46 protein-coding genes (2 of these 46 cut by a window edge) are annotated in these 57,671 nt (G+C 44.5%); 22 read left to right on the forward strand and 24 right to left on the reverse strand.

All coding sequences use genetic code 11. The annotated features are described in order from the left end of the window. Positions 1-968, forward strand: the 3' portion of a protein-coding gene (locus tag F0261_RS12610; RefSeq protein WP_171338133.1) for a glycosyltransferase family 4 protein. The gene continues 145 nt to the left of window position 1, outside the view; 968 of the gene's 1,113 nt are visible here — the last part of the coding sequence; its start codon lies off the left edge, out of view; the stop codon is at positions 966-968. Here F0261_RS12610 and F0261_RS12615 read toward each other — a convergent pair. Continuing rightward, complete coding sequence (locus tag F0261_RS12615; RefSeq protein ID WP_171338134.1) at positions 960-2,099, reverse strand: glycosyltransferase; 1,140 nt, start codon at positions 2,097-2,099, stop codon at positions 960-962. The two genes, F0261_RS12610 and F0261_RS12615, sit on opposite strands and share 9 nt — an antisense overlap. Positions 2,100-2,529: 430 nt before the next feature. Between F0261_RS12615 and pheS the strand changes: the two genes are divergently transcribed. The 4 genes from pheS (at position 2,530) to F0261_RS12635 (ending at position 6,875) form a co-directional block, all read left to right on the forward strand. Next, positions 2,530-3,510, forward strand: coding sequence for a phenylalanine--tRNA ligase subunit alpha (gene pheS / locus F0261_RS12620; protein ID WP_012518127.1), 981 nt, complete (start codon positions 2,530-2,532; stop codon positions 3,508-3,510). Positions 3,511-3,524: 14 nt separating this feature from the next. Then, complete coding sequence (pheT, locus tag F0261_RS12625; RefSeq protein ID WP_171338135.1) at positions 3,525-5,912, forward strand: phenylalanine--tRNA ligase subunit beta; 2,388 nt, start codon at positions 3,525-3,527, stop codon at positions 5,910-5,912. 3 nt (positions 5,913-5,915) lie between these two features. Then, positions 5,916-6,215, forward strand: a complete 300-nt coding sequence (gene ihfA, locus F0261_RS12630; RefSeq protein ID WP_014949129.1) for an integration host factor subunit alpha — start codon at positions 5,916-5,918, stop codon at positions 6,213-6,215. 114 nt (positions 6,216-6,329) lie between these two features. Beyond that, complete coding sequence (locus F0261_RS12635) at positions 6,330-6,875, forward strand: hypothetical protein (RefSeq protein ID WP_171338136.1); 546 nt, start codon at positions 6,330-6,332, stop codon at positions 6,873-6,875. A 28-nt stretch (positions 6,876-6,903) separates the two neighbouring features. Here F0261_RS12635 and ybaK read toward each other — a convergent pair whose 3' ends face one another. Together ybaK and F0261_RS12645 are read right to left on the reverse strand one after the other, a co-directional pair. Further along, positions 6,904-7,374 carry a Cys-tRNA(Pro) deacylase gene (ybaK, locus tag F0261_RS12640; protein WP_171338137.1) on the reverse strand — a complete coding sequence of 157 codons (471 nt, stop codon included), beginning with the start codon at positions 7,372-7,374 and terminating at the stop codon, positions 6,904-6,906. Further along, the gene (locus tag F0261_RS12645) at positions 7,371-9,773 is read right to left on the reverse strand and encodes a penicillin acylase family protein (RefSeq protein ID WP_171338138.1); all 2,403 of its coding nucleotides are present in this window, start codon (positions 9,771-9,773) and stop codon (positions 7,371-7,373) included. The genes ybaK and F0261_RS12645 overlap by 4 nt, the downstream gene beginning before the upstream one ends. Before the next feature lie 98 nt (positions 9,774-9,871). Here F0261_RS12645 and nagZ point away from each other — a divergent pair, with 98 nt between their 5' ends. Next, entirely contained in the window at positions 9,872-10,882 is a 1,011-nt protein-coding gene (gene nagZ, locus F0261_RS12650; protein WP_171338160.1) for a beta-N-acetylhexosaminidase, read from the forward strand. A gap of 47 nt (positions 10,883-10,929) precedes the next feature. On the opposite strand, the gene F0261_RS12655 is transcribed toward nagZ, so the two are convergent. The 4 genes from F0261_RS12655 to F0261_RS12670 all read right to left on the reverse strand — a co-directional run bounded on the left by F0261_RS12655 (position 10,930) and on the right by F0261_RS12670 (position 17,439). After that, positions 10,930-11,445 (reverse strand): cob(I)yrinic acid a,c-diamide adenosyltransferase, encoded by a 516-nt coding sequence (locus F0261_RS12655; protein ID WP_171338139.1) that lies wholly within the window; start codon positions 11,443-11,445, stop codon positions 10,930-10,932. A gap of 82 nt (positions 11,446-11,527) precedes the next feature. Then, a complete protein-coding gene (locus tag F0261_RS12660; RefSeq protein ID WP_171338140.1) occupies positions 11,528-13,279 on the reverse strand; it encodes a CsiV family protein in 1,752 nt (583 codons plus the stop codon). Position 13,280: 1 nt separating this feature from the next. After that, positions 13,281-16,778 (reverse strand): transcription-repair coupling factor, encoded by a 3,498-nt coding sequence (mfd, locus tag F0261_RS12665; protein ID WP_171338141.1) that lies wholly within the window; start codon positions 16,776-16,778, stop codon positions 13,281-13,283. Positions 16,779-16,836: 58 nt separating this feature from the next. Then, the gene (locus F0261_RS12670) at positions 16,837-17,439 is read right to left on the reverse strand and encodes a PilZ domain-containing protein (RefSeq protein WP_171338142.1); all 603 of its coding nucleotides are present in this window, start codon (positions 17,437-17,439) and stop codon (positions 16,837-16,839) included. Positions 17,440-17,631: 192 nt separating this feature from the next. Here F0261_RS12670 and F0261_RS12675 point away from each other — a divergent pair, with 192 nt between their 5' ends. Beyond that, a complete protein-coding gene (locus tag F0261_RS12675; protein ID WP_171338143.1) occupies positions 17,632-18,942 on the forward strand; it encodes a lipoprotein-releasing ABC transporter permease subunit in 1,311 nt (436 codons plus the stop codon). Positions 18,943-19,019: 77 nt separating this feature from the next. Further along, positions 19,020-19,583, forward strand: a complete 564-nt coding sequence (locus tag F0261_RS12680) for a phosphoribosyltransferase (protein WP_014949139.1) — start codon at positions 19,020-19,022, stop codon at positions 19,581-19,583. A gap of 24 nt (positions 19,584-19,607) precedes the next feature. Here the strand turns inward: F0261_RS12680 and F0261_RS12685 are convergent, their stop codons facing one another. Together F0261_RS12685 and F0261_RS12690 are read right to left on the reverse strand one after the other, a co-directional pair. Next, positions 19,608-21,050: an ATP-binding protein gene (locus F0261_RS12685; RefSeq protein WP_171338144.1), complete on the reverse strand. Its 1,443-nt coding sequence runs from the start codon at positions 21,048-21,050 to the stop codon at positions 19,608-19,610. After that, positions 21,047-22,222: an FIST C-terminal domain-containing protein gene (locus F0261_RS12690; protein WP_171338145.1), complete on the reverse strand. Its 1,176-nt coding sequence runs from the start codon at positions 22,220-22,222 to the stop codon at positions 21,047-21,049. The genes F0261_RS12685 and F0261_RS12690 overlap by 4 nt, the downstream gene beginning before the upstream one ends. A gap of 133 nt (positions 22,223-22,355) precedes the next feature. On the opposite strand from F0261_RS12690, the gene F0261_RS12695 reads away from it, so the two are divergent. Next, entirely contained in the window at positions 22,356-22,499 is a 144-nt protein-coding gene (locus F0261_RS12695; protein ID WP_171338146.1) for a hypothetical protein, read from the forward strand. A gap of 118 nt (positions 22,500-22,617) precedes the next feature. On the opposite strand, the gene F0261_RS12700 is transcribed toward F0261_RS12695, so the two are convergent. The 3 genes from F0261_RS12700 to F0261_RS12710 form a co-directional block, all read right to left on the reverse strand. Further along, complete coding sequence (locus F0261_RS12700; RefSeq protein ID WP_171338147.1) at positions 22,618-23,259, reverse strand: energy-coupling factor ABC transporter permease; 642 nt, start codon at positions 23,257-23,259, stop codon at positions 22,618-22,620. 43 nt (positions 23,260-23,302) lie between these two features. After that, positions 23,303-24,112 carry an exodeoxyribonuclease III gene (gene xthA, locus F0261_RS12705; RefSeq protein WP_171338148.1) on the reverse strand — a complete coding sequence of 270 codons (810 nt, stop codon included), beginning with the start codon at positions 24,110-24,112 and terminating at the stop codon, positions 23,303-23,305. A gap of 182 nt (positions 24,113-24,294) precedes the next feature. Further along, positions 24,295-25,014, reverse strand: coding sequence for a hypothetical protein (locus F0261_RS12710; protein ID WP_171338149.1), 720 nt, complete (start codon positions 25,012-25,014; stop codon positions 24,295-24,297). Between the two features lie 318 nt (positions 25,015-25,332). Between F0261_RS12710 and F0261_RS12715 the strand changes: the two genes are divergently transcribed. Both F0261_RS12715 and F0261_RS12720 read left to right on the forward strand, forming a co-directional pair. After that, complete coding sequence (locus tag F0261_RS12715) at positions 25,333-25,728, forward strand: DUF2750 domain-containing protein (RefSeq protein ID WP_014979057.1); 396 nt, start codon at positions 25,333-25,335, stop codon at positions 25,726-25,728. A gap of 16 nt (positions 25,729-25,744) precedes the next feature. Then, a complete protein-coding gene (locus tag F0261_RS12720) occupies positions 25,745-26,137 on the forward strand; it encodes a SufE family protein (RefSeq protein WP_014979058.1) in 393 nt (130 codons plus the stop codon). Between the two features lie 21 nt (positions 26,138-26,158). On the opposite strand, the gene F0261_RS12725 is transcribed toward F0261_RS12720, so the two are convergent. Beyond that, positions 26,159-27,448, reverse strand: a complete 1,290-nt coding sequence (locus tag F0261_RS12725; protein ID WP_014979059.1) for a glycosyltransferase — start codon at positions 27,446-27,448, stop codon at positions 26,159-26,161. A gap of 489 nt (positions 27,449-27,937) precedes the next feature. On the opposite strand from F0261_RS12725, the gene F0261_RS12730 reads away from it, so the two are divergent. Then, a complete protein-coding gene (locus F0261_RS12730) occupies positions 27,938-28,783 on the forward strand; it encodes an HDOD domain-containing protein (protein ID WP_014976262.1) in 846 nt (281 codons plus the stop codon). A 39-nt stretch (positions 28,784-28,822) separates the two neighbouring features. Here F0261_RS12730 and F0261_RS12735 read toward each other — a convergent pair whose 3' ends face one another. Continuing rightward, positions 28,823-29,638 (reverse strand): acyl-CoA thioesterase II, encoded by an 816-nt coding sequence (locus F0261_RS12735; protein ID WP_171338150.1) that lies wholly within the window; start codon positions 29,636-29,638, stop codon positions 28,823-28,825. A 169-nt stretch (positions 29,639-29,807) separates the two neighbouring features. Between F0261_RS12735 and F0261_RS12740 the strand changes: the two genes are divergently transcribed. Continuing rightward, positions 29,808-31,130, forward strand: a complete 1,323-nt coding sequence (locus tag F0261_RS12740) for an MFS transporter (RefSeq protein ID WP_014979061.1) — start codon at positions 29,808-29,810, stop codon at positions 31,128-31,130. A gap of 71 nt (positions 31,131-31,201) precedes the next feature. After that, entirely contained in the window at positions 31,202-32,014 is an 813-nt protein-coding gene (locus tag F0261_RS12745; protein WP_014976265.1) for an alpha/beta fold hydrolase, read from the forward strand. Positions 32,015-32,083: 69 nt separating this feature from the next. On the opposite strand, the gene glgC is transcribed toward F0261_RS12745, so the two are convergent. After that, on the reverse strand, positions 32,084-33,370 hold the full coding sequence (gene glgC, locus F0261_RS12750) for a glucose-1-phosphate adenylyltransferase (RefSeq protein WP_171338151.1): 1,287 nt from the start codon (positions 33,368-33,370) through the stop codon (positions 32,084-32,086). 764 nt (positions 33,371-34,134) lie between these two features. On the opposite strand from glgC, the gene F0261_RS12755 reads away from it, so the two are divergent. Together F0261_RS12755 and F0261_RS12760 are read left to right on the forward strand one after the other, a co-directional pair. After that, the gene (locus F0261_RS12755; RefSeq protein WP_014976267.1) at positions 34,135-34,668 is read left to right on the forward strand and encodes an SRPBCC family protein; all 534 of its coding nucleotides are present in this window, start codon (positions 34,135-34,137) and stop codon (positions 34,666-34,668) included. 76 nt (positions 34,669-34,744) lie between these two features. Then, entirely contained in the window at positions 34,745-35,899 is a 1,155-nt protein-coding gene (locus F0261_RS12760; RefSeq protein ID WP_014979064.1) for an MFS transporter, read from the forward strand. Positions 35,900-35,905: 6 nt separating this feature from the next. Here F0261_RS12760 and F0261_RS12765 read toward each other — a convergent pair whose 3' ends face one another. The 7 genes from F0261_RS12765 to F0261_RS12795 all read right to left on the reverse strand — a co-directional run bounded on the left by F0261_RS12765 (position 35,906) and on the right by F0261_RS12795 (position 44,356). Beyond that, positions 35,906-36,592, reverse strand: coding sequence for a hypothetical protein (locus F0261_RS12765; RefSeq protein WP_014979065.1), 687 nt, complete (start codon positions 36,590-36,592; stop codon positions 35,906-35,908). 605 nt (positions 36,593-37,197) lie between these two features. Then, positions 37,198-38,094, reverse strand: coding sequence for a hydroxymethylglutaryl-CoA lyase (locus tag F0261_RS12770; protein ID WP_014979066.1), 897 nt, complete (start codon positions 38,092-38,094; stop codon positions 37,198-37,200). Positions 38,095-38,098: 4 nt separating this feature from the next. Next, complete coding sequence (locus tag F0261_RS12775) at positions 38,099-40,117, reverse strand: acetyl/propionyl/methylcrotonyl-CoA carboxylase subunit alpha (RefSeq protein ID WP_014979067.1); 2,019 nt, start codon at positions 40,115-40,117, stop codon at positions 38,099-38,101. Then, a complete protein-coding gene (locus F0261_RS12780) occupies positions 40,107-40,907 on the reverse strand; it encodes an enoyl-CoA hydratase/isomerase family protein (RefSeq protein WP_014979068.1) in 801 nt (266 codons plus the stop codon). Before F0261_RS12780 ends, F0261_RS12775 begins: the two co-directional genes overlap by 11 nt. Positions 40,908-40,918: 11 nt before the next feature. Next, complete coding sequence (locus tag F0261_RS12785; RefSeq protein ID WP_014979069.1) at positions 40,919-42,526, reverse strand: carboxyl transferase domain-containing protein; 1,608 nt, start codon at positions 42,524-42,526, stop codon at positions 40,919-40,921. A 256-nt stretch (positions 42,527-42,782) separates the two neighbouring features. Beyond that, complete coding sequence (locus tag F0261_RS12790; protein WP_014949160.1) at positions 42,783-43,952, reverse strand: isovaleryl-CoA dehydrogenase; 1,170 nt, start codon at positions 43,950-43,952, stop codon at positions 42,783-42,785. Continuing rightward, on the reverse strand, positions 43,949-44,356 hold the full coding sequence (locus tag F0261_RS12795; RefSeq protein WP_014949161.1) for a MerR family DNA-binding transcriptional regulator: 408 nt from the start codon (positions 44,354-44,356) through the stop codon (positions 43,949-43,951). The genes F0261_RS12790 and F0261_RS12795 overlap by 4 nt, the downstream gene beginning before the upstream one ends. A 352-nt stretch (positions 44,357-44,708) precedes the next feature. Between F0261_RS12795 and F0261_RS12800 the strand changes: the two genes are divergently transcribed. The 4 genes from F0261_RS12800 (at position 44,709) to F0261_RS12815 (ending at position 49,889) form a co-directional block, all read left to right on the forward strand. Further along, positions 44,709-45,884, forward strand: a complete 1,176-nt coding sequence (locus F0261_RS12800; protein ID WP_014979071.1) for an acetyl-CoA C-acyltransferase — start codon at positions 44,709-44,711, stop codon at positions 45,882-45,884. A gap of 101 nt (positions 45,885-45,985) precedes the next feature. Continuing rightward, positions 45,986-47,128 (forward strand): S9 family peptidase, encoded by a 1,143-nt coding sequence (locus F0261_RS12805; protein ID WP_014979072.1) that lies wholly within the window; start codon positions 45,986-45,988, stop codon positions 47,126-47,128. Continuing rightward, on the forward strand, positions 47,118-48,353 hold the full coding sequence (kynU, locus tag F0261_RS12810) for a kynureninase (protein ID WP_014979073.1): 1,236 nt from the start codon (positions 47,118-47,120) through the stop codon (positions 48,351-48,353). The genes F0261_RS12805 and kynU overlap by 11 nt, the downstream gene beginning before the upstream one ends. A gap of 132 nt (positions 48,354-48,485) precedes the next feature. Beyond that, the gene (locus F0261_RS12815; protein WP_014979074.1) at positions 48,486-49,889 is read left to right on the forward strand and encodes a transporter substrate-binding domain-containing protein; all 1,404 of its coding nucleotides are present in this window, start codon (positions 48,486-48,488) and stop codon (positions 49,887-49,889) included. 19 nt (positions 49,890-49,908) lie between these two features. On the opposite strand, the gene F0261_RS12820 is transcribed toward F0261_RS12815, so the two are convergent. Both F0261_RS12820 and sbcB read right to left on the reverse strand, forming a co-directional pair. Beyond that, the gene (locus F0261_RS12820; protein WP_014979075.1) at positions 49,909-51,564 is read right to left on the reverse strand and encodes a FapA family protein; all 1,656 of its coding nucleotides are present in this window, start codon (positions 51,562-51,564) and stop codon (positions 49,909-49,911) included. A gap of 127 nt (positions 51,565-51,691) precedes the next feature. Continuing rightward, entirely contained in the window at positions 51,692-53,122 is a 1,431-nt protein-coding gene (gene sbcB, locus F0261_RS12825) for an exodeoxyribonuclease I (protein ID WP_014979076.1), read from the reverse strand. Positions 53,123-53,364: 242 nt separating this feature from the next. Between sbcB and F0261_RS12830 the strand changes: the two genes are divergently transcribed. Further along, on the forward strand, positions 53,365-57,147 hold the full coding sequence (locus F0261_RS12830) for an ATP-binding protein (protein WP_171338152.1): 3,783 nt from the start codon (positions 53,365-53,367) through the stop codon (positions 57,145-57,147). A 148-nt stretch (positions 57,148-57,295) separates the two neighbouring features. After that, positions 57,296-57,671, forward strand: the beginning of a protein-coding gene (locus F0261_RS12835) for an isoaspartyl peptidase/L-asparaginase family protein (RefSeq protein WP_014979078.1). 692 nt of this gene lie beyond the right edge of the window; only the first 376 of its 1,068 coding nucleotides appear in the window; it begins with the start codon at positions 57,296-57,298; its stop codon lies off the right edge, out of view.

Consider the following 57,671-nt stretch of genomic DNA (forward strand, 5'->3'; position numbering starts at 1 on the left):
GACAAACAACCTACTCATTTAAAGGCGTCGAGGTGCGCGTTTTAAAAGCGCCAAGCATTAAAGGGTTAGAAACCTTTATTCACACATTTATCGCGTTGATTTACGCTAGACTAAAACTCCATCCCAAAATAGTGCATTTACACGGTATTGGGCCGGGCTTTTTCAGCTTCTTATCTCGATTATTTGGATTCAAGACCGTAGTTACTCATCACTCTCCAGACTACAAGAGACCTAAATGGCGCTGGTACGGAAAGTGGATTTTAATGGCAGGGGAGCTAAACACGGTTATTTTTGCCAACAAAGTGATCTGTGTAAGTAATTCTTTAAAAAACGATCTTGATAAGCGGTTTAGCTTCTTAAAAGGAAAAAGAACCACCATCAGAAACGCAGGTTCATTGATTGCTCACGAAAACTGGCCTGATGACAAGCAATTGTTAGCATCGCTTAATTTGAAACCAAAGCAATACATTCTTGCTGTAGGGAGGTTAGATAAAACCAAGGGGTTTGATGATCTAATTCACGCATATGAGGCTAGCGATTTGACTAACACGAAATTGGTAATTGTTGGGTCCAATTATGAGCAGGATGACTATGTACTGGCGCTTATGCAGAATGAAAGTGAGCGAATAATTTTTGCCGGTACCAGAACCGGAGGTGAATTAGTCACCCTTTATAAAAATGCTTCAATTTTAGTAAACCCATCGTATATGGAAGGTTTTTGCTTAGTTGTTGCAGAAGCCCTGTCTGTATGTCTTCCTATTATTGCCAGCGACATAGGTGCGCACAGAGAGTTTGGACTTGAAGACGCATGTTACTTTACTAAGGGTGATGTAGATGCCTTAACGAAAAAGCTTAATACAAAGGATTACAGTTTATTTCGTTGTCGCAATGCAGAGGAACTGCAATCGAGCAATACATGGCAACTGAATGTCGACAGACATGTGTCACTTTACAACAGCTTACTCTAGTTGGGTGCGAATGAAAGACCAGTATTGTTCGGCCACCTTGTCTATATGAAAGTCTTTCGCGCGCTTTAGGCTCATCGCTTTGTATTCTTTTCGTAATGCCTCATTCTGGAACAAATTAATTGCATGAGTCAGTTCAACCCTGTTGTCGAGTGGGGCAAGAATGCCGTATTTTGCTATATGTACCTTGTCTGAATGGAAATTAACATCTGCTGCAAGAATTTCCGCAGGTCCAGAAGGGCAATTAGTCATAATAGCAGGTAGGCCGATAGCCATGGCTTCCACCAACGCATTGGGAAAGCCCTCATTGTTTGACGCGGAAATATAGTATTTTGCCCTGACTAAAATGGAAAACGGATTTTCTGCGTAGCCCAGTAACGTTACTTTGTTAGATGCGTTTTGCTGGTATATGTAATCCAGTAACTCTTGTTTTTGTTCGCCATCGCCTAAAATACAAAGATGAGCAGACTCATCGGATTTCAAATAAGCATCAATAAGAAGCTTAAAATTTTTTGCTGGAGTAAGCCTACCAGTACTGATGATAAACGAATCGGGTAGTTCAAATTCAGGTTCAATTGCACATTTTTTCGAAATGAACTCAAGATCATAAGGATTAAAAATGGTGTATGCTTTATCGGTTGTCACAGAATAGTTTTCGACTAGATCAATGGTAACGCCATTTGAAACACCCACAATAGCATCAGCAAAGCGATAGAAAGCTTTCGGTAAAAGGCCCGCAACATGTCTTTTTAGCCCTTTAAATTGGTTGTCTAAGTGACTTGTTAAATGCATTCGCTCAAACAGCAATGCTTTATGTTTCTTTAAAAACATTCTGACAATGGCATTTGAAAGATTGGCTCTCACGAGAAAACTCGCCACAACACTAGGATTCGTTTTCTTAATATATTCGTTTATACCCTTGATGCTTTTTAAGGTAGAGCCTTTGCAATCCAATATGGTAAGTCGGACATGAGAAGGTAGTTCTCTCGCCATTGGTTCATTATCTAACAGCAAAACATGTACATCTAATCCTTCTTGTAAATGTGATTGCCCTAATATATTGACGAGTGCTCTTTCCGCTCCTCCTAAACGAATGGAATTGATAACAAAGACTACGCAACTTTTATTCGTCAATTCGATTTACCTCGAAATATGAACTCCCAGTGCTTTTCTTACTCCTAAAACTAACCACTCGCTTCATCTACTTTCTCCATTTTTGCACATCTAAATTTTATTTCATCTTGCAAAATTCTGCCATTTATCATTTGTTTATTTGTATCGGTTAAACATAAAAAGTGCTTCATTTTAGGAGTGAAGATATTGAGAAAGTTCTAGCTCACTATTCAAATCCAAATCATTTCTTTAAATGTTTACCTACCCACTTAGTTTATTTACGACATATTGCCTAGTTAACAACCAAAATTTCGCCATTATCAGCTATATAGGGTAGCGGTAATGTCAGTCACTCGTGTAAACTATCGCTTTTATTTCAGGCAAGCCTTAGCGCACAGAAAAATTCTTCCTATGCTTTGGCCATGCAGTCATCATGTAAATTGAGGAAAACATGGAGCTTGACGCTATTATCAATCAGGCACAAAGCCAGATTGACGCTGCACAAGATGCAGCCACATTAGACCAAGTTAGGGTCGAATTCATGGGTAAGAAAGGTAAACTTACCGACTTACTTAAAGGGCTTGGAAAGTTATCTAACGAAGAACGTCCTGCCGCAGGCCAAAAGATTAACCAAGCTAAGCAGGTTATTCAGCAAGCTATTTCTGCAAAAGGTGAGTTTTTACGCACTGAAGAGCTTAACAAGAAGCTAGCAGAAGAAGCAGTAGATGTAACTTTGCCTGGTCGCACAGAAAAGCCAGGAAACTTACACCCGGTTAGCCGCACGATTGCACGCATTGAGTCTTTCTTTGGTGAACTAGGCTTTTCAGTTAAAACTGGCCCTGAAATTGAAGATGGTTTTCACAACTTCGACGCGCTGAACATTCCTGCGAATCACCCCGCGCGTGCCGACCATGATACCTTTTATTTCAACCCAGACATGATGCTTCGTACGCAAACCTCTGGTGTTCAAATTCGTACTATGGAAGCAGAGAAGCCACCATTGCGTATTATCTCGCCAGGGCGCGTGTATCGTAACGACTACGATCAAACTCACACGCCAATGTTCCACCAAGTGGAAGGTTTGATGGTTGATAAGAACGTTAGCTTTACCGACCTTAAAGGTATTTTGCACGACTTCCTACATCACTTCTTTGAAGAGTCACTAGAAATTCGCTTCCGTCCGTCTTACTTTCCGTTCACTGAGCCTTCAGCTGAAGTAGACGTTATGGGTAAAAACGGTCAGTGGCTTGAAGTATTGGGCTGCGGCATGGTGCACCCGAATGTACTTAAAGCTGTGGGTATCGACCCAGAAGAGTACACAGGTTTTGCCTTTGGTATGGGCGTAGAGCGCTTAACTATGCTTCGTTATGGTGTTAACGACTTACGCGCGTTCTTTGAAAACGATCTTCGTTTCCTTAAGCAGTTCAACTAAGGCAGAGAGTACACATGAAATTCAGTGAAAAATGGTTAAGAGAGTGGGTTAACCCGTCGCTGTCGGCACATGAGCTGTCTGAACAGTTGAGCATGGCTGGCCTAGAAGTAGACGGCGTTGAGCCAGTGGCAGGCGATTTTAAAGGCGTGCTAGTAGGTGAAGTAGTAGAGTGCGGTCAGCATCCTAACGCCGATAAACTGCGCGTGACTAAAATAAACGTAGGTGGCGATGAGCTACTTGATATCGTTTGTGGTGCGCCTAACTGCCGTCAGGGCATTAAAGTAGCCGTTGCTGTTGTTGGTGCTGTATTGCCGGGCGACTTCAAAATTAAGAAAGCAAAGCTTCGCGGCGAGCCATCATTCGGTATGCTATGTAGCTTCTCTGAGCTAGGTATTAGCGACGACCACGATGGTATTATCGAGCTTCCCTCCGATGCACCTATTGGCGCAGACATTCGCGATTACCTTGGACTTGATGACAACGCAATCGAAGTAGACCTGACACCAAACCGTGCAGACTGCTTGGGTATTCGTGGTATTGCCCGTGAAGTTGGCGTTCTTAATAACCTTGACGTGTGCGAGCCTGAAGTAGCTGCGGTAAACGCAACTATTGAAGATAAATTATCAATTACGCTAAGCGCTGATGACGCATGCCCGCGTTATTTAGGCCGTGTGGTTAAGGGCGTTAACGTTAAAGCAGCATCGCCATTGTGGTTAGTTGAAAAGCTACGTCGCTGCGGTATTCGCAGCATCGACCCTATTGTTGACGTGACTAACTTTGTATTGTTAGAGCTTGGTCAACCAATGCACGCGTTTAATCTTGCCAGCATTGAAGGCAACATTAACGTGCGTATGGCTAATGAAGGCGAAACGCTTACACTACTTGATGAAACCGAAGCTAAGTTACAAAGCAATACTTTAGTTATTGCTGATGACAATAAAGCGTTAGCAATGGCGGGTATTTTCGGCGGCCTACACTCTGGTGTAACTTCTGAAACACATGACATTTTGCTTGAAAGTGCGTTCTTTAGCCGTGATGCGATCATGGGCCGTGCCCGTCAGTACGGTTTGCATACCGATGCGTCGCACCGTTACGAGCGTGGTGTAGACCCACAGCTTCAGCGTAAAGCCATGGAGCGCGCTACTGCACTGGTACTTGAAATTTGCGGTGGTGAAGCTGGTCCTGTTGTTGAAGCAGTGGCTGAAGACAAGCTACCTAAGCAGGCTACGGTTACGCTTCGTCGCGAACGTTTATCTCGCGTACTAGGCATCAGCATTGAAGATGCGAAAGTAACCGAAATGCTAAACCGCCTTGGTTTAGACGTAACGCAAACCGAAGCTGGATGGGAAGCGGTTGCGCCAAGCTATCGTTTCGATATTTCAATTGAAGAAGATTTGATTGAAGAAATTGCGCGCGTATACGGTTACAACAACATTGCAAACGTGGCACCAAAAGCAACGTTGGCAATGCTACCTTCGCAAGAAGCCAAGCTGCCGTTAAACACTATGAAGTCATTGCTTCTAAGTCGTGGCTACAACGAAGCAATCACGTATTCGTTTGTAGACCCTAAAATTCAAAACGCATTATTCCCAGACGTAAAAGGTATGGTGTTACCACACCCAATTTCATCTGATATGTCGGTAATGCGCGTAAGTTTATGGCCGGGTTTGCTAGGTGCTACTGCTTATAATCAGAAGCGTCAGCAGCAACGTGTTCGCATGTTTGAAACCGGATTACGCTTTATTCCTCAACAAGATGCGCCAAATGGTGTATTGCAACAGCAAGTAATTGGTGGTGTAGTAGCAGGGCGTCGTAATGAAGAACATTGGGACTTGGGCGACAGCCCGGTTGATTTCTTCGATGCAAAAGCCGACGTTGAGGCGTTATTGGCACTTACAGGCAGAACCGGTGAGTTCCAGTTCGTTACAGGACAACACAGTGCGTTACACCCTGGCATGACGGCAAAAATTTTGCTTAATGATGAAGAAGTTGGCTATATTGGTGCTATACACCCGCAGTTCACTAAATTGCTTGGTGTTAACGGCCGTGTATTTGTGTTCGAACTAGTGGTAGATGCCATTACTGATCGCAAGTTACCGTCAGCCGTACCAGTATCGCGCTTCCCATCGAATCGCCGTGATATTGCTATTACGGTTAAAGATGAAGTGCGTGTAGGGAATGTTCTTTCTTACATAGAAAATATTGGCGTAAATCAACTAGTTGCTCTAAACTTGTTCGATGAGTACAAAGGCAAGGGAATTGAGCCTGGCTATAAGAGCCTTGCTTTGTCACTTCATTTACAAGATCCGGATAAAACCTTGGAAGAAGCTGAGATTCAGCAAGCTGTAGATACTGTGGTTAAAGGTCTGGAATCTGAGTTTGGGGCCGCGTTAAGAGAGTAAACTATGGCATTGACCAAAGCCGAGATGGCTGAACACCTATTCGAGAAACTAGGCATTAACAAGCGTGATGCGAAGGATCTGGTAGAGCTTTTTTTCGAAGAGATTAAAGGCGCTCTGGAATCTGGTGAGCAAGTAAAACTGTCAGGTTTTGGCAACTTTGACCTGCGTGATAAAAACGAACGTCCTGGCCGTAATCCTAAAACCGGTGAAGACATTCCAATTAAAGCACGTCGTGTGGTTACATTCCGCCCGGGTCAAAAATTGAAAAGCCGAGTTGAAAACTCTGCACCTGTCGACCAATAATCTTTAGGTCGTTACAATACTGAAAAAGAGCGGGGTCTCTCGCTCTTTTTGTATTGCTTCTTTTATACAGTGCCGTCGCACTGGTTTTCATATGCAATTTCTTTGGAGGAAAGTGTGAAGAAAGCACTTGTCGTTCTTGCTATTATTGTTGCTGCTACGTTTTCATGGTTTGCTTATCTGTCGCTAGATGCAGACAAACGAGACCAAGACGCAGCGCAAGTTCCGCTAATCACAGTCATGGAAATTCTTCACGCTAGCGATTTGCAGGAAGGCGTTAAGCAGGCTGTGAAAGATGGGAATATCGAAGTCGTAGACTCTTGGATGGTACAAGCCCGTGAAGTAGGGCAGGCTGCCAACCTTTCATCTGAAGATATGGATTATCTTAATTCAGAAACTGCGAAAGACTACGTCGTATTCAATGCTAAGCGCCAGCTGTACAACGAAGCGTTTGAAGCGCGTTATTATGCGTTGGAAGAGGTAGAAAAACTTAAAGAGCAGTATCCTGAAGCCAAAGACTTATTCCCTCGCACCGATGCGTTGATTGAAAAGCGTGACGCTATCATTCAACAAATTGCTGTCGCTATTTCAGGAAGCGAGCAGCCTGATGAAGCCGCGCTTAAAGAAGCACGTGAGCAATGGTTAGCCCAGGCTAGCAAGTAGCCAAGTAACGCACTCTCTCAATCTTTGTTCAATCTACTGAAATATCTGCAAACTTAGCACCAGTGAGCGTAGCTAGATCAGAAGGGGCGAGTGCCACTTCCAATCCTCGTTTTCCAGCGCTTACGTGAATAGTTTGCAGATTTTCAGCGCTGTAATGAATAACGCTCGCTAAGCGCTTTTTTTGCCCTAAAGGGCTTACACCACCAAGTACGTAGCCTGTTGCAACCATTACCGCGTTTGCGTGCGCCATTTCTACCTTTTTAACACCTAACGCTTTAGCCATTTTCTTTTCGCTAAGTTTGGTGTTTACAGGGACCACGGCCACGGCAAGCCTGTTATTATCTGTACTCACTACCAATGTTTTAAAAACGGTATCCGCGTCAAGGTTTAGCTTCTCAACCGCTTCTAGCCCGTAAGATGCCGCATTTGCGTCGTGTTCATATTTTAAAACGCTGTGAGCGATACGCTTTTTAGTAAGCAAAGTGATTGCAGGTGTCATTCTACCTCTTTTTTGTAAAATGTTCGGCTATGTATCGGCTGGCTGGGTAGCAGAGGGGTAGCTGCGTGTGTTGCGTAGTCGTTAAAGCCAGTTGTAAAAAATTTTGACAGTGGGTGGCCGGATTGTCCGCCAGGTAGTGTTAGAATGGCATCCTCTAAATGGCCAGGGCTGACAAATAGTCGCTCAGAGGCACCAAAACTAGGTGCTTGTACAGCAGGCATGTATGTATCACCAAAGCCTTCTACTTGTTGCATGTTTAACATATCTCCAACTAGAGGAATTTGATCAGCAAATGGATGTTTAACAGAAAGTGCGTTCACCTTGCCCCAGGCTAATGTTTCCATATTAGCTTCTACTGGTGAATACTTGTCTAACAGCTTGTGTTTGGCGCGCCTGTAAGCGTCTACAAGTAGCTCGTCGAAGCTTTCAGTATCGTTAGGTAGCCAAGAGTCAGGCTGACTATGAATAAGTTGCCACACAGCAGGTTCAATGCCACGTAAGAGTGTACGGCTGTTTACACCTTGTTGGTCTAACGTTGAAAGTACGCCTCCAAAAAGGGTTTGTACCACTTCCTGCCTAAAGTGCTTAACTAACGTGTAGCCAACCGAATCTTCACATGCGCATTCGCCCCATGTGTTTAGGTAAGCGAGGTCGGGTTTAAATTCAATGTCTTGCATATTGAGCAGCCCATACAAAAGGTGCTGCCAAGGAATAAGAAAGCGGGCATGATTATCTAACTGAATGGCGTAAAAGTCAGTCTCAGTAAAGGTGTCTTTTTCAAATAAACGGTCTCTTATTTGTTGCCCGCGTGCACCTAGCGCATAACCACCGTCGCCCCAGATTTTGAAGTCATCAGCCGAAATTACTCTGGCATTTGCAGTCCATATTCTTCCCATATCGGGGTTTAAAACCATGGGAAGCTTTGATGCGCGCTTTGGTGGTGCGTTTACTGCTTCTTGTTCTTTTATAGCAGTGAATGAAGCCTGCTGCCTTTCCATAACCGCGCCGCCAGGAAGCCAAGCCGCATTGCCGCTTTCATCAACAATCACGAGGTTTTGCGTGGGAATAGCAATGCGTTGGCCCATCTTTATCGCTGCTTGGACATTTTTTGCATTGCCGAAGTTCATTATTCCCAAGTTCGCAGCAAACGGATGATGCGCTACCCAATTAAGTGCATAGCGCTTGCCATTGAGTTCTTTCACTGGCCCATACGAGCTTATTTCGAACTCAAATGTATGTTCTCCGTCAGGTAAAGGAATACGCTCTGTTACCGTACTTGTGGCCGTCGATTCGCCTAGCTCAATCCAATCTACATTGTCTAAATTTGCATTCGTAAAACCCCAAGCGATATGCCCGTTGGTGCCTACAACAATGCCAGGAATACCCGGCAGGGAAACCCCAGTTACCTGCACATCGCCGCCCGATTCTTGATAGTTAAGCTGGGCGCGATACCAGATGATGGGAACCCGCAATCCCAAATGCATGTCGTTTGCTAAAAGGCCTGCGCTTGTCGTGGTGTGACTCCCGGTCACCGCCCAGTTATTGCTACCAATATCAGGAAGCTCAGTACCGTTATATTGTGCACGGGCAATAGCAGTATTGTCGCTATCGTTTGAGTACTGAGTAGTCGCGTCTTCAGGCTCTTGCTTAAGACTCTCGTCATTACTATCTTCTGGTGAGTGAGTAATTGTGCGTAGCGATGCAGGGTACTCTGGAATAGGTGCTTCAAGCAATGGTATCTCGCTGGCATCTAGCGCTGCTTGATAATTACTCGGCTGAGTAATGAAGCTGTATACATCATTCCCAAATGTTGAAAGCAGCGCCTCTCTTGCTAAATCAAGTTCTACTTGGCTACCTTGTAAATCCAAATACATACTGTAAATCACAAGAATACTGTCGGTAGGACGCCATTGTTTTATATCAACGCCTGCAGCTAGGTATTCAAAAGGTGGCAACGTATACTCAGACAATGCGTCATTTACGCCGTGGGCGTAACGTACGAGTAGTTCTTGTTGTTTTGAGGGAAGGTTATCGAATACGGCTTTTGCTCGTTTCTCAAATTGATGAAAGCGGGCTTTCTTATCGATATCGAGGGCAATGTCTCCCACCCATTGTGACAAACTGCCCGATGCGGCGCGGCGCTGTAAATCCATTTGAAAAAAGCGATCTTGAGCATGAGCAAAGCCCAGTGCATAGGCTGCGTCGAAAACATCGTTGGCTTTAATAACAGCTTGGCCTAGTTCGTCACGGCTTAGCTCAGTAGGTGCGTTTACGTGATAGGTGGCGCTATTTCCGTCAAGTGCGGGCAAACTCATACGAAGCGAGATGTACAACCCCAATACCGTTAAAAAAAGCAGTGCTAAAACACTTAAAACCAACCACTTGAACCAATTTATCACGTGTAAAACTCCCTATTTTTCTCTATCCTAACCACAGAACTTGCAAAATTGAAGTGATGTTTTATGACACATACTAAGGCGGTGCCGTGGGGCCATTAATGTTGGATTGTCAGGCCGAAGAACTTCTGCCTGAAGAAAAGGAAAAGTTAACACATCCAGTAGTGGGTGGCGTTATTTTATTTAGCCGCAATTACCATGATAAGCGTCAGCTCTCTGCGCTGGTTCAAGATATAAGACGCTTTGCAAAGCGTCCAGTATTGATCGCCGTCGATCATGAAGGCGGCCGCGTTCAGCGTTTTCGTGAAGGCTTTACTGCCATACCAGCAATGGGCGATATTTTAAGGCAGTCAGAGCATCAAGATGAAAGTGCTGCATACGCAAAAGCGTGTGGATTAGTATTGGCTTATGAACTTAAAACCCTAGATATCGATTTTAGCTTTGCCCCGGTGCTTGATATAAATGGTGTATCGCAAGTTATTGGTGACAGGGCATTCTCAGACAATGCAGACGACGTTATTCGCCTTGCCGCTCATCTAATCCAAGGTTTAAAAGCCGTAAATATGCCAGCTATTGGAAAGCACTTTCCAGGGCATGGCAGTGTAGCGCCAGATTCTCATGTAGCGTTACCCGTCGATGAACGCGAATTTGATGAAATACGCAGTACCGATATGGTGGTCTTTGAACGCTTAATTGAACGTGCGTTGCTTGATGGCGTTATGCCTGCCCATGTTATTTATAATCAGGTGTGCGATAAGCCTGCGGGTTTCTCAACTAAATGGCTGCAGGATATCCTTAAACAGGATCTAGGCTTTGGCGGCGCAGTATTCTCTGATGACTTGTCTATGCACGGCGCAAGTGTTGCGGGAAGTTACGTTGAGCGTGCTGAGGCTGCGCTGGAAGCAGGTTGTGATATGGTACTTGCCTGCAACAATCCGAAAGGGGCTGAGGCTATCCTTGATGGATTGGAAATGCGCTTTGCTAATCCGTCTAACAGCGATTTACAAAGGCAAGAGCGCGTTATGGCGCTTTATGACCGTGTTATGCCTGCAGGGCTAAAAGATAAATACGACAGTGGGGTTGAGTTGGTGAAGCGTTTAAGCGAACGGTAGTTTTTATAACTACCGTTTTTCGTTTTCTTTTTTTTAATGCCGGCCGCTTAAACTGGTACTTCGTCTACGCCAGCTTCTATATTTATAAATCGTGCAAAAGTGAAGAGAAAATCGCTTAAGCGATTTAAATAGGCATGTACCACTTCCGGCACGTCATAATGTTTAGATAGGCTAATGACAGCACGTTCAGCCCGGCGGCATACTGCGCGACAAACATGAGCCTGGGCAGCAGCCTTACATCCGCCAGGCAGCACAAACGACGTATTAGGCGGCATTTGACGGGTAATATTGTCTATAAGGCTTTCTAGGTTCTCAATATCAGTTTGTGTCAGCGTTGAGCTTGCTGAAATAGCAAAGCCAGCTTGAAACAGGTTGCGCTGAATGTTCTGGAGCATTGGCTTATGTTTGTCAGTAACATGCGCTGCTAGTAGCCCGATGTGGCTATTAAGTTCGTCCATATCGCCGTAGCTTTGTACTACTAAATCATCCTTATCTACACGTACGGCCTTGTCAGCGTAAATTTGCGTGCTGCCCTTATCACCAGTGCGAGTGTAAATCTTCATAAAAACCTAAATCTCTCTATCAATCGCATATGTTGTTTTTTGTATTTAAAACCAAAGCACTTACACTAAGCGTTTACTCAAATCACTCGCTAACGTCAGGGCGGTTGTAGCGACGAATTTGTACTACAAAACCAAACAGCGGGTGGTCGAAATAATGCAGTTGCGTACTGATTACACGTCTTTGCTCAGCTAACGGAACTGAAACCAGTTTGTACGCTGTTGATGTCGCCTGACGGGGCTTAGCAGCATTACCAGAGCTGTCATCTTCACTGCTGAAGTAGCTCATTGGCACCGGCTGGCGATAAAACATCTCGCCATCTACATGAAGGTAGGGTACGCGGTTAATATACTTAAGAAATACTTTGATAGTGCCGTCAATTTCCCAAATGGGTGTTCTTAACGAAGCATCGGTAGTGTCATCTTCACCTTGCTCTACAATCATCGGCGTATCAAGCGCTTTAAATGCGCCATACTCTATAGCCTGTGGGTTTGACAAACGGCGGTTCAAATCGGCAAAAATATCTGAAACAGCAAGAAATTGATCAGTGCCTTGCGCTGCAGTTTTATCAGCTTCAAAAGCAGTACTTACATCACTTAGGCTGTTTTCATCTGTGCTCGATGTATTTCTATAGTTATCATTATCAGTAAGAGCGGCGGTGGAGCCGTAACCAAACTCTGGAGCGGAATCGTCAGTTTCACTGTTTACATTATCAACGTGTTTTGGAGCTCGCATATCACCGTTCAAGTCAAACTGCTGCGCGTAGTTTTGCCCACCGTAAAGACGCACGTTGAAAGCTTTGTTCTTACCAAACATAACTGGCTGACGCCAGGTTGCATGAAACAAACGTTCTAGCTCGCGATTAGAACGTATTTGGCGAGAAATTGAAGACAGTGCTTGCTGATTACTAGTAAGCAGATGCGCTTTTGACGCAAGCGGCCAGTCGTGCCCTTCAATGATAATAGGTAAACTTGCTGGAGCCGGCAGCCTATTATCCGGCTGATTCACCTTCCATACGATTACAGGTTGAAGCGCGCTGCTTCTAGATTTTCCCTCGCTTGTCGAAACCCCTGAGTTTAGTACTTTGTCGCTTTGTACAACAACATTAAGTGCAGTGGTTACCTCAGCGCTAAGCCATGGCTTTGCTTCTTCACAGTACTTAAATACAGGCACCGTGACAGGTGAGGAATCTTTTACGCCGAAGAATGACGTCCAATAGCTGGCGATGGTTGCAGCATCAGGAGCGGGTGTAGCGTCGTCAGTGATGACCCCCTCCTTTGAGTAGTCAAGGCTATCGCTATAGTCGGAGTCTGTTGACGAATAAGTAGCGCCATACTCACCGCCATTAATGGTTTCGCTTTGTGCCTGACTCGCTACGTCTGGTGTAGGAGATGGCTCATTGGCTGTTAAACCAGATGTTTCATTATATCCATAGCCAGTTTCTTCAGAGTTAGAGTTAGGAGACATGTCACCGTACTGCGCACTGGTACCTTTAGGCAGCGACAAAAAATCTACATCTTTTGCGGGCACGCTCAAAAGTCCGTTGCTAGGCCACTTAACTGATGTATCAGCGCCGCAAACGGCTAACCCTTGTTTTAGATAGCTTATATCAGGCGAAATGATATCGCTGATGATGTCTGCCTGAGCGCGAGGGGATGACAAGTTGTCAGCTAAAGAAAACTGCTCTTCTAACTCAGTTAGTGCCACGTTGCGCTTAAACGCAATAACTTCCACATCGAACCACCAGTTGTCATTGGCGTTAGCTGCAGTTGAAATTGTCGTTAAGAAAACGGCGCTTATTGATGCAACTAACGGGCACCAGCGAGATAACTTCATGTTACCGCGACTCCTTTGCAAAATCGGCAATAATATCGCTAATAAACGCGATACGCTCTTTAGCTGTTTCGGTCTTTTTCACCAAACGCAGTTTTTGGCTTCCTTCAAACTTAAAGGTGTTTGGTTTGGTTTGCACCAAACTAATAATATAGCCTGGGTTAACCTTAGTGGTTTCTTTAAACTCTATGGTACCGCCTTGGGCCGACAAGTCTACTTTTAGAATGCCTAACGCTTGGGCTTTTAGTTTAATTTCAGCCACTTCTATCAAGTTTTTAGCTGGCTCTGGCAATAGACCAAAGCGGTCAATACATTCTACCTGGAATTCATCAATGTCGTCTTGCGACGTACAGCTTGCCAGACGCTTATATAGCGATAGGCGAGTGTTAACGTCGGCAATATAGTCTTCAGGCAATAGGGCTGGAATACGCAGTTCAACTTCGGTATGGCCCGAGGTCGCATCGTCTAATGAAGGCTCTCGGCCTTCTTTAAGCGCGTTAACGGCTTTATCGAGCATATCCATATACAAACTGAAACCAATACTCGCTATTTGCCCCGATTGGTCATCGCCTAACAGCTCACCGGCACCACGAATTTCTAAATCGTGGGTAGCAAGCGCAAAACCTGCACCTAAATCTTCAAGCTGAGATATAGCTTCTAAACGTTTTACTGCATCTTTGGTCATGCGCTTTGGATGCGGCGTTAATAAGTAGGCGTACGCTTGATGATGCGAGCGACCCACACGGCCACGAAGCTGGTGCAGCTGCGCTAAACCTAAATGGTCGGCTCTATCCATAATAATGGTATTCGCACTTGGTACGTCGATACCTGTTTCAATGATGGTAGTACACACAAGTACGTTGTAGCGCTGGTGGTAGAAGTCGCTCATTACGCCTTCAAGTTCACGCTCGCGCATTTGGCCGTGACCCACTGCAATACGGGCTTCGGGAACGATTTCAGCTATTTCTTCAGCCGTTCGCGCAATGCTATCCACTTCGTTGTGAAGGAAGTAAACCTGACCACCACGCAGAATTTCACGCATAATGGCCTCGCGAATAACGGCTTTATTACGCTGCTGTACAAAGGTTTTAATTGATAATCGACGGGCAGGGGCTGTGGCAATAATCGATAAGTCGCGCATGCCTGATAACGCCATGTTAAGCGTACGAGGAATAGGCGTAGCGGTTAACGTTAAGATATCTACATCGGCACGTAAGGACTTAAGTTTCTCTTTTTGACGCACGCCAAAGCGATGTTCTTCGTCGATGATCACAAGGCCTAAGTCTTTATATTTAATATCGCTAGACAGCAGTTTATGTGTGCCTACTACGATATCTACTTTGCCTTCGCCGATGCGCTCAACCACAGATTTTTGCGCTTTACCGCTCACAAAACGGCTCATCACTTCAATTTCAAACGGCCATGCCGCGAAACGGTCTTTGAAGTTCTCGTAATGTTGCTGAGCCAGTAGGGTAGTGGGCACCAAAATCGCCACCTGTTTACCAGCATTAGCAGCAAGGAAGGCCGCGCGCATGGCAACTTCGGTTTTACCGAAACCTACGTCACCGCAAACGAGGCGATCCATAGCCGACGGACTGCCCATGTCGTGCATAACCGCAGCAATGGCTTGGGCTTGGTCAGGCGTTTCTTCAAAGGGGAAGCTGTCTGAGAACGCTTGGTAGTCGTCCCAATTTATTTTGTAGGCAAAACCTGGCTTGGCTGCACGGCGGGCATATACATCTAATAGCTCGGCGGCCACGTCACGAACTTTTTCGGCGGCTTTTTGCTTGGCTTTTGTCCATGCGTCAGAACCTAGGGCGCTAACTGGCGCGCTGTCGGCATCACCACCGGTGTAGCGTGAAATTAAGTGAAGCGATGCCACGGGTACGTAAAGCTTAGATTGCTTGGCATACTCGATGCACAAATATTCGGTTGCTACGCCGCCCGCGTCCAACGTTTGAAGGCCCAAATAACGGCCAACACCGTGATCGAGGTGCACCACAGGCTGACCAATAGAAAGTTCGGCCAGGTTGCGGATAATGGCGCTTTCGTCGGTGGCAGTGCGTTTATCGCGAAGGCGGCGCTGACTTACTTTCTGGCCTAATAGTTCGGTTTCCGTAATAAATAACAGTTCGCCTTCCTGGGTTTGCCAGCGGAAGCTGTTATCAACCATACCCACGGTAATGCCAATGTTGTCGTGACTTGCGATAAAATCGCTAAAGCTATCAACAATCTTTGGCTTGATACCAGCTTTGGCAAGTACCGTAAGCAAACCTTCTCGGCGACCTTGGGTTTCAGCGCAAAACAGTACTTTAGCCCCGTTGTCAGTGGCTTGATTTACCGTTTTAATGAGTCGCTCAGCAGGTACTTTTTTCTGCGAGTTAATCGCAATATCATCAAGCTTTTCGCACTGAAGGTTGCTAGTACCTGATTTTTCTTCAAGTACCTTGCTGGAAAGGGATGCACGTGGCCACTGTTTTATGGCACCAAATAGCTCATTTATAGGTAAAAATAGCTCGTCTGGTGCAAGCAGTGGACGTGCTAAGTTATAACGATACTGCTCGTAGCGTTCTTGCACGTCGGCCCAGAAAAATTCGCTGGCGTCTTGCACATCACCGTGAAGTAATAGCAGGCTTTTAGGGTGAAGATAGTCAAAAAGCGTGGCGGTTTTTTCAAAGAAGAGGGGAAGATAATATTCCACACCGCTCGGCATGGTGCCCTTGCTTACCTGAGAAAATACGCTTTCAGATGCATTGTTTGCGTCGAACTTTTCTAGAAACTGCTGGCGGAAAAGCGTGATTGCCTCTTTGTCTGTAGGAAATTCTCGTGCTGGAAGCAAGCGAATTTCGTTAACAGCCTCGCCAGAGCGTTGGGTTTCAGTATCGAAATAGCGAATGGAGTCGATTTCGTCATCAAACAAGTCTATTCGAAATGGCTGGTCGCTTCCCATTGGAAAAAGGTCGATGATGCTGCCGCGCACCGAGAATTCGCTGTGGCTCATTACCTGACTAACATGCAGGTAGCCGGCTTGTTCGAGGTTACGTCTGAACTGATCTCTATCTAAGGTGTCGCCCTTATTTAGCATAAGCAAATACTTTGCTAAATAATCGGTAGGGGCTAAACGCTGCATTAACGTGTTAACAGGCACTATGAATATGCCTTCGCCTTGCTGTGTAAAGCGAAATAGGGTTTCTAATCGCTGAGAAACAATGTCTTGATGGGGCGAAAACGAATCGTAGGGCAGTGTTTCCCAATCTGGAAACAAAGTAATAGGTGTCTGCTTTGTATTATCGCTTAAGAAGAAGGCTATTTCTTTTTCGAGCTTCATTGCCGACGGTGTATCGGCGGTAATCAGTACAATAGGGCCTTTGTATTGGCTAAGCGCCTGGCTGATACACAGCGCGGCACTGCTGCCTTGGAGTTGGCCCCAGTGTTTGTGATCTTGTGATGAGGCTTCTTTTTTAGGCGCAGGTAATGGAAGCGATAATAAAGTGGCTGTCATGACGTCCTGTTTTTTAAGTGCAAGATGAGTTTTACGGCTTATATACTGATGTTAGGGTCTATTCAGATCCCGCTTTTTTTTCTTTTGCCCGCTTTCTTAGCTGTTGCGTTTGAATATGCAAGCTAGCGCGAACTAAAAGCTCCTGATCTTGCTCTCGAATGGTGTTAAAAATAAAGGCGATATGGTAACGGTCTTCTGCTTGCTCGCAAGTAATTACTTCGCCAAAACAAAATATTGCTGCAGCTTCGGCATCCAAGAAAAGTTTAAGTTCCGCTTTGGCGCCTACATCCAATGCTTCTTTTGACTCAATAATGACACCGCCACCACCCAGTTTGACTGTTTTGAAGCGAAACTCTGGCTCGTCTTGCTGATGCAAAACGAACGACATCATCAAGTCAATTTTTCGAGACTGATGGTTTAAGTAGTCAGCTAGCGATTCGGCGTGGTCACTTAAATTGCGAAGCGGACGAATTGCTTGCGCTTCAATAGCGGCCATTTCGCTGGCAATGCGAAATGCATACGGCATCGACTCCTCTAAGTTCTCTTCATCAGGCACTACTTCGTCTACGCCTAACGGGCGCATATTGGCGTTTATGCGATGTGCGATAGAAAAATACTCATCGAATTGGGCTTTTTTTTGTTCTAGGCTAAGTTCGCTCACATCATTCCTCTGCCACTAATTCTTGTGCAGTTAGTAACTTATAAGTAGTATACCGTTCACACGTAGTATACTCACTTTACTATTTTGGGGTTAACCCGTCATCTCGTCTTTGGGCTACTTATCTGAATTTCTCATTCATTAAGCATAGCTAAACATAAGGCAGATTACCGTATTACTGAAAAGCAAGGCGCTATGTTTTATCCTCTTTCTGCATTCATTGCTTATCGTTATGCCAAGTCTAACAAAGCAAGCCAAACCAGTTTTGTTTCATTTATTAATCGATTTTCAGTGGCGGGTATTGCACTGGGATTGATGGCGCTCATTATCGTTGTGTCTGTTATGAACGGCCTAGAAGGTCAACTAAAACAGCGCATATTAGGCATTGTCCCCCATATTGAAATTACAAAGACACCCATCATAAGCGAGAGTCCTAGCAGGAAATCCAACGAAAACGAAGTTACAGAGACACCCACGCAAACTGCAGAAAAAACGCAGACAGTTACTTTGAAAGAAATTAGCGAGACACCCATCGAAGGCGTTGTTGCCACTATGGCTTACAGGGAAGCTGAAGCAGTAGTGCAGTCTCGCTCGGACCTGCGTGGTGTTCAGGTTCACGGTGTTCAACCTGAAGTAATGATTGAGTACACTTTGGTAGCAAACCACATGGAGCAGGGGCGATTTAGCGATTTAACTGAGGGGAGTTTTGCTGCCATTATTGGGCGCTCACTTGCCATTAAACTTGAAGCGCGGGTTGGAGACCGATTGCGGGTTATGGTGGCAGGCGCAAGTGTGTTTACACCTTTTGGAAGAATGCCAAGTCAACGGCTTGTAACCGTGGTGGGTGTCTTCGATATGGGCTCGCAGATGGATGACAAAGTGATGTATATGAACCTTAAGGATGTGAACCGCTTAATGCGAGATCCTAAAGGTAGCGAACAATCGCTTCGACTCTTTTTAAATGACGCTTTTAACTATCAAGCAGTTGTTAGCACGCTCACCGATAGGGTGGGTGTCTCTGTAAATAATATGAAGACTTGGCGTGAGCGTCAGGGGCCGCTATTTGATGCCGTCAAGATGGAGAAGAACATGATGACACTCATGTTGCTGCTTATTATCGCGGTGGCGGCATTTAATATCGTTTCGGCACTGGTAATGGTGGTAACGGAAAAACAAGGCGATATCGCAGTACTCCAAACTCAAGGTATGTTACCCAGTTCAGTAATGTGGATTTTTGTGTTAAACGGTTTGTTTAACGGCATTAAAGGCGCTGGCATTGGTCTAGTATTAGGCGTAGTGATTACGCTCCAATTAAATAACATTTTGGACCTTATCGGGTCGCCGTTAGCCTTAGCGGCAGACGGTAGAGGGCTGCCAATTGAAATGGACGTTGTACAAATAGCAGGCATTACTTTGCTGTCTTTGCTACTGTGTGTTTTAGCCAGCGTTTATCCAGCGCGCAAAGCGATGAAAATTGCACCGTCGCAAGCGCTCCAAAACGAATGAATCGCTGAATTTACCGTGCAAGTTAGTGCAAAATTCACTATACTCGCGGTCTTTTAAATTTTGCCCAGTGAGACGTCATGAATAAGAATTTTATCACCTCGCAATCGCTTCTACAGGATTCCTTTCGCCTAGCGGCAAAGGTGTATGAAGACGGCTTTCGCCCCGACTTTATTATTGGTATCTGGCGTGGTGGTGCTCCCATTGGTATCGCGGTTCAAGAATTCTTTGAATTTAAGAATACGTCAACCGACCATATCGCAGTACGTACATCGTCTTACTACGGAATAAACAAACAATCGAAAGAGATCCGTGTGCACGGATTACACTACTTGGTAGAAAACGCGAATGCTGATGACAAGTTGTTGATTGTTGATGATGTTTTCGATTCAGGCCGCAGTGTAGATGCACTTATCAAGCAAATTAATAAACTAATGCGTTTGAACATGCCTAAAGATATTCGCATTGCATGTCCGTGGTACAAGCCGCAAAACAACACAACAGACATCGTGCCAGATTATTACGTTAACGAAAGTGATGAATGGCTGGTTTTCCCTCACGAAATTGCGGGATTGTCGGAAGAAGAAATTCGTGAAGGCAAAGGCGAGCTGGCTGACGTTATGGACATTTTGTTCAAAAAGTAGTGAGTAATTGCTTGATATTAGCGACTAGGAGTTGCTGTTAAACGTATCTAAACCGCACGCTTGTGCGGTTTTTTTATCTTCTAATTTTGTTGGAAAAGATAGGGTAAATGTGGTGCCCACGTTTACTTCACTTTCTACGCTAATGGTTCCCCCCATCGCTTCAACGATGGAGAACGAGATATAAAGTCCTAATCCAGTGCCTTTGCCGGTTGGTTTGGTGGTGTAAAACGGTTCAAAGAGCTTTTGAAGGGCATGCTTTTCTATACCGCAGCCCGTATCTTTTACCGTTATGACGGTGTGATCTTTTTCTTCAAACGAAGAAATAGTTAATTTATCCCCATCTTCCATCGCTTGCGCAGCATTTACAAATAAATTGACTAATACTTGGTTTAATTTTCCTGTTTTTCCCTTAATTAAAGGCACATCGCTTAGGTGCTGTTGAATCTTTATTCGGTGCTTCAATTCACTGTTTACTAATCGCAAGGCGTGAGCTATGCAGTCGTTCACGTTTACGGTTTCATCATCGGGAATATCTGCATCGTGGGAAAAAGAGCGAAGACTGGTGATAATGTCTGTAACTCTATTTAGGCCTTCCTCTGATTCGCTGCAAATATCTGCAATTTCGTCGCTTAATGAATCAATCTTATTTTCAACCTTCCATTGTTTCGCAGCTTCAGCTACCTTCAGCCTCTCATCGTCGGTTGCGCTAGCCGCCAATTGTAAGACGATGTCTTGCATTTGCGATAGCGCAGGCAGCACGTTCCGTAAAAAGTGAATGTTGCTATTAATGAAAGCAACAGGGTTATTAATTTCATGGGCAACACCAGCGGCAAGTAAACCTAGCGATGCCATTTTTTCCGAATCGATAAGGCTTTTTTCTACAATGGCTTTTTCTTCTTTCAACCTCACCGTTTCAAGCGCCATTAGTTTAGCCTGCATCCCCATGGCCATTTGCTCGGTAAAGGTACGGTATCTGTTAGCCATATCCACAAATTCTTGGGTGTAATAACCCAGTGCTTTATGGCAAAACACGATAACTGCGTGTTGCTGATGTACTTTAAATGGACAATAAAGTACAGAGGTGACGGGCGTGTCGAATAAGGATAGGTGGCGTTGCCACGTCGTCTGCTGCTTAATGTTGAATAGTGCTATAGGTTCACTTTTAACCGCACGGGAGAGTGTGTCATCGATTTGCCATACGGTGTTAAGTAGCGGTGGATGGGTGCTGTTAATGCACCTCATTTTTCCAGAACTTTCGTTCTCAAGAACAAAGCAAACTTGATAATTATACAGTCCCTTGAACACACTAAACATTTTTTTATAAAGGTCTTGTTCGTCCTCTGCGGTAAGCAATACGCGAGTGCCTTCTAGCAAAGCATCGCTTTCCTTCTTATGGGCCTCAGCCTGCTGTTTAAGGCGGTAAACAAGCGCTAGATCTTCTAAAACATTTTCGTAATCTTTATTCATTGAGAGAACACTACCGCTGATATCATAAGGTTGCCGTGTCTGTTCTTGCCATCTAAAAAGCGCCCTTGCTCGCCAAAAGTAAACGGGCCGCAAATAGGTAATGATGGAAATTTTTCTTGCAGCGAATTCAGCATGAAATTAATTTCGTCTCCAACCATCAAGCGACATCCTGCGCAGTAAATCATTAAGACGCCAACAGGCTTTCTGTTTTCGGGCAGCAACATAACCGCATTGTTTATCACCCGCTCTGCACGAGAGGTAAGGCTAGAAATGCTACCTTCCATCAACACCAACTCTTCACCTTCTTCTACTTCTGAAAAAACATGTAGCGCACCACTTTTATCGACAGAATCGGGGTGGCACAGAAGGTAATTCACCGCGCCGTTGTCTAATTCTACTGGTCTGCCTAGCGGTGCTGACGATGTTAGTCCTAAAATTTGACCGCCGTATAGCTGTTGAGCGATAAGGTTATTGGTCGCTTTGTTATAAACGGTGCTTGCACCGCTATTGTTAAGCTGTTGTAGTTGGCGTCCTTTCGCTTTCGTTGCTTTAAATAGGATATCGGTTGGCTTGTATCCTGAGCTATAACTTACCCCTAATGGAGTAGAGGGATACATAACTGCAATTGCCACAGTGTGTGGTCCGCACGCGTCTCTTGTGACGGTTGTCCAGTCGCCTGAAACCGTGTTGTCAGCCATTGAACCACCGAAAATAGGAACTTGAGTCCCTACAATGCTGGCGAAACCTTCAAGTATTCTTTCTTCTTCTCCTGGCGGCAACGCACACCAAATCAACGCTGGGCTTTCATAAGGTCTTCCCGCATTGTTCAGCGCATTTTGTAACGCGATGGCGCCAGCTTCAAAGGCGCTGCAACAGGATGCGTCTGCACTTCCAACGCCATAGGCTCCACCATCGTCATTCACACAAAAAAGCGCTAATTGGCACCCCGCGTTAATGGTACTGCTGTCGCAAAGTAGCGCTCCTAGACAAGAGCTGGAAATGAAAGAAGGAACGGTAAACGCGCTAAGGCCATGTTGAAGCTCGTTAAAGGGTAGGTCTGCATTACCGTAGCCAATAACGAGTGAAGGTTTATTTTCACTAAATAACCTATCTATTTCGGACGCCATACTAGATGCGTCGTTACACTCCAACGAAAATGTTTGTATATACATTCGGCCTTTACCACTCAACCATACTCTTTAATAATAGATTGAAATTAAGAAAAGCTTATTAAACATTAGTTGAAGAGTTACACGAGTTACAGTAACCGTGTTGAAGAGAACTTATACCAATCCGCATAGATAAGTGCCCATTCAGAAGGCGCTGGCAAGTTTCCTAGCAAAGCGTGGGAATGCAGGAATGGTTGTTCCCTTTCAAATTCCCAGAATGAAGCTAGGAAGCTTGCCAGACCTTCCCGGCTTGCCAGACCTTCCCGAAGGGGGAGTTTAAAATGTCCGTACTCTTTGTTGTGTCACCTTGATGTAGAACCACTATACCTGCGGTAACACGCCGCGATTACGAAAATTTTAACTCTCGCTGAGTGGGTAATTATCTATGCGGACTGGTATTAATTATCGAGGTAAAACTTGTCGTGGAAGGTATAAACCCACGTTGGCTGGTAGATCACTAAAAGCGTTATCGCCATACCGTTTAACAGAGCTTCAGGAAAGACCAAAAGTGGTATAAGCAAAACATAGTTGTCAAAAATGATGTCCCAAGTATATGTACCTTCAATGTAATAAAACGCACCGAGCGTTAGCGTCTTTAATGCAATAGAAAGAGCGGCAGGGAAAAATGCACAAACAAAAATGTACACGAAAAGTTGTCGAGGGATACGGTGAAAAGAAAGCATATAAAATAGATAGGTTATGCCAATGGGTAGAACGGTGCCGAGTAGCCCGTTAACGCCAAAGTTTTCCCAACTTCCGTAGCCGACTGCGTTTGCGCCTAGTAGCGCGATAAAAGATGCAATAATAGCGTTTCTAAAGCCGAGCATTAATGTCAAAACTGAAAGGCCTAGAAAATGAACATCTAGGCCCTCGAAGATGCCTGCTTTAAACAACCAGAGAACGAAAAGCGAAGCAGCAGTACCAAAAATAAGGTGTTGCTGCTGCTTGTTACTCGCAAAATGAGTAAAGTCCACATGCCTGACCGCACCGAGTAAAAATACACTGTAAATCAGCAATGCTAGCAGTTGTAGTGAACTCACTTTTACTCCTTAGTTAATGGCGGGGAGCAGTATTTAGTACTGTTTACCCTTTATACTCAGCCCAAATAGGCGCGTGATCAGACGGCTTTTCAATGCCTCTCAGCTCATAATCAATACCGGCGTCATGTAGTTTTGCATGAAGCGGTTTTGTTGCCAAAATCAAATCTATGCGAAGGCCACGATTATCGTTGAATCCTTTTGAGCGGTAATCGAACCATGAAAACTTGTCGTTTGTCTCTGGGTTGAGTGTTCGAAAACTATCTTCAAAGCCCCAGTCAATTACTGTGTTCAACCACTCACGCTCTTCCGGCAAGAAGCTGCATTTTCCAGTTTTCAGCCAACGTTTGCGGTTGTCTTCACCAATACCAATGTCCAAGTCTGTATGAGAGATGTTGACATCGCCCATAACAATCACGTTGTCATCTGGTGTGTGGTTATCATCTAAATATGTCATTAAGTCTTTGTAGAACTTACGCTTAGCTGGGTACTTGGTTTCATGCTTTTCGTTTTCGCCTTGAGGGAAGTAACCATTTAGAACGGTAACGGGGTCGCCAGCATCATCGGTGGTTTTTAAAATAATCATGCGACGTTGTGCGTCTTCGTCATCTGTTGGGAAACCCATCGACACAGAAAGCGGCTCTTTCTTCGCCAAAAAAGCAACGCCGTAATGGCTCTTTTGTCCGTGGAAATAAACGTGATAGCCCATGGCCTCAACGGCTTCTACCGGAAACTGTTCGTTGTGAACTTTAATTTCCTGTAAGCCAATGATATCGGGTTGGTGTGCGTCGATAACCGCCTGAAGTTGATGTAGACGAGCGCGAATACCGTTTATATTAAATGAGATTACTTTCATGCTTTTTAGTGGTTGCTTCGAATTTAGCTAGAGTTTACCAGAAACTGCACGGCCGCTTAACGACGTTTTGCTACTATATTAATGCATTCAGTCGATTGGCTAGATTAAGTTTATTTATAGCTAATGGTGAAATCGCTGTGTATTAAAATCTCGTCATTAGCATAAATTTAGTTATCCCTTAATCACACGTTTGCCTCATGGTAGGGAGTGTCATTTGTTACCGTGCGCTTGCCGAGTGAAATCAAAAACTCAAACCAAGCATTTGCGTCTTGCACCGCGTTCTTAACAAAGCTTTCGTTATCTAGGCCGAGCTCGGATAAGAGTGTTTCTACTTCTTGTTTGAAAGACACCCATGCTTTGGCACATCCTGCCATCGCTTGATAATACTCGGTAGGAATATCTAACGTCATGGCTTCTAACCGCCTAACAATAATGTTGGCGCCCATTGATGAGCCCAACCATACATAGATGGCTGCGATGGCATGACTGGTGGTCGAATTTGAGCAAGGAGTTAACTGTGCGATAGCCTGGGCGTTTAAGCCTGGCTCATCTTTGTTTTTTATTCTTGTAGTAGGTTCGAGCTTGGCATGGGTGTCATTGTAATGTTGTTGAGCATAGAGTGTTGCGGACGACAACGCGTGGGTGTCATTATTAAGCGCTAGTAGAACAACTTCGCTATTGAGCATTGAGGCGATGCGGTTAAGGGAAGGGGTCTGGAGTGCAGCCTGTTTTACGGTTTCTGCTGTTGTTTGGTGAAACACCCTCATGACGTTAAGGATGGCAAGATAGGCCTCATGGTTAAACTCACTATCTTTGTGGTACATCGAGAAGGGAAAGGTATTTTCCAAGATAGCGTGGTTGGCATGGGTGTCTTGCTTAAGAGCAGTAAATAGATTGCGCATGAGGTAAAGGTCTTTGCGTTTAAGCTTTCATAGCGTTGGATGATTTGCTCTAACTTTATCATGGGTGTCTTCGTAACGGGCGAAAAATGTCAATGTTAATAATGGAATGGCTGATTGAGTGAAAGTCGGGAGATGATTCCCGTAATTTTAGGGGTTAACCTGGGTGTCTTCTTTATATTGTTTTTGATGATGAAGAAGAGCTACGGATGGGTGTCTTTGTAAGTGGGTTAGCCGAGGGGGCTTTTTTAACGCTTATTGCATTGCGCCTATTACTGGGGCAGGTATACTTGCCGCAAAATTTGAGATAGGTGAAATAACGTGTTTCCAGAAACAGTTGCAGACAAATTGAGTGATGCGGTTATCGAGCAAGCGATGAAGCTAAGTGCAGAAGACCGACAAGAGCTTGTAGTGAGCTACATTGCAAAAGCAAATGAAATTTGGATGGTGCAAGGTAGTGAAGGTTTTGTGATGTTTGAAGGTGGTGAAAGCGTTCAGCTACCAGTATTCCCGCATCACGATTTAGCTCAAAAGTTTGTAGATATAAACGAAATTGAAGGCCAATGCGTGAATATTATACTCGATGAGTTTATGCAAACTTGGTTGCCAGGCCTTGATAAGAATGGCGTTGAGCTAGTAATGTTCCCCACCACGAGTGATGTTGAAAACCTAGTTATGACTGCAGATGACTTAGCCTCAGAGCTTAACGGAAATTAAGCAAGGTACAGAGATCATGAGTTCTCTCGAAACTTTGCTTCCTCTGGCTTCATCTTTGGCTAACGCGAAAGGGTGGGACGATTTTACTCGTACACTGATGCTTGCGGGTAAATCGCTTGTCCCGCTTCCAGCGGAAAAACGTTTGGCTGAAACAGAAGTAGAAGGGTGTGAAAGCCCAGTATGGCTCACAACTTCTGACGAACAAGGCAATTTGATGGCTTACTCGCCTAGCAAAGTGATTCGCGGCGTGCTTGCAGTATTGTTAGAAAAAGCAAACGAGTTAACCCCGCAGCAGCGCAGTGAATTCGACTTTGAGAGATATTTGTCTCGCTGTCAGCTGGAACGCTACTTAAGTCAGTCCCGTGGAAACGGGATTAAATCTGTAATAGCTAAATTAAAGGGCATCTAGCCGCTAAACTAGTGGCTGCCATTATTTGTTTTTTGCTTCAATCCACTGGCTCATGTACTTGCTCGCTGTCAGTGTTTGATGCCACAACAAGCTTTGCATAAATAAACCGTTTCTATGCGTGTTAAGCGACTGTTTTAAACCAATGATTCTTTCAATTAACGGCACTTCGGGCTGTTCGCTTTCAAATGAGCTAAGTATTGATGCCGTTAAGCTACTAGCGCTATCCCACGTAGACTTATCATTGTGAAGTGCCACAGCTTGTTTGACGTAGTCTTGAATGACCACTGCGTCATTTGTATTCGCGCTACAAAGCGCACCAGGCCATTGCGCTAGCTGCTTTGGATCATCGATTTCCTGTATATTGCTATTAGCAGTGATTGAACCGGTTGAGGTGATACCTTCTGCGCCTATCCACGTGGTGATACTAGGAGTAGCGCAGCGCATCGCATCAATCAGCTTGCCTTTAATGCCTGCGCCAAATCGTAAAGGAGCAATCAGCACCTTTGCGCTCAACATTATAGACTCCACATTTTCGGCCCAACCTTTTACCAAAAAGCCTTGTTTTTCGTTGTGCAGTTGGGTGGCCTTTTTAGGCGGGTAAGCGCCGTATATATGCAATTCTGTTTTAGGTAGCGCTTTTCTTATCTCAGGCCATATGCTTTGCTTAAGTTGCAGGACCGCGTCCCAATTAGGCGCATGGCGAAAGTTTCCAATATGAACAAAGTGCGCTCTTTCCTCAAAAGGAAGCGTGACGAGGGGCGTTTTTCCTACAACAAGAGGGTGGTATTGGAGCTGCGCTCTAGGTACACCGTAATGTTCCGTCAAAAGCGCCATTTCTCGTTTTGAAATTACTAATGTAAGGTCGCTTCTTAGTATTGCTGCAACTTCTCTTTGCGCCAATTCGCCATTTAACTGAGCAAGGCGAGCATCATTGTCCTGTTTTACCGCTTCGTGCCTAGCCTGACGCAGGCTGTGTAAATCTTCAGTGTTTAAAACTCGAAGTGCATCTGGGCACGCTTCTTTTACTCGCCAGGAAAATTGCTCTTCTGTCATGTAGCGGTCGAATATAACAACGTCAGGCTTTATATGCGCTATTTGGCTATTAAAAGAACTGCAATTCAGTGCCACAGAATGCACATCAACGCCTAATGCTGTAAGGTCTTCTTTATGGTCGCTATCGGTGGCAGCGGTCAGAAATGTCACATTGAAATCGGCAGATAAGCAACGCTTAATAATAGCTAACATATTTTGGCCCGCGGCCGAAGAATTTGGCTCAGGCCACACATAACCGATAACAGCGACATTTAACATGGATGGATTACAACTTTTGCTTTAAGAATTTTGCCATCAAGGGCATAGTAAATAGTGTGCAAATACTACCATAAATTTGAATTGGTCATTACAAAAGCAAGTGTTCCTTAGAAAATCTAATTCTTATGGGTAATTACCCTAAGTTTTTCTGTGTATTAGAATTATTAGTATGTAAAAAGGGGCAAAAAGCTATAATACAGGCCTTCCAGAGATGCGCTGAATACACGAGTGTAGTGCGTATCAGCGGCGTTGCGTGAATTGTTGATGTTCAGCGTAAAGCAAGGTTTTCAAATTGAAAACGAGCCCCGCGGTATCAAGGCTTATGAAGGGTTTAGGTTAACTTAATGATTAGTAAAGAAATCATACTTTTTTACTAGTTGATACTTATTGACCAACTACATTTTTGTGCCTATACCTTAATGGACACAAGGCGAATGGACGTGCCTTCAACGCTATATTGACAAAGGCGGCATGAAAGAGAGTGCACGAATGAATTTAGATGAACTAGTTTCGAAAGCGGAAAACCTCTTTGTTTTACCTGATTCGGTAACTCGACTTAAAGCTTGTATGGATGATGAAGCTTCAAGCATTGACGACATCGGCGATATTATTGCTTTCGATCCGTCATTGGCAACGCAATTGCTAAGAGTAGCAAACTCAGCGCTCTATCGTTTTCCTAATAAAATAGACACCGTCACAAGAGCCATCCAGGTAGTGGGGACTCGCTCCACTTACGACTTGGCACTGGCTTATGGCGTAAGCCAAGCATTCAGTGATGTAGACGGTCAACGTATCGATCTCGACAAGTTTTGGGAGCAAAGTGTTTCGTGCGGTCTTCTGGCAAAGTACTTTGCGGATATGCGCAATATTCGTGAGCCTGAGCGACTCTTTGTTTCGGGGCTGCTTCACAACATAGGCGAGCTGGTAACCGTTTCGGTTTTGCCTGAGTCGGCAACCCGTTGTCAGGCATTCAACACCAGAGTAAGTCCTGCTGAACTTCAATTTGGAGTGCTAGGGTTCACGTATGCGGAATTATCGGCAAGATTAATTGAAAAGTGGGATATTCCAAGCTCTATTTATACGCCAATTGCCAGTATCCACAAAGAAGAGGAGGAGTCTGCTTCTACAGATGAGAAGATTCTACAACTCTCGTATGTGTTGGCACTCGATAACGTTAACCCTGAGATCTACCCGAGTTATCACAACTTAAAGCCAGAATTACATGAGGCATTGTCGCTTAATCGCGAAGATTTAGAAGACGCGCTAGATATAACCAATCTGCAGTGTATTTCGGTGATTTCCCTGTTTAACCCTAACGCGTTTATGCTGTATTAATGTAACGTTTTTAACGTGCTTTTCGAAATGCCGTAGCGATCAGTCGAAAATCGCTACGGTTTGCCTACTGATGGCAATTACTTCATTATCCTTATCCCAAATCGTCGCTTCAGTATGGCCATAACCATCTGCAGCTTGTCTTGTGTGAGCTTTATAAGCAAACCAGTCTGTCGGGCTTACCGGTTTGTGAGGATGGATAAATTCTAAGTTCCAACTTACTGTACTGGCTGGTGCCGGAAGCTTCATCATTTGTAAAAGTGTAGGTGGCCATGCGTCGATCATAGTAATGATATGTGCATCAGTGATGGCTTCGGGGGGCTGCTTGAAGCGCATAAAGCCGTGATAATGGCTGGTTTTTCTGCGCGTAAATGGAATGCCGCCATCTTCAATTGCCAAATCAAAATAGCGTAAGAATTTAGGCGTAACTTTAGGTATTTGCGGGATGAACTTTGCTTTACTCGGCTGAGGCATGTTGTGTGTATCTGTATTCTCAACTTGAATACCTGACTGACGCGCAACACCAAAACAGGCTTGCGAAAAAACACAGCTTTTGCCGTCTTGAATAGCATGAGCGGTGAACTGAGAGACATTTTTCCCTGTTCTAAGTAGCGTTACTTCGATAGAAAAAGGCGCTTCAAGAGACAGGGGACCAACAAAGTTGGTGGTAAAAGAGCGCAGCACGCGGTTATCAGTGACTTGCTGCTTTACTGCGGTGTAAAGCATACCGGCAGAAATTCCTCCAAACGCAGTTCGTCCCTGTCCCCACGTCTTAGGGATAACTAGTCCATCAACTTTCCATGTGTTTTCCGAAGTTTGAGATAATTGAGGAATATTGAGCAATTCATCTACTGTCATATTTGCTTGTCTGGTCTGATGAGTTAAGTGTTTGTCATCGTACCTTAAGCGCTATAGAACGAAAAGCCTCAGTTAGAAATTTTCGTTATGTTAACAAATAAGTAACAATTAGTTGTTTATTTTTTTGCCTAATGCATAGACTGGGCTATTGTCACCCAAAAGGACTGTTATGGCCCATACTCACGTTGAAGGTATTCCCGCTGCAGAAGCAGGAGCATCTAGAAGTTACCGGAATTACGTTCTATTCATATTAACCTTGGTGTATGCCTTTAACTTTATAGACAGGCAAATCATTGGGATTTTATCTCCTTTTATCAAAGCCGATTTAGGGTTAGATGACGCTCAACTTGGGTGGCTTAAAGGCATCTACTTTGCGCTACTTTATACCGTGATGGGGATCCCAATTGCATGGCTTGCCGACAGGTACAGCCGCGTTAATATTATTGCGATCTCTCTAACGCTTTGGAGTGGTTTTACCGCTGCATCTGGGTTAGCTGCCAATTACATGCAGCTTGCCATAGCACGTATTGGTGTCGGCATTGGTGAAGCGGGTGGTAGTCCACCGTCCCACAGTATTATTTCTGACTTATTCCCTAAAGAAAAACGCGCGGGCGCGCTCGCAATATACTCTTTAGGTATTCCTTTTGGCGTTATGCTTGCGTTCTTTGCATCAGCGTTCTTTTTACAGGGCGGTTCTGCCGACTGGCGAACGGTAATGTACAGCGTGGGTATTCCAGGGGTGTTACTGGCTATTTTGCTTAAGCTCACGGTCAAGGAACCTGCCAGAACGGTCTCTTTACCAAGCGCAGATGATGCGAATAAGCCGAGTGTAAAGTCGTCGCTCAAGATGCTACTGAAAATTCCGACGTGGTGGGGAATGGCACTGGGTATTTCCTTCGGCTCATTCGGTAACTATGCCATATCGACATGGGTAATTGATTACTACGTTCGCGCCTTTGCGGGTTTAGATATTACACAGTTGCTAATCGTTTTTGGCATTATCAACGGCACCGCCTATGCGCTCGGTGTATGGCTAGGAGGTTATATTGCTGACAGGTGGGGTAAGCACAATAAAAAAGCTTATGCGCTATTGCCCGCTATCGCGTTAATTATTGGTGTGCCGGCATTTTATGCATCGTTACAAGTGCAAGATTTGTGGGTATCAGTAGGGCTCATGGCGCTGTTGTTATTCACCAGTGGTTCATACCTAGGCCCAAGTTTTGCGATGGCACAGACACTGGCTCCAATAAACGTAAGAGCCATGTCGACAGCGTTGTTCTTCTTCGTATTGAACATCATTGCTCTGGGCGGTGGCCCAACGCTGACGGGTATTATTAGCCAAGCATTGGTGCCATCTTTAGGCGAGACGGAGGCATTGAGACAGGCACTCATCTACCTAGTAGTCCCTTACGCGCTTTCTATTGCTGTGTTCTTATGGACGAGCACGAAGATTGTAAAAGATTGGGAAATGGCAGAAGCCAGAGGCTTATAGTATTATCGAACTTCCATGCTAAGGGGCTGATTTAAAGCCCCTTTGTTGTTTGAGTATAGAGGAGTGTATTGGTGACGTCGTCAGAGTTGAGTTTTCATTTTGCCCATGCAAATGGATTTCCGGCAGGTAGTTATAATGCGATGTTTTCAGCGTTACCTGATCACTTTCACCGTCTTCATGTTGAGCGCTTCGGACACGATCCTCAGCTTCCTGTGAATGGTAACTGGCGCAATCAAGTTCAAGAACTTATCAAGCATATAAAAAAAGAGAACAAGGATCCGCGAGGCGTGTATGGTATTGGGCATTCATTTGGTGCTGTAATTACCTACATGGCGGCTTGCGAAGCGCCAGAGCTGTTCAGAGGCATCATTTTATTCGATCCGCCACTTGTTGTCGGCCCGTTAAGTTACTTTTTTAAATTCGCGAAACACACGCCGTTAATTAACAAGCTAACGCCAGCGAAACTCGCGCAAACACGCAATACCAGTTGGCCAAGCAATACTGATATGGTGGCGTACTTTCACAGCAAAGCATTGTTTAGGGATATGGATAAACGATGCGTGCGCGATTATGTAAAATCTGTAACTGCCTTGAAGGGGGACAATATTTCACTCACATTTCGTGCAGAAGTAGAAGCAGATTTGTTTCGCAATGTTCCGCACAATTTGGGTAAATATAAAGGAAAGCTTAAGTGTCCGGCCGTATTGGCGACTGGAAGCAAAAGTAACGTGTGTAAACCAGAAATGTATTCGCGGCTTCTGAAGCATAATGCTATTGAGCATAGCGTGCTCGATGGTGGCCATATGTTTCCACTAGAACACCCTGAGCAGGTAGCGAGCTTTATTGAGCGTACATTAACGCAGTGGAGTAATGAGGCGAATTAAATATTACAGAGATTGATTTAAGCGTTTTAAAGCCAAAATCAATCTCGCCATAACATTAGGATAAATGAGTTAGTCGTGCTTTCTAGGCTTGCTTAGTCCACCCACGGGTTGACCTAACATTTCTCGCGTCACCAGTACCACGCCTTTTTCAGATACGCGGAACCCACGTGCCTTGTCTTGCTCGTGATCGTAACCAATTGTAGTACCTTCAGGAATGACACAACCTCGATCGATAATCACCTTTCTCAGCTTGCAATGGCGTTTAATTTCCACATCAGGAAGAATAACGGCGTCTTCAATAAGGCCATAGGAATGTACACGTACGTTGGAAAAGCAAATAGATGAACGAAGTGTAGAGCCTGAAATTATACAGCCCCCAGAAACTACGGAGTTAATCGCTTCACCACGTCTGTCGTGGTCTTCCCAAACAAATTTTGCTGGTGGCAGTTGCTCTTGGTATGTCCATATGGGCCATTTTCTATCGTAGAGGTTCAATTGAGGTACAGGAGCAACCATTTCCATATTGGCTTCCCAAAATGAATCGATAGTACCTACATCGCGCCAATAGGCGTTGTCTCCGCCACTTTTCTCAAAAGGATAGGCGTATACAGGGTGGTCGGCGATGATTGATGGAATGATGTCTTTACCGAAGTCACGCTGCGAGCCCATATTTTCAGCATCAACACGTAATTGCTCGAATAAAAACTCTGTATCAAACACGTAATTGCCCATCGATGCTAAGCAGCGCGTTGGGTCATTAGGAAGTGGAGTCGGGTTAGCTGGCTTCTCTTCAAATCCGTTAATACGATAGTTTTCATCAACCGACATAACGCCAAACGCACCCGCGGCTTCTTCCAAGGGCACTGACATACATGAAACCGTCATTTTTGCACCAGACTCTTTGTGCTTGGCCAACATATCACCGTAGTCCATACGGTAGATGTGGTCGCCTGAAAGGATCATGACATATTTTGGAAGCTCATCACGAATGATATCTATGTTTTGGAAGACCGCGTCTGCGGTTCCTTCATACCAACTGTCGGAGAAACGTTGAGAAGCGGGTAGGATTTCTACAGATTCGCCAAGTTCCTTTTTGAAATGACCCCAACCGCGGACCAAGTGACGAATAAGAGAGTGCGACTTGTATTGGGTAACCACGCCTATTCGACGGATACCTGAATTAACGCAATTTGATAGCGGGAAATCGATAATTCTAAATTTACCGCCGAAATAAAGTGCCGGTTTGGCTCGCCAATTAGTGAGCTCGTGTAGTCTAGAACCTTTACCACCCGCGAGGATGAGCGCATATGTATCGCGAGTAAGGTTACTAATGTAACGAGAACTTTGATCTGCCATTTCCTATAAACTCCTGTAATAAAGCGACAACTGTGTATCGATAGAAATATAAAAAGAAAACGAAGTGTTGCGATTGACTGCGCTATGCATGATAGGCCTGATTGAACAGGCTTTCTTGATAACCTAAATCCATATTACACAAGATAATTTAGAATGACAGCGCGATTTTCATGCTTTGTGATAAAATGGTAAATGTTTTTAAAAAATTGTAGGTTGGGGGGCTCTCGCCCTTACAGAGACACCCACCCTAAGTCCCTTAATCTCATCCAATGGCATTCAACCGTTGCTCTTACAAAGACACCCACCCTTATCTCTTATTCTTAAGCTGGAATAAGCTTCTTGAATTAAAATTTTAGCATGACACCCATCGCTACTATGAGTTAGTTACTTAGTAAATTTGACGATAAAAAAGTTAGCGAGACACGCAACTCAATTTCATCACGAGCATGCAGAGATGACCTTTGATTAAAGCAAGTCACTGTGTAGACACCTATTTTTAAACTGTAGAAAGTTAGTCTACACTTTGCTCGATAAACGAAGTGGTTACTTCATGCATCATAAGGTTTTATTGCCGAGTGTCCTTTCTCGGTAACGCGAAAGAGAAGGCTCATAAGAGTTATTTTGAGTTTAAATTTGCTTTCAACTGCGTTAAACATGACGGAATGGGTGTCTATCTAACAGTAAAATGAGCAAGAAAGATCTTTAAGTGACAAATGTTAATTAAATGTTATATTTGTTGGGTCAATTCTTTTATGGAGTCTCAGATGGGAGCGTTAAAAAAACTCTTAATGGTCGTAGGTGTTGTTATCGTATTATTTGTCGCAACAAGCTTTTTTATTCCTAAAGATTACAGCGTTGAAAGAACAATTAATATTGATGCTCAGCCATCAGAAATATATCCCTATGTCGTTGATTTGAAAGAGTGGAAGAAATGGGGCGTGTGGTTCAAGCGTGATCCTGATATGAAACTTGATTATTCAGGGCCTGATAGGGCTATTGGGATGCGCTCAGAGTGGTTAAGTGAAACCGAGGGAAATGGAGAAATGGAGATTACGCAACTAGAGCATAACAGACGTGTGATGTACCGATTATATTTTCCCGATTTTGACATGGGGTCATCGGGCGTCGTAGAAATTGAGCCCACAGAAAATGGTTCTCTTGTAACCTGGAGAGATGAAGGTTCGGTAGACAATAACCCAATAAACAAATATTTTGCTTTGATGATGGACAGCATGATTGGTCCAGATTTCGAAATGGGTCTAGAAAATCTCAAAATACTCGCTGAAAACGCTGGGTAGTGCATACAACTTTCTGATCTGATTGAATAAGTGCACCGTATATGTTCAATCGAATTGCGGTGCATGTTTACCTTCCATGAAACAAAAAAATTTACTTATTACAGGCCTTTCGCTTAATAAACTAGCCGACCTTCTGATCTCTGCTAAAACAACATTGACCGCACTTCTTATTAGCATTGGCGCACCAGTTTGGATGATAGGCTGGCTGGTTCCAATTAGAGAGTCGGGCGCGCTTTTGCCTCAAGTACTTATTAGCATTTATCTTCGAAAACATACTCAGCGGCACTTGGTTTGGCGTGTCGGTATGCTCACACAAACGCTTTCAGTTTTCTTTATGCTGCTGGCGGTCATTTCATTTTCAGGGGGCTTGGCGGGTACCTTGATACTTATTTCCCTTGTCTTCTTGAGCCTGGGTCGCTCTGCCTGTTCTCTTACCGTGAAAGATATGGAGGCTGACGTAGCTAAGAAAGGAGAGCGGGGAAATCTAATCGGAATTGCATCTACAGTTTCAGGCATGGTCACCCTTGTTATCGCTATACCTTTGGCAATTTACGACGGCTCTCTTTCTTCGAACGTGCTGCTGATAGTCTTGTGCGGGAGTCTTTTGTCATTTGTTTTGACCCTTATATGTGTATGGCCTGTTAAAACCACGGTTGATGTGGGTGATAAAGAGGAGAAAGCGTTCAGTATTGACTTCGACGCCACGGTTTACAAATTCATTTTGGTAAGAGGGCTTTTCGTTCACTCAGCCTTGGTTGCGCCTTATTTCATGATAGAAAAAAATGGAGATGTAAAAGAGCTGCTTCCTATTTATATAGGAGCCGAAGCAACTGCTGCTCTTCTATCATCAATAATTTGGGGAAAGATTGCAGACAAAAGCGCAAAGTTAACACTTCAAATTTCAGGGTTACTCGCAATAATTTCATGCATTGGTTTGCTTACATTGCAAACGACGACGATTGTAACCTCTGCACTGTTGTTTTTCTTGTTATCGGTATCCCATGCTGGCGTAAGAACCGGACGGAAAACATATAGTTTAGATGTTAAAGAAGGCCATGAAAGAACAGAGCTGGTCGGCTTCTCAAACACGGCTATAGGTATGATTTTATTAGCATTCGGTGCACTTTACGCTGCATTAACCCCTGTTTTAACCTTTTCAGTGGTTTATATTATGGCTGGTATGCTGTTACTGGCAATTATCACTACTGTTATCTTACCTGACGAGAAGTAGAATGGTTTAGTCAAAGCATATCGCTGCCGAAGATATTTTGGCCATTCGTTTTCTTTTAGTATTTGCTTGGAACTTCCGCATAGATGAACCGTCTCCTGCCGCGACTGAAAACATGTTTTCGAAATCACTGATAATGTGATGCCAATGATGTTGGCATACACCAAGAGGTTTTACATGTTGAATGGGTCTCGTTTGAGCGGCTGTCGAATCGGTGTCGCGTAACAGTTCGATTGACTGGTTAAGAAGATCGCAATAGTCATTCAACGTTAAATCTAAGCCGCGAGTGTTTCTACATCGTTGGTGGCTCTTTAATGGCATTAACCCTTTTATTGTCTTGTTTTGTGAAATATTCGTGTTCAATCTTTTATTAATGCTTGTGTGATATGAGTCTTGTAAGCCCGTTGCGACCTTTGCGCGTATAGGGTTTAAGTCAACATATGCCATACATGACAGTAGGGCTTTTTCTGTTAGCAGTGCTTGTGAGCGGAAGCGACCTTCCCAAAATCTGCCAGTACAATCGTCCTCTTCGTTTGCTTTTCTCGCAATATATTCGTTTAAATCTCTCATAAACCAGCTTATGTCGTAGAGCCTTTTTCTATACACATCAGCAGTACTTTTAACTGTCTCATACTCACTTTCGCTCAAGATTTCGCCCTTCATAAACTTTTGAGTAAGTACGGTTCCTTTGTGCATTTTATGCCATTGAAGTAACACAGTTTGTAATGACCATGAGAGCGCTGCCTCTTTATTCACGCATAAAACGATATGGACATGGTTGCTCATAACAGCGTAAGCACAAATATCTATCGCGAATACCCGGCTCAAAAATAACAGCCGTTGTTCTACCCACGATTTTCGATGCTCGTAACTAATTCTATTGTTTCGGTCGTACCCGCATAAGTAGCTACGGCGCACGCAGCGAGATATACAATGATAGTAGGGTGTATCTTTTAAACTAATGAGGGATTTTCTGCTTTGAGCCATGTTAGATAAATGCAAGGTAATTAGTCATTGTGTGACCTTAGCATTGTGAATATTCAGTTGTGACCTGACCGATGGACTTGTTTTGTTTTAGAAGAGACACCCAACGTAAGACTTTTCGATGAAAAGTAATGAATATTTGAAGAGACATCCATTGCAAAGCTAACTAGCTGAGCGTGAAAGAATGTATTTTTGAGTTTGTGCCGATAAACTTATAAAGACACCCATTACATAAACGGTGATTTAAAGTGAAACTTCACAATTAGGGTGGGTGTCTTTCTTAGAGGGAGCGTATTACCGCATCCCCCATCAGTTTTTTATTTTGCTAGAAGCGCATTAGCTGCTTTCGACACGGGAGAGCGGCCTAAAAGTTCTGAAATGTAAGAAGACGCTTTTAACAATTTCGCCATGTCTATACCTGTTGATATACCCATACCGTTCAACATATATAGGACGTCTTCAGTTGCAACATTCCCACTTGCACCTTTGGCATACGGGCAGCCGCCCAGTCCTGCAATAGCTGAATCAATGGAAGAGATGCCGTATCCAAGGGCAGTGTATAAATTTACTAGCGCTTGTCCGTAAGTATCATGGAAATGGGCGGCAACTTTGCTGACATTAATCTCGTTTAAGACGTCATCTAATAGCAGTTTTGTAGACATTGGTGTACCCACGCCGATAGTATCGCCGAGGGATACTTCGTAACACCCCATATCAATAAGTTCCTTACTCACCTGTGTAACGGCACTAGGTGAAATTTCACCTTCATAAGGACACCCCATTACGCATGAAACGTAGCCCCTCACTTTGATTTTGTTTTCGCTTGCCAGGTCAAACACAGCCTCGAAACGCTTTAAGCTATCGCTTATAGAGCAGTTAATGTTCTTTTGTGAAAAGGACTCAGAGGCAGCACCGAATACTGCAACCTCTTTCGCACCCGCTTCAATGGCTGCTTCCAAGCCCTTAAGGTTGGGTGTCAATGCAGAATAATGAATCTTGTCTTCGGGGCTAAGCGCCTTAAAAACCGCACCCGAGTTCGCCATTTGGGGCACCCATTTGGGCGATACAAAGCTTCCTGCTTCGATACGGTTAAGGCCAGTTTTAGAAAGAAGTTGAATAAGTTCAATCTTTTGTTCGGCGCTTAAGGCCTGTTTTTCATTCTGAAGGCCATCTCGAGGACCTACTTCAACAATACTCACTTCTTTAGGAAACATCACATCAAACCTCGGCAGCTTCTTTAGTGGAGAACGCCAACAGTGTTGCGCCACCGTCAACTAGGTCACCGGGATTGAAAAAGAACTCTTCCACTGCACCATCGTGCGGGGCAATGATGCTGTGCTCCATTTTCATCGCTTCCATAACAAGTATAGGCTCGCCTTTTTTGACCAACACACCCTTTTCGACCAAATGCGCTACTATGGTTCCGTTCATCGGAGCACTGAAATTAGCGTCGCCATTATCATCGTTATCATCACCAAGAGATGCTGAGATTAGGGTGAACTTAGCATGGGTGTCTTTGTTGAAGAGTGTAAACACGCCATCATTATCTGAATACGTAAATGTTGATTTGTACCCATTAATCGTTGCATGCAAAGCACTATCTACCAGCTTGCCAGTAACGTCATAGGAATTGTCCCCAACAGTTAGCTCCCAAGCATCTTCAGTTCCGTGACGCTGGTGTCTGACCTCAACATGCACCTCTTCTTGGTTGCAAAGCAATGTAAGAGTTTCTGTGTGATTTGCGTTAGCACGCCACGCACCGGCGGTTGACCACACAGATGGGGTTTTATCGCTTCTAGAAACTTTTCTATTTAAAAGTGAAAGCAATGCCATCACAGGAATGTTTACTTGGGTGTCATCGCTAGCTGCATCATTACTTGTCGCGCTAAACAACGAATCATGGTGTTTCTCCACAAACGTAGTTGTAAGCTCAGCGGCAACGAACGCAGGGTGTGTAGCGACACGCTTTAAGAAGTCGATGTTTGTGCTTACACCGTCAATATAGTAGTCACCCAATGCACTAATTAAGCGCTTAAGCGCTATCTCACGGTTCTCTCCCCAAACCACAAGCTTGGCAATCATAGGGTCGTAAAAAACGCTTACCTCATCACCTTCAACGACACCTGTGTCAACGCGAACTACGTCATTTTCTTTTGGCGTACGTAAAAGGCACAGCGTGCCGGTAGAAGGCAGAAACTCGTTGTTTGGATCTTCAGCATAAATGCGCGCTTCGAATGCGTGTCCTGTTAAGATGAGTTCATTTTGTTGTTTGGGAAGGGGCTTTCCTTCGGCAATAGTTAATTGCCAGTGAACCAAGTCCTCACGGGTGATCATTTCTGTCACAGGATGCTCTACTTGCAAGCGTGTATTCATTTCCATGAAGTAAAATGAATCGTCTTCATCAAGTAAAAACTCGACCGTTCCCGCACCTACGTAGTTAATGGCTTTCGCCGCGAGTATCGCCGCTTCACCCATTTTTTCTCTCACTGACTGAGACATATTGGGGGCAGGGGCTTCTTCAATAATCTTTTGGTGTCGGCGTTGAACTGAACAATCACGTTCAAAAAGGTATACGCCGTTGCCATGGGTGTCACAGAAAACTTGAATTTCAACATGACGAGGGCGGGTCAGGTACTTTTCAACCAGCATGTGGTCGTCACCAAAGCTCGCCATAGATTCACGTTTGGCTGCGTTTAATGCTTGAGAAAACTCTTTTTCACTCCAAACTTGGCGCATGCCCTTACCGCCACCGCCAGCAGCGGCTTTTAATAGGACTGGGTAGCCCATATCATCGGCAGCGCCTTTCAATACCGCTTCACTTTGATCGTCGCCGTGATAGCCTGGAACTAAAGGAACACCTGCTTTTTCCATAATGTGTTTAGCGGCTGACTTAGATCCCATCGCTTCAATTGCAGATGCTGGTGGGCCTACAAAGATAATATTGTTTTTGGCGCATAGATTCGCAAACTCAGCATTTTCCGAGAGAAAGCCGTAGCCTGGGTGGATAGCGTCTACACCAAGCTTCTTTGCTTTTTCAATGATCAACTCGCCTCGTAAATAACTTTCCTTCGACGGAGATGGCCCTAGATAAATAGCTTCATCAGCCATTTGTACATGAAGGGCATTTTTGTCGGCGTCAGAGTAAACGGCGACCGTCTTTATACCTAGAGCGTTGGCTGTCTTTATAACGCGGCATGCAATTTCACCACGGTTTGCAATTAGTAATTTATTTATCATTCTTAACCTCCACCCATGAAGCACTGCGCTTTTCTAAAAAGGCTGACAGACCTTCTTGACCTTCTTCAGATGTCCTAACTTGTGCGATAAGTTTACTTGTCTTTGTGAGAAGCGCATCGTTAATCTCTTGCGTAGACACCCATTGCACTAAGTCTTTTGCTTTCGCCACTGCTTGGGGGCCGTTTTTCAGTATGTTTGATAAAATATTGTCGATAGTGCTATCGAGTTCGTCTTCTGTTACTGATTCGCTCAAAAGTCCAAGTCGTCTTGCTCTGCGCGCAGAAAATACTTCAGCGGTCTGGAAGTAGCGTCGGCATACTCGTGCGCCCATTGCTTCGACAACGTAAGGGCTGATGGTTGCTGGAATAAGGCCAATTTTAACTTCACTTAAGCAAAATTTACTGAGCTTGCTTCCAATAGCAATATCGCAACATGCAATTAAACCAACAGCACCGCCAAAAGCTGCGCCTTGTATTCTTGCTATTGTGGGCTTCGGCATTTTATAAAGCGTCTGCAGCATAGTTGCTAATGCAAGTGCATCACTTTCATTTTGCGCTTCGGTATAACTGGCCATTTTTTTCATCCAGTTAAGATCGGCTCCTGCACTAAAACTTTTGCCTTCAGCTCTTAGGATTAGTGCCCTAACGCTTTTATCTTCCCCCGCTTTTTTAAAAACGCGAGTAAGTTCGTTTATCATTTCGTCGTCAAAGGCATTATGTTTTTCAGCTCTGTTTAAAGTAACAGTGGCAATGTTTCTTTCATCTACGCTGTAAATCACTGATTGTTCCATTACCTGCACTCCTACATTCTAAATATGCCAAATTGGGTGTCTTCGATAGGCTTGTTAAGCGCCGCTGAAAGCGATAGACCAAGCACTAATCGCGTATCCGCTGGGTCAATAACGCCATCATCCCAAAGCCTTGCAGACGCATAGTATGGATGTCCTTGTTTTTCGTACGTATCGATAACAGGTTGTTTAAATGCCTTTTCTTCTTCTGCAGACCATGATTCGCCTGAGCGCTCTTTTTGGTCGCGCTTAACCTGAGCGAGAACGCCCGCAGCTTGTTCACCACCCATTACAGAAATTCGAGCGTTTGGCCACATGAAAAGGAAGCGTGGGTCATAGGCTCTGCCGCACATACCGTAGTTACCTGCTCCGAAACTTCCGCCGATAAGCACTGTGAGCTTTGGCACATTCGCACATGCAACGGCGGTTACCATTTTTGCGCCGTGTTTTGCGATACCGCCGTGCTCGTATTGCTTACCGACCATAAAGCCTGTGATGTTTTGCAAAAACACGAGAGGGATTTTTCGCATGGCGCATAGTTCGACAAAATGAGCACCTTTAAGCGCGCTTTCACCGAAAAGTATGCCGTTGTTAGCCACAATGCCTACGGGGAAACCGAAAATGCGCGCAAAACCACAAACCAAGGTTGTGCCGTAAAGCGGTTTGAACTCATCAAAGTCTGAGTCATCCACAATACGCGCAATGATTTCTCTTACATCGTATGTCTGACGACTATCAGCAGGCACAATACCGTAAATTTCTTTGGTGTCGTAGCGTGGAGGTTTTACCTCGGCCACATCTAGGCATTCTGGCTTCTTTCGGTTTAGTCTGGAGACAGCATTACGCGCTAGTGAGAGTGCGTGGTGGTCGTTGTTGGCAAGATGGTCGGCAACGCCCGAAATTCGAGTATGAACGTCACCGCCGCCAAGCTCTTCTGCGGTAACCACTTCACCTGTTGCAGCTTTAACAAGCGGTGGGCCGCCCAGAAAAATAGTCGCTTGTTCTTTAACGATAATGCTTTCATCAGCCATGGCGGGAACATAAGCACCACCAGCTGTACAGGAACCCATTACTACCGCAATTTGAGGAATATTCTTAGCAGACATATTCGCTTGATTAAAAAAGATGCGACCAAAGTGCTCTCTATCTGGGAATACATCATCTTGGCGAGGTAAGTTAGCGCCACCTGAATCTACTAAGTAAATACAAGGTAGGTTATTTTGCTCTGCGATAGTCTGAGCGCGAAGGTGCTTTTTCACGGTAAGGGGGTAGTACGTCCCGCCTTTTACAGTGGCATCGTTAGCTACAATCATACACTCGATACCTGCAACAATACCGATACCGGCAACGACTCCGGCACAAGGTACGTAGTCTTCGTAGACTTCCCATGCTGCCAGTTGGCCTATTTCCAGAAAGGGCGTGTCTGGGTCAATCAGTGCGTTGATTCGGTCGCGAGGTAGAAGTTTTCCTCGAGACACGTGGCGCTCCGCCGCTTTTTCACCGCCACCTTGGCATATTTGTTCTATTTTTTCGAGGAGATCATTTACCTGAGCCTGCATGTGTTCAGCATTTGCGATAAATGTTTCGGATTTCGTATTTATACTTGAGCGAAGAACGGGCATAACCCCTCCTTGTGTTGGGCCTAGGCGACGGCTGTCGCGTTAGCCACTAGTTAGCAAGATGATTAGCAAGACACCCATGCTAAGCGCTTTCGCTGCGGTGGGTGTCTTCGCATTTCATTAGCCTATTAATAAAGTTCAGCTTTTCTAAATCTACTTTAAATAGAGTAGGGTGGGTGTCCTTCTAACTTCTATAACACAGGGAATGCCTAAGCTTTCCCTGTTTCAAACGAAGTTTGTTTCCACCCAGAACTCCGTATTACTTCGATTCGTTAAATAGCTCGCGGCCTATAAGCATTCGGCGAATTTCAGACGTTCCTGCGCCAATTTCATAAAGCTTGGCATCACGTAATAATCGTCCCGTCGGGTATTCGTTGATGTAGCCATTACCGCCAAGTAGCTGAATAGCATCCAGCGCCATTTTGGTTGCTAGTTCCGCTGAATAAAGGATAGCGCCTGCAGCATCTTTTCGCGTTGTTTCACCGCGATCGCATGATTGTGCAACTGTGTAAACATACGCGCGTGCAGCATTCATTTGCGTATACATGTCAGCTACTTTGCCTTGCACTAACTGGAATTGACCAATTGATTGGCCAAACTGCTGACGGTCGTGAATGTAAGGTACTACGATATCCATGCACGACTGCATAATGCCAAGCGGGCCGCCTGATAAAACAAGGCGTTCGTAATCTAGGCCACTCATAAGTACGCGAACACCTTCGCCTTCTTTTCCAAGAATGTTCTCAGCTGGTACTTCGCAATCTTCGAAAACTAATTCACAGGTATTAGAAGAGCGCATACCTAGTTTGTCGAGTTTCTGTGCGCGGCTGAAGCCAGGGAAATCGCGCTCTACGATAAACGCTGTGATCCCTCTTGGCCCTGCGTTAGGGTCGGTCTTCGCGTAGATAACAAATGTATGTGCATCAGGACCGTTTGTGATCCACATCTTGTTGCCGTTAAGGATGTATTTGTCGCCGCGTTTTTCAGCCTTCAATTTCATGCTAACAACGTCCGAACCAGCATTAGGTTCACTCATTGCCAGTGCACCAATATGCTCACCGCTTACTAACTTAGGCAGATACTTTTCACGCTGGGCATCATTACCGTTTTTAAAAATCTGGTTAACACAAAGATTCGAATGCGCGCCATAGCTCAAACCGATACCACCTGACGCGCGGCTAACTTCTTCCATTGCGATAGTATGCGCCAGGTAGCCCATATCAGAGCCACCATATTGTTCTGAAACAGTAACGCCCAATAGGCCCATATCACCAAGTTTTGTCCACAATTGGTTTGGGAATTGGTTGTCTGCGTCTGCTTGTTCAGCAAGAGGAGCAATCTCATTTTGTGCAAATTGATAGACCTGATCACGTAACATCTCGATGTCTTCGCCAAGTCCAAAATTTAAAGTAGGGTAGGAGGTGTTCATGCGATATTTCCTCGTTTGAGTTCTGCGAGTTCTTCACGGCAACGTGCTTCAACATCATCCAGTTCAGTCATTAACATCTGGATGTCTTCTAGCTGCTGTTTAAGCACCGCTCTTTTCTGTTCAGTCATTTCGAGCATGGCTTCTAACTGAATAGCCGAATTGGGGTTGGTGTCGTACATGTCGAACAGTGTTTTGACTTCAGCAAGGGAAAATCCTAGTCGCTTTCCTCGCAAGATCAGCTTTAAGCGCACTCTATCTTTGTTCAGATAAACGCGATTTTGTCCCGTTCTTGACGGTGACATTAGGCCTTGTTCTTCGTAAAAACGAATTGAACGAGGAGTAATGTCAAACTCTCGAGCGAGTTCGCCTATTGCATATGTTGTTTCGTCGTCGTACTTGCTCATTACACGTACCTTGTATTTCAGCGCTGTTTAACACCCTTGTTTTGACGTGGGTGTCTTTGTAATTAAATTCTCTGTAGTAGGTTGGGTGTCATTGCAATAGCACTATCGTCTTAAGGTAGATGGTTTTGTATACCGCTATATTAAAACGTAGTGTTTGGTTGACACATACTTAGTACAGGTTTACGTTAACGTTAATTACATTTTACGTTAAGGTAAAGTAACATTTTGCTAACGTCAATTTTTCATGGTGAAGGCAAGACGTTGTAGCTGTTAGGGGTGTTTACTTTTGTATACATCTACGTAGCTTTCTTCACTTAACTCTATAATTTAAATGAATTTTAAGGGCAAGGTTATGAGTAACGAATCAGTAGTTATTGTCGCGGCTAAGCGCACACCAATGGGTGGTTTCAACGGTAATTTGTCTTCGCTTGCTGCGACCAAACTTGGAGAAGTTGCGATTAAAGCAGCCTGTGAAGCGATGGATGTCTCTGTAATTGATGAAGTCATCATGGGGTGTGTATTACCTGCTGGTCTTGGTCAATCTCCAGCGCGACAAGCGTCACTGGGTGCGGGGCTTCCGCTAAGTGCAGGTGTGACTACAATCAACAAAGTATGTGGCTCGGGCTTAAAAGCGGTAATGATGGCCCACGATTTAATTAAAGCAGGTAGTGCGACAGCAGTCGTGGCGGGTGGAATGGAAAGCATGAGTAATGCGCCATACATGTTGCCTAAAGCTAGAACTGGATATCGTATGGGTCATGGTCAAGTACTTGATCATATGATGTTAGACGGTCTAGAAAATTCCTATGACGGCAAAGCAATGGGCTGCTTCGCACAGGATACTGCTGATGAAGAAAATATTTCTCGCGGTGAAATGGATGAGTTTGCTCTAAGCTCGCTTTCCAAGGCACATGAAGCAATAAACAGCGGAACTTTCGTCGATGAAATAGTACCTGTTACAGTTTCTTCTCGTAAGGGCGATACTGTTGTTGATACCGATGAAGGCCCAGGTTCCGCTCGCCCTGAAAAAATTCCAACACTAAGACCAGCTTTCAAAAAAGACGGTACGGTCACGGCTGCTAACTCAAGCTCAATCTCGGATGGAGCAGCGGCACTGGTTGTAATGAGCGAAAGCAAAGCAAATGAACTTGGTCTAGCACCGCTTGCGCGCGTGGTTGCTCACGCTACAAATTCTATTGAACCTGAAAACTTCACCGTTGCGCCTGTTGGCGCTATGGAAAAAGTGCTGGATAAAGCAGGTTGGACGAAAGAAGAAGTCGATCTTTTCGAAATTAACGAAGCATTCGCCATGGTAACTATGTTGGCAGTCAAGAAGCTTGGACTAGATGAAAGTAAAGTAAACGTAAAAGGTGGCGCTTGTGCATTGGGTCACCCAATTGGAGCCTCTGGTGCACGCATTTTGGTAACACTACTTCACGCGCTTAAGCAACGCGGTGGTCGCAAAGGTATCGCATCTTTATGTATTGGTGGTGGTGAGGGTGTAGCGCTTGCCGTTGAAATGCTCTAAGCCGCTATAGCTATAGATGGCAAATATGTAAAATATTTAATCACGGAGCCTAATCACATTGATTTCGCTCTGTGGTTCAATATAAAGAAAAATACAAAAGCATGAAGACAGTGACTTACGTTATCAATTCTATAGCCCTTGCGGTTGCCCTATCCACTCTAACGCTTGTTGCGAAAGTCCAAGCTGACTCATCGTTTTCAGTAAACTCGACTTACGCAGACACCCACGATAACAATGGCACTCACTACGAGGAATCACGTCCTTTATCGAGTAATGAAGACACCCACGATGACTTAACTCTGTCTGTGCTTCACGAAGCTCAATCAACCGTTGATGGTTCTGACGACGCTGTTTCGGATGACACCCACACTAACGAAGAAAAAAAGACTTCGGATGACACCCATGCCAACAGTGCCCATGCCAACAATGAATCGTCAGCTATTTACCCCAAGAAAATAAGCCAGGTGCCTTATTCAGCGTTGGGTGTCTTGCCAACAAGCGAAGCTGATGAACAATTCAGCTACGGCGATGATCCACTACAAACGATTTACACTTGGCATGGACGTTCGTCTACGAACGGAATGTATGCTGATAAAGCGTTAATATTTATTCACGGTGGGTGTTGGCTTAATGCCTACGGTTACGAACATGCGAAAGGGATGTACCATGCTTTAGCAGAGCTTGGAATGGGTGTCTACGTAACAGAGTATCGGCGTGTAGGTGATAAAGGTGGTGGTTGGCCCGGTAGTTTAGACGACGTGACACAAGCAATAAGTACAGCCTTAAAACGAATAGAGAACGAAGGGCGCTACACTAACATTTACATTGCGGGGCATTCTGCTGGTGGGCACTTAGCTTTGCTTGCTGCGCAACGCCTTTCTTCGTCATCCTTGAACTTATCGCGCGCAAACATAAAACGAATTATCGGGTTAGCGGCAATTACGGACATCCAGTCCTATGCCATGGGCCATAACAGCTGCCAGTCGGCTACAGCGAAATTCATGAATGGTATGCCTGAAGATGTTCCAACCTCGTACCAAAGGGCGACACCACGCCCAACCCATGGCAGTTTGCCAATTACACTACTCCAAGGCGATGCTGATAGTATTGTGCCAGCGCGCCACGCTGTATTATCTGGAACCAACCAAAAAATAATTAAAAATGGTGGCCATTTCGATTGGCTTCACCCTGAATCAACATCCTTTGATGCTTTACTTGAGGTTATTAGTGAACATGATGAATAAGGTTTTTTCAGCTGAACAACTTGATATTAAAGATCCACTCCGTGACAAGGCGCAGGCGTTTTCGCTTCCCGCTAATACGGTCTATTTAGACGGCAATTCGTTAGGGCCTCTGCCTAGGGCAGCGAAACAGCGAGCTGACGAAGTTGTCAGTGAACAGTGGGGAAAGGGGCTCATTACAAGCTGGAACAAGCATCAGTGGATCCATCTACCTCAAATAGTGGGTGATAAGATTGGCGGCTTGATTGGCGCTAAAAGTGGCCAAGTTATTTGTTGTGACTCCATTTCTATTAATCTGTTTAAAGTATTAAGTGCGGCGTTAAAAATGCAGCCAACTCGCAAGGTAATAGCGACTACCCGCGATAATTTTCCTACCGATATATACATGGTGCAAGGCCTGCTTGACTTACTAGGCAGCGATTACAGTATTCGCTATGTTGACGAAGCATCCATTGGGTCACAGCTAACCGATGATATTGCCGTTCTGATGCTGACACAGGTAAATTTCAGAAGTGGCAACAAACTCGATATGCAAACCATTACCGAGCAAGCCCATCAAAAGGGTATTTTAACTTTGTGGGATTTAGCACACAGTGCTGGAGCATTTCCTGTCAGCCTAGACGCATGTAATGTGGATTTTGCAGTCGGCTGTACCTACAAATATCTAAATGGCGGCCCTGGCGCGCCAGCGTTTATCTATGTCGCTAAACGACATCAAGCACAGTATCAACAACCTTTGTCTGGTTGGATGGGGCACAGCTCGCCTTTCTCATTTTCTCCTGATTACGCTGGCGACAATTCCGTGAAGCAAAACTTGTGCGGTACGCCAGGAATTATTGGAATGAGCATTTTAGATGCGGCATTAGACGTTTTTGAAGATGTATCACTTAAAGCTATTGATGAAAAATCCAAAAAGCTACAGGCATTTTTCATCGCTGAAGCCAAGCGTGCAGGCCTTCTGGACAAGTTTTCCATTGTAAGCCCCAGTATTGATGATCGAGGTAGTCAGCTTGCTTTTGCTCACGACCAAGCTTACGCCATTTGCCAAGCGTGGATCGCTGAGGGGGTGATTGCAGATTTCCGTGCACCAAATATTCTGCGAATAGGTTTTGCGCCATTGTATTTAAGTTTCGTCGATATTGAAAAAGCGGTGGCAAGCCTGACCGAAATTATGATTGAAAAGCGCTATGAAAACGATGAGTTTCAGCAAAGACAGAGCGTTACCTAGCTGAAAAGCGACATTATCAGCTAAATAATTGCATTTTTTGAATTTACGCTTAATACTTCGCGGTTGTCATCGATATCTTCACATGTTTTGGGTGTGCAGTTGAAAAAAATAAGAAAATATCTGCTTTGTACCATGTTGTTTGTAGGAGCGAGTTGTTTTAGCGCGCTCCTACAAGCAGAAGCTGGTCAAAAGGCGGCATCTGAACAATCTAATAATGTAACGTACTGTATAGATCCTAACTGGGCGCCTTACGAAGCAATCAGAAACGGTATTCATGTGGGTATTTCTGCCCAATATATGCAGCTTATTGCTGAAATATCTGAGTTAACGTTTACCCTAGTGCCCACTGAGAGCTGGCAACAGAGCCTAGAGTACGTTCAGCAGGGGAAGTGCCAAGTTATCCCCATGCTAAATACTTCCGACTATCGGAAGCAGTTCCTCGACTTTAGCGTGCCGTATTTTGAAGCGCCCAATGTGCTGGTGGCTAAGTCTGGAATGCCAATGATACAAGGCTATGCTGGAGTGGGAAATCGAGTAGTAGGGATTGTTCAGGGTTATCGCCAAGTTGAATATATTTCACGTCACTATCCCGGGTTACGTTTAAAGCTTATTCCGTCTGAAGAAGAAGGGCTAAAGCAGCTGGCGAATGATGAGTTTGATGTAATGGTGGGCTCATTAATGAGCGTGAATATGCACATCAATAACTTAAAACTGAAAGACCTCAATATTGTTGGTTACGCCGAGCCCTTCGACTCATTAGCTTTTGGTGTGAACAAAACCTATGGCCACCTGGTGGACAAGCTTAACTTTGCCATTGAGCGGATTCCAGAAACGAGAAAGGTAGAAATTTATAAGCAGTGGAATAATGTCCAAGTTCGCTATAGTCGTAACTATGTCGTTATGGTTTTGAGCACCGCGATTGTCATTTTAGTTTTCTTGCTTTTTACTTTTAGAAATAGAAACGTTAGCGGCTACAAGCGTATTATTAACCAGAAAAACGAGGAAATAGGTGCGTTACAAGCAACCTTGTTAGAAAAGAACAAGACCCTTGCTTTTTTGTCTGCTCACGACACGGTAACGGGGCTATATAACCGCAATCATATGATCCAGCGTGCGGAAGAAGAAATCTCACGTTTCCATCGATTTCACACTACGGCTTCGTTAATTGTTATCGAACTAACCCCTGTAAGCGATGACAGAGATTCAATTGAGCCCTCGGCTAAAGAAGAGGCGCTAAAAGCCGTGGCAACGAATTGTCTAAATACCGTTCGAGAAGTCGATGTTGTTTCGCGTTTTAGCGGTGAACAGTTCATTATCTTGTGCCCTCAAACCGAGTTAAACGCAGCTAAAAACCTTGCAGACAGATTGTTAGACTGCATTTCTACCCATCACTCGCTTGTCGAGAGCTTTAAAACGGCCATGGGTTTATCTGAGCTCAGGGAGTCTGAGGAATTCACAGAGTGGTTTGAACGCACCATGAAGGCACTGTACCAGTCAAGGCGCCAAGGGTATGGCAACGTAACCGTGGCACAGTAACTTCAGTGAACTAGTTCGGTTAAATTAAAGGGTCGTAGTGCCATTGGTGCGAATCGTAACGAATTTGCGCCCTGTCGTATTCTCGCTCAGAACGCCAGTTTCGGTTATTAAGCTTCGCCGAGACCCCGGGATAAAGGCGTTTGTTTGCGATAAGTTTTATATCAGACTGGTAGTTTTCTTTCGCTGCTTTGACGTCGTTGGCTTTATTTTCAAGCCACTCCAGCAATGCGCTCTCATTATTAAAAAGCTCTAAGGCTTCAGCTACTTTACGTTGAAGCTCTTTAGGCACTTTCTTACCTTGAATTAGGTTAATCTTTTCTTTGTGCTTAAGATTGTTTTCGCGAATTTGCTTCAACAATTCATCTAAAGAGTCTTTGCGCTCTAACAGTTGGTTAAAGCCCGGGCTAAAATCAACTTTCAACGTACTGCCAGATACAGCGCCTAAAGTGCCAGCTTCAACGCGATCTTGGCTGATAATGTCACAAGCAAATAGATTTCCCATGGGCTTATCAATTTGTCCAACTATGACTGCGCCGCCGCAACGCAGGCGACTATACGCCAACTGACGACCAACGGTAATATTACCGCTACATTGTATATCAATGCCTTGACCGTGTTGAACGTGGATACTGCCGGCTGCGACTAGTTGGCATTGGAATTCACCTTGGGTATCGTTAACTTTTCCCATCGCGCCTTCGGTAATGATGATGTCGCCGCCAGACTCGATATACGCCGACTCCACAAAGCCGTTAATGGTTACATCACCAGCGGCCTTGATTTGCATTTTCTCTGTAACGTCGCCGTTTACCAATACTGCACCTTCGTAATTCACGTGCCCAGAGCCAACGTTCACGCCGCTACAAATGAAGGTGTCGTCAATGTTCATTATCTGGTCTCGGTATTTCGGCATACCAGAAATTGCAGATATTAATAAATTGGCGTCGCTGTCGGACACCACGGTGCCGCTGCCCATTTTAAAGTTAACCCATTCGCCCGCAACGGCTGGAATTTTATTCCCTTTGATATCGAAGCCAGAACGGCCCTGAGTTGGCTCGGTTCTTCTCAGCACAGGCGTGTTCACTTTAACGCAAATAACTTCGCCTAAATTACGCATGTCCACGCGCTCGCCATCACCCGTCTGGGGTTTTAACACCCTTTCAAGTGCGTTTGGTACTAGAGGAATAAACTTTGAGTTTTTGCCATTTCTAGCTGGTAGGCCCTTCGCGACAATTTGTTCTAATACTGTGCCTGGAGGAGACTGCCTTGCTTGGGTAAGCATAGATTCAATGGTTTTGGTGCTTAAGCCACGAATGATTCTGTTTTTTACTGCTAAAGATTTAACGGTACTTAATGAGGGAAGTTTACCGCCAAAGGGTGTGGTCAGCACAAGGTTCGCCTGCATCCCATCCTCGGGAATGCGAAATTCAATTTCAGCATTTTTGCGCTCGCCAATGCGTTCCTGAACGACAGTGCTATCACCCGTCTTGAAATAATGATTAGCTGTATCACAGGCCGACTTTAACGCTTTTTCAGAAACATACAGCCGCTTAGTTTCTCCGCTCTCTAGTTGCTTTCTTATTTCCCTACTATCAACTTCTGACGTGAAATCAGAAGGGTTTAACTGTAAGTTAATGTAGGTTCTTGATTTGTCGAAGCTTATTGTTACGCCATTCATAACTTCTTTATTCCCTTGCGCACGTGTATTCTTTTTATCGGCGGCATCTATCGATTACTTGACGTTGACTTGTTCTCGGCCTGTCTATTTTTTTCATGTACTAATTTAAGGCGTTCTAAAACGCCCGTCAAAGGTTTTCAGCATATTGGTAAAGTGCGCGTAAAATGGCCTGCTTCTCAGGATTGTCGCTGTATTCATGCGCCAGTGATTCCAACCGCATCATATAGTTTTCTAATGTGATTGAGCCGTGAAAAGCTGAATCAGTCAAGCGAGCTTGGCGATGATGCTGCCACCTGGTCATTTCATCTGCTGTCAGCGTATTAGGATAATTTCTAGCGCGGTATCGAAATAGCTGCTTTCTGAGCCCTTCGTGCTGTGTTTTTTCACTCAGAGTGGCTAAATCATCGGGCTGTGCTTCAATTACACGCTCACACCACCTTCTGTCTTCTTCATTAAGAAACCCACCACTATATAGCGCGTGATCTATATCCAGTTCACCACTTTGAATGTCGTCATCATAGACATCTACGATTTTAGTGGCGAGTTCGGGCATACTGGCAAGTACTTTGTAATTGTCTAAGCATCGCTCGCGATCCAGTCCTAGTCGCCCGGCATTGTCTTCTGTCATTGCTTTAGCTGTGGTAATAAACGGCGAGCGGTTGACGTGAATGAGCTTAAGCCCTGGTCTTTCTAACGCATCGTCAAATGTATCTGACGGGGCATAAAGCGCCTGTCTAATCTCTTCTGGTGTGTCATTCACTAAACTGTCAATGTCATGCGATAAATCAATAGCGATAAATGCATTGCTGTTGGTTGGGTGCTTTGCCACAGGCATAACCCAAGTGCAACAGCCTTGAGAGGCAGGGAGTTTAGACGAGATATGAAGCAATACCGATGGTTTAGTGAGCTCAATTTGCTGCATAACCGTGTGTTTACTGCGTAACGACAGCGCATAATCGAAAAGACGAGGCTGCTTTTCTTTTATCAGTTTAGCAAGGGCTATTGTGGCGTAGACGTCACTCAAAGCATCGTGAGCGTTTTCGTGGCCAATATTATTAGCAGCAGTTAACGCCTCAAGTTTAAAGCTTGGTGCACCATCTTCTCGGCGTGGCCAATTAATACCATCGGGTCTCAGTGCATAGCACGCTCGCGCTAAATCGATTATATCCCAACGGCTATTGCCATTTCGCCATTCACGTGAATATGGGTCGTAAAAGTTTCTATAAAACAGGTAGCGGGAAACTTCATCGTCAAATCGGATACTATTAAAGCCCACACTACAGGTATTTGGCGTCGACATTTCCTGATAAATTCGCGCGGCAAAGTCAGCTTCGTTAGAACCGTCGCGAATGGTTTGCTGCGGTGTTATGCCGGTCACCAAACACGCTTCTGGATGTGGTAAATAATCATTCGCAATGGCGCTCATGATATTTATGGGTTTACCAATCACATTTAAATCCATATCAGTTCTTACTGCAGCGAATTGGCAGGGGAGATCTTTTTGTGGGCTGGTGCCAAAGGTTTCAAAATCGTGCCACAAAAATGTAGGTGCGTGCATAACCACTATTGCGATGTTAGAGAAATATTGATGGCAGTGTACACCGCGAGAAATTGAATACCAAATGCTGGCGTTAATATGAACAGTGATTTATTTGCTAGCCATCGGCAAGACCTAAAAAAACGCGTTAATCATTGTCTTTTTTTGAACATTTTGTGTTTTGATGTATTGCGCGAAACTTGCGCAGTAACAAAATGAAGACTAGCTTTAAGTTATCAAAATTTATACGGATATTGCCCTGTTTGTCGTTCCTTAAATCCAGTTCATCCATCAGTGAAGCTAAGAGTACTTTAGGCTTAGCGTTAGTACTTGCAACAGTGCTTGTTGTACTTGTTGTTGGTTTGTTCGAAAGTAATATTAAAGCGACGGCTGAATCTCAAACTTTCACGGCATTAGAAGAGAGTGCGGCCAGTGCAGAAAATGCTGCAAACTCTCAGGTGACAAAGTACATCAATGCGCTTAACTTCCTACATCAGACACCACCCATTAGCGGCATCGTCCGCGCGACTGAAAATGAAAATTTAGACCCCAAAGACGGTACGACGTTGGAACAGTGGAAGCGGCGACTAGAAACGATTTTCGTTGCTTTTATCGAAAATAACGAAGAAATCGATCAATTAAGGATCATTCAAGCTAATGAGGATGGAAGTGAGTTTATTCGGGTGGAAAGAAACGGAGGAAGTGTTTTAGTAGTTAAGGGCAACGATTTACAACCTAAAGCAGCGAGAAGTTACTTCATAGAGAGTGTTAAGCGCAATAAGGGCGAGCTTTATATTTCAGATATCAATTTGAACCGTGAATGTGGAAAGCTCGAGTTTCCTTATAAAAGCGTTATTCGCCTTTCTCTTCCTATCTTTAGCATCTCTGGTGAGCGTTATGGTTTTATTATCATGAATGTAAACGCCCAGTTTCTATTGTCGCAAATGAAACAAACGCTTGTCGGTAATCAATTGCTATTTGTTACCGATAGCGAAGGTTTTTTTGTGAGTCACCCAGACAGCGATAAGTCCTTCTCCAGAGATTTAAACCCTATGGTGAATTGGGCGAGCGAATTCGAAAGCCCTTCGAAAATAGGTAGGGCTAAAATTAAACAGACCGCACAGACAAACTCACCTTTGTTTACGGTCACTCGTGCATTTACGATAAATGGAAATCAGCAAACCGCCCCATTTTTTCTTCATACGGCATTGTCTCAGTCAGAAGTGGCAGCCCTTATCAATGAGAAGAGGATTAGCGTTTACAGCGTAATTGGGGTAGTTACGCTAATTTTTGTAAGCGTTTTACTCTTCATACACCGAAGTAACATTAAAAACATTGAGCTGGCTAAGGTGCGCGGCGAGTCCGTTGCTATTATCGCTATATCTAAAGATGCGATTTTCAGCGTAGATTCTGCTGGCGTGGTGAAAAGTTGGAATATGGCAGCCGAGTCACTTTTCGGGATCCCAAGCCAGCTTATTTTAAATCATCACTACTCGTCATTTGAGCAGCTTTCTCTATTAGGACTTGAACCGGTTCTCACCAAAGGCGGAAAGCAAAGCACCTTTACAACCCGTTACACCGATGATGAAAAAGAAGAGCGCACGCTACTTATAACCGCGTCTACTATTTGGGGTGAACAATCACAATTTTCAGGCGTTGCTGTTGTAATTAGAGATGTGACCGACGAACGCAAGGCAAAAGACGCGATAGAAAGGGTAAACCTTAAGCTTGAAGAAAAAGTGGTAAGCAGGACGAAAGAACTTGTTGAAGCGACGCAAGAGGCGCGAAAAGCGAGCAATGTTAAAAGCTCTTTTATTTCCAATATTAGCCACGAAATGAGAACACCGTTAAACGGGGTAGTTGGCTCGTTGGCGTTACTTAAGCGTCAGCCCCTTAATGAGAAAGCTGAACAGCTTGTTTCCATGATGGAAATTAGCTGCAACAACCTTAGTGTACTGATTAACGACGTTCTCGACTTATCTAAAATTGAAGCGGGCAAGCTTGATATTAATAATCAATATTTTGATCCGCTTGCACTTATCGAGTCTATCGCCAAGGTCTTTGCCGTTAAGGCAGCTTCTAAAGGACTACAGCTTCTTGTTGACACAACAGGTCTTCCCCCGGTGGAAATAAACTCAGATCCATACAGAATCAACCAAATTCTTAGTAATTTATTGAACAATGCTATTAAATTCACTGAAGAAGGGCATATAAAGCTACAAGTATCGTTAAGTGATGATGATGCGGGGACCCAGCAGCTTCATTTCAGTGTATGTGACACAGGCGTGGGGATAGCACAAGAAAACCAGCCCAAACTTTTTACCGCGTTTACGCAGGCTGATGCATCTGTTGCTACCCAATACGGAGGTACCGGACTTGGCTTGTCTATCTGCAAGCAATTGAGCCAGCTTATGGGAGGAGAGATCACGTTCAACTCTGAGGTTGACATAGGCAGCACCTTCTCATTTTTCGTTACTCTTCCTGAAACAACGTACGACAGCGCGTTCGAGCATAAAATGGCAATGGAAACCGAAAGTATGCTTCTTAATGGGATCACAATCGGTGTTTCTGCAAGTTATCCACCTTTAGAAGAAAACATCTGTTGTTTGGCCTTACACGTCGGTGCAGAGCCGCAAGTATTAGGTAAGCATTCTGAGTTAGGAACAGTACCTTGGACGCAATTTAATGCCATTATTGTGGACGAGGCCAGTTCACTCATTCGTGAGCTAGATGATATATGGCAGGCACAAGCTGCCACTAAAAACGCTGGTTCGTTACCTGTGGTTTATATTCTTCAAAAACTAGAAGGGACACCTTTCCACTTCAATCACCTTGTGCCGCTTTACTTGCCAAAGCCATTATTCAGGTCGAGTTTTGCAATTGTCCAACAAGGGTTAGACGCTGCTCTGTCGGGATATACATTAAACCAATCAGATATCTCATCGGGTAAAGGGAAAGCTGAGGACATCTCAGACGGAGAAGGGGCAGCAGACGATACTGAGCAGCAATTGTCTATTGAGAATGCTAACTTATTGATAGTTGACGACAATATGATCAATCGCGAGGTGGCGAAGGGTGTGCTGGAAAGTTTACCTGTTAAATTGTTTACCTGCAGCGATGGTGAGGAAGTTGTTGCGTTCTTGACGAAATGTGAAAGCAAAGGCCGCAGAATTCACAGCATATTGATGGATTGTCAGATGCCTAATATGAATGGTTATGACGCTACCCGAGCCATACGAGAAGGTAAAGCAGGAGCGATGCACAAAGATGTACCTATAATTGCCATGACAGCCAATGCCATGCTCGGCGAAAAAGAGAAATGTTTAGAGGCAGGTATGGACGACTTTGCGACAAAGCCTGTCATGGCCGATGTACTTATTCCTAAAGTGAAACAATGGTTAGTGCATCAAATAACGGTATTAGCAAGTGCAGAGCTTAACGATACTGATACGAGGTCAAGTACCGGAATCACTGCGAGCGAACCTCCACTGGTTGACAGTTTGTTGAGTGCCATCTCAAAAGAAATGGACTGCGACACACTATCGGATTCAAGAACAGAGGCTCAGACAAGTACAGAGTCTGAAGTAGAAATAGATCCCGCGTTACAGAATGCGAAAATAGCTAATGATATTGCCGCTCGCGAGGGCTCGGAGAAGGAGGCTGAAATTGATAACGTCAGTAAAACTCAAGCTTATGAAAACAATTCAGAGGGGCTTGATGGATGTTGGGAAAAAGACGATGCCATTGCTCGGATAATGGGCGATAAAGCGCTATTTTCTCGTGTCTGCGTCCTGTATTCCAGAAGCGCGCCTGACAAGCTTAAATTACTTCAGCAGGCTGTTGATAGTCGAGACTTCGAAAAGGTTCAGGTGCTTTCATTGAAGCTCAAAGGTATGTCTGCAGATATTGGTGCCGTACAGTTACAACGAGACTTTGAGAGCTTATGGGAATTGTCAAAGGCGAAAAAGTGGGAAGACGCTGAAGCGCTACTCCCTTCCATCACCGATGACCTTAATACTTTCTTAGAGATCCTTGAGGTAGCCTAGCCTACCTAAGCTAATTGTGTCATCTTACGTCTAAGGTCGCGTAAAAATCGCATCAACAGAGCGCGTTGAATTGATTCTAGAAATCTGTAGTCAAACCATCTCACAGGTTATGCGCGCACGTAAAACGTAGCTATTAGGAGTAAAGCTTTTGAACCCATCTCGTATTTTTCGCCAGCCGAATACAGTTCGACATGCACTGTATGCAATAGGCGCGCTTGCTGCATCGTTTGCCATTACAAGTGTTCCCGTATTAGCGGATGATTCCAAACAATTAGGAAAAACACCCGTAGCTATCGCTATTCATGGCGGTGCAGGAACCATTTTAAAATCATCGATGACGCCAGAAAAAGAAGCGGACTACAAAAGCGTATTAACCCAAGCGGTGCAGCATGGCTACGCGTTGTTGCAGAAAGGCGAAAAAGGTGAAGTGGCGGTAGTAGAAACCATCAAAATTCTTGAAAGTTCGCCGTTGTTTAATGCTGGCATTGGTGCGGTATATACCTTCGACGGTGAACACGAGCTTG

It is taken from the genome of Alteromonas sp. 07-89-2 (assembly GCF_013113925.1).
In the GTDB taxonomy this organism is placed as follows: Bacteria; Pseudomonadota; Gammaproteobacteria; order Enterobacterales; family Alteromonadaceae; genus Alteromonas; species Alteromonas macleodii.

Bases quoted from the DNA above. Each gene is read 5' to 3' on its own strand.
- pheS (WP_012518127.1), top strand. From the start codon at position 2,530: ATGGAGCTTGACGCTATTATCAATCAGGCACAAAGCCAGATTGACGCT.
- pheT (WP_171338135.1), top strand. From the start codon at position 3,525: ATGAAATTCAGTGAAAAATGGTTAAGAGAGTGGGTTAACCCGTCGCTG.
- ihfA (WP_014949129.1), top strand. From the start codon at position 5,916: ATGGCATTGACCAAAGCCGAGATGGCTGAACACCTATTCGAGAAACTA.
- ybaK (WP_171338137.1), bottom strand. From the start codon at position 7,374: ATGACACCTGCAATCACTTTGCTTACTAAAAAGCGTATCGCTCACAGC.
- nagZ (WP_171338160.1), top strand. From the start codon at position 9,872: ATGTTGGATTGTCAGGCCGAAGAACTTCTGCCTGAAGAAAAGGAAAAG.
- F0261_RS12655 (WP_171338139.1), bottom strand. From the start codon at position 11,445: ATGAAGATTTACACTCGCACTGGTGATAAGGGCAGCACGCAAATTTAC.
- F0261_RS12660 (WP_171338140.1), bottom strand. From the start codon at position 13,279: ATGAAGTTATCTCGCTGGTGCCCGTTAGTTGCATCAATAAGCGCCGTT.
- mfd (WP_171338141.1), bottom strand. From the start codon at position 16,778: ATGACAGCCACTTTATTATCGCTTCCATTACCTGCGCCTAAAAAAGAA.
- F0261_RS12675 (WP_171338143.1), top strand. From the start codon at position 17,632: ATGTTTTATCCTCTTTCTGCATTCATTGCTTATCGTTATGCCAAGTCT.
- F0261_RS12680 (WP_014949139.1), top strand. From the start codon at position 19,020: ATGAATAAGAATTTTATCACCTCGCAATCGCTTCTACAGGATTCCTTT.
- F0261_RS12685 (WP_171338144.1), bottom strand. From the start codon at position 21,050: ATGAATAAAGATTACGAAAATGTTTTAGAAGATCTAGCGCTTGTTTAC.
- F0261_RS12690 (WP_171338145.1), bottom strand. From the start codon at position 22,222: ATGTATATACAAACATTTTCGTTGGAGTGTAACGACGCATCTAGTATG.
- xthA (WP_171338148.1), bottom strand. From the start codon at position 24,112: ATGAAAGTAATCTCATTTAATATAAACGGTATTCGCGCTCGTCTACAT.
- F0261_RS12710 (WP_171338149.1), bottom strand. From the start codon at position 25,014: ATGCGCAATCTATTTACTGCTCTTAAGCAAGACACCCATGCCAACCAC.
- F0261_RS12720 (WP_014979058.1), top strand. From the start codon at position 25,745: ATGAGTTCTCTCGAAACTTTGCTTCCTCTGGCTTCATCTTTGGCTAAC.
- F0261_RS12725 (WP_014979059.1), bottom strand. From the start codon at position 27,448: ATGTTAAATGTCGCTGTTATCGGTTATGTGTGGCCTGAGCCAAATTCT.
- F0261_RS12730 (WP_014976262.1), top strand. From the start codon at position 27,938: ATGAATTTAGATGAACTAGTTTCGAAAGCGGAAAACCTCTTTGTTTTA.
- F0261_RS12735 (WP_171338150.1), bottom strand. From the start codon at position 29,638: ATGACAGTAGATGAATTGCTCAATATTCCTCAATTATCTCAAACTTCG.
- F0261_RS12740 (WP_014979061.1), top strand. From the start codon at position 29,808: ATGGCCCATACTCACGTTGAAGGTATTCCCGCTGCAGAAGCAGGAGCA.
- glgC (WP_171338151.1), bottom strand. From the start codon at position 33,370: ATGGCAGATCAAAGTTCTCGTTACATTAGTAACCTTACTCGCGATACA.
- F0261_RS12755 (WP_014976267.1), top strand. From the start codon at position 34,135: ATGGGAGCGTTAAAAAAACTCTTAATGGTCGTAGGTGTTGTTATCGTA.
- F0261_RS12760 (WP_014979064.1), top strand. From the start codon at position 34,745: ATGAAACAAAAAAATTTACTTATTACAGGCCTTTCGCTTAATAAACTA.
- F0261_RS12765 (WP_014979065.1), bottom strand. From the start codon at position 36,592: ATGCACAAAGGAACCGTACTTACTCAAAAGTTTATGAAGGGCGAAATC.
- F0261_RS12770 (WP_014979066.1), bottom strand. From the start codon at position 38,094: ATGTTTCCTAAAGAAGTGAGTATTGTTGAAGTAGGTCCTCGAGATGGC.
- F0261_RS12775 (WP_014979067.1), bottom strand. From the start codon at position 40,117: ATGATAAATAAATTACTAATTGCAAACCGTGGTGAAATTGCATGCCGC.
- F0261_RS12780 (WP_014979068.1), bottom strand. From the start codon at position 40,907: ATGGAACAATCAGTGATTTACAGCGTAGATGAAAGAAACATTGCCACT.
- F0261_RS12785 (WP_014979069.1), bottom strand. From the start codon at position 42,526: ATGCCCGTTCTTCGCTCAAGTATAAATACGAAATCCGAAACATTTATC.
- F0261_RS12790 (WP_014949160.1), bottom strand. From the start codon at position 43,952: ATGAACACCTCCTACCCTACTTTAAATTTTGGACTTGGCGAAGACATC.
- F0261_RS12795 (WP_014949161.1), bottom strand. From the start codon at position 44,356: ATGAGCAAGTACGACGACGAAACAACATATGCAATAGGCGAACTCGCT.
- F0261_RS12800 (WP_014979071.1), top strand. From the start codon at position 44,709: ATGAGTAACGAATCAGTAGTTATTGTCGCGGCTAAGCGCACACCAATG.
- F0261_RS12805 (WP_014979072.1), top strand. From the start codon at position 45,986: ATGAAGACAGTGACTTACGTTATCAATTCTATAGCCCTTGCGGTTGCC.
- kynU (WP_014979073.1), top strand. From the start codon at position 47,118: ATGATGAATAAGGTTTTTTCAGCTGAACAACTTGATATTAAAGATCCA.
- F0261_RS12815 (WP_014979074.1), top strand. From the start codon at position 48,486: ATGTTGTTTGTAGGAGCGAGTTGTTTTAGCGCGCTCCTACAAGCAGAA.
- F0261_RS12820 (WP_014979075.1), bottom strand. From the start codon at position 51,564: ATGAATGGCGTAACAATAAGCTTCGACAAATCAAGAACCTACATTAAC.
- sbcB (WP_014979076.1), bottom strand. From the start codon at position 53,122: ATGCACGCACCTACATTTTTGTGGCACGATTTTGAAACCTTTGGCACC.